The sequence below is a fragment of the Amycolatopsis sp. NPDC104819 genome (assembly GCF_055583145.1).
Window position 1 is genome coordinate 630,341 of sequence record NZ_JBVJON010000005.1, and the last position, 57,219, is coordinate 687,559.

Consider the following 57,219-nt stretch of genomic DNA (forward strand, 5'->3'; position numbering starts at 1 on the left):
AGCTTTACAAAGTGAAGGACACACTCCTTCCCGACGCGACGCTCTTCCGATCTCTGCCAGTCGTGCGCGGTGGACCAGCACTGGTTCCACCTCGCCGGCGGCGCACCTCCATTGCTGATCCCAAGAAGGCGGGCCATGACTTCCTCCCGGCACGACGGTGACTCCTGGGACCTGGCGTCGAGCGTGGGAGCGACGGCCACGATGGCCGCGGCGGCCCGGGCGATCGCGACCCGCGTGGACCGGTCGCTGCTCGCCGACCCGTTCGCCGAGCCGCTCGTCCGCGCGGTCGGCATCGACCTCCTCACCCGGCTGGCGTCCGGCGAAGAGGCGCCCGGCGACCTGGTCGGGACGGCGTTCGTGGACGTGGCCCAGATCCGCGGCAAGTTCTACGACGACTTCTTCCTCGATGCGGCGGGCGCGGGCATCACCCAGGCCGTGATCCTGGCTTCGGGGCTGGACTCCCGCGCGTACCGGCTGCCCTGGCCGGCCGGGACGGTGGTGTACGAGCTCGACCAGCCACCGGTCGTCGAGTTCAAGACCCGCGCCCTGGCCGAGCTCGACGCCGAGCCCACGGCCGACCGGCGGGTGGCCCCGGCCGACCTGCGCGACGACTGGCCCGCCGCCTTGCGCACCGCCGGGTTCGACGCGGGCCGCCCGACCGCCTGGAGCGCCGAGGGCCTGCTGGGTTACCTGCCGCCCGAGGCGCAGGACCGCCTGCTGGAGACGATCACCGAGCTCAGCGCGCCGGGCAGCCGGGTGGCCACCGAAAGCCGGCCCAACCCGGAGCCGGGTGACGAGGAGAAGACGAAGGAACGCCTGGACCGCATCTCCGCACGCTTCCGCGGCCACAGCTTCGACTCCGACATGACCAAGCTGCGCTACTTCGGCGCGCGCAACGAAGCGGCGCCGTACCTGGCCGGCCTCGGCTGGACGCTGAGCGGATCCACGGTCACGGAGCTCCTGGCGGCGAACGGCCTGCCACCGCTGACGGAAGACGACCTGCGCATGGGCGACCTGAGGTACGTCAGCGGGATTCTGGCCGAGAAGTAGCGTCCGTAGGTCCTTTCGCGAGGCCGGCCTCGATGCCGTCGAGCAGGAAGCCGAGGCCGGTGCGGAAGTTCTCGTCGGCGTCGAGGTGGGCGCCGTCGCGGACGTAGGTTTCCAGCGCCGGGAAGCGGCCGGTCGCGAACGTGCGCTCCAGGTACGGCCCGAACGTGGACTGCCACTGCCTTTTGTCCATGCCGGAGGTCCGCTCGGCACGTCGCTCGGCGACCTCCCGGCGCACCGCGCCGATCACGTAGGCGTCGACCGCGGAGACCACCGGGGCGATCGCCGCCACGTCGAGGTCGTGCAGCGCGGTCAGCACGGTCTCGCGCCTGGCCAGCGTGTGCGGCCCCAGCTGGGGCCGGCCGCCGATCAGGTCGGCGAGCCATTCGTGCCGGTGGACGGTCCGCCGCGTCGCCTCGGCGAGCGAGCGCAGCACCTCCCGCCAGCCGTCGCCGGCCGGGCGGATCTCGGCCTGGACCGCGTCGAGCATCAGGTCGAACAGCTCCTCCTTGGTCGCGAGGTAGCCGTAGAGCCGCATCGGCCCGGCGTCCAGCGCGGCGGCGACCTTGCGCAGCGACACCGCCTCCAGCCCACCCGCGTCGGCCAGCCGGATCGCCGCCGCGACGATCCGCTCCCGGCTCAGCGGGGCCAGTGTCGGCCGCTCCGGCGGCTCCGGCCGCTCCCACACCACCATGCGGCGACGATACAACGGCTAGTGCGATACGCTGTATTTGCCAATACAGCGTATCGAGGGGGAAGCCATGACCATCACCATCGTCGGAGCCGGCATGGGCGGCCTGGCCCTGGCCCGGGTGCTGCACGTGCACGGCATCGAGTCCGTCGTCTACGAACGGGAGTCGTCGCGCGACGCCCGTGGTCAGGGCGGCATGCTCGACATCCACTCCGGCCAGCGGGCGCTGCGCGAGGCCGGCCTGATCGAGCAGTTCCACACCATCGCCCGGGGTGAAGGCCAGGACATGCGGCTGCTCGAGCCGGACGGCACTCTGCTGCTGCAGGAGGACACCCCCGACGACGCCCCGCTCGTCCGGCCCGAGGTCGACCGCGCCGACCTGCGCGCCCTGCTGCTGGACTCCCTTCCCGAGGGCACGGTCCGGTGGGGCCACGCCTTCGAGTCCGCGAAGAACGGCGTCGCGCACTTCGCCGGCGGGCGCAGCACGACGTACGACCTGCTGGTCGGCGCGGACGGCGCGCAGTCCCGGGTCCGCAAGCTGCTCACCGACGCGCGGCCGGCGCACCTCGGCCAGAACACCGTCGAGCTCGGCATTCCCGACGTCGACCGCACCCACCCCGACCTCGCGGCCATGGTGGGGCGCGGCAACTACTGGGTGTTCGGCGACGGGAAGTCCCTGGCGGCGCAGCGCAACGGCGACGGCCGCGTCCGCATCGGCCTCAACTTCTACAACACCGGCGAGGACTGGCTCACCACGAGCGGGATCCCGTTCGACGACCCGGCCGCGACCCGGGTGTGGGTGATCGAGCAGCTCAGCGGCTGGGACGCCCGGTTCCTCGCCCTGATCGCGGCCTGCGACGACGAGGTCATGCCGCGGGCGCTCACCAGTCTCCCGGTCGGCCTGACCTGGCCTTCGGCGCCGGACGTCACGCTGGTCGGCGACGCCGCGCACCTGATGCCCGCGGTCGGGGAAGGCGCGAACATGGCCCTGCTCGACGGCGCCCTGCTCGGCCTCGCGCTGGCCGCGCACCCGGACGACCACCCGGCCGCCGTCAAGGAGTACGAGGCGGAGATGTTCGACCGCACCGGCGCCGCCGCCCGGATGTCGGCGGACATGCACGAGCTGCTGATGTCCCCGGACGCCGCCCACCGGCTGCTCGCCTTCTTCCAGCCCGGCTGACGGCCTGTCGAACCGGTCGAACGGCTGCCGGACCGCGTCAACCTCATCCACGAGAACACAGCACTGCGGGCTCGGTAAGAACTGGCGGCCAATCAGCAAACATCGCGACTCCGCAACGACGGCAGCTCGAACCTTCGGCCTCCATCGGGTGAGAGCCAGATGAATCTCTGGTGAAGCTGTTTCAGCGCGACGAAACGGGCACACGCGGTGACCTCGGGCTTCGGCGGCGATCCGGCCGGTCGGCGCAATGTGCGCGTACCACCGGGGGTATGCGCGTGCGGACGGAAGCTCCTACGGTTTCCCGGTCCTGGGGGCCTCGACCGCAGGGAGCCGTCATGCCCACCCTCACCACCGTGTCCACGTGGACCGTCATCGCGTCCGGCGACACCGCCCGCTTCACCCACGCCCACGCCGGCGACTTCTGGGCGCCGCGTGTCTGGAGCGGCCACGGGCTCGCCGTCGCCGAAACCGATCTCGCCGGCCTCGACGAGACGCTCAAGGAAATGATGAAGCTGCCGATCTACTGGCTGGCCCGGGGGCGCCACCAGGATTCCCGGGCCGGCGACGCCGCCGTGTGGTCGGAGCCGTGGTTCGACTCGGACGACGAGTTCGTCTACATCGGGGGCCCCTGCCGGACCGACGAGCCGACGGTGGGCTACCGGCCCGCCCTGGAGTTCGCCGTCGACCTGGTCCACCTCCGCGGCCTGCGCATCAGGGTCGCCAAGTACCGGACGGCCCCCCTGCGCGGCTCGGGAGTGCCCGTCGCCGCGGCGGCCCGGGTCCGGCCGCGGGTGGCGTCGGGTCGTCTGCCTCGCTGAATGCCGGTTTTGCGCTGCTGTCGCCTGGGGTCGGGCGGCAGCAGCGTCGTGTTGAGGGGTAGTCGACGGCGCCCGGTTGGCAACTGAACATTCATTAGGGATAGTGGGGCCATGCGCACACGGGATCCCGAGGCCAAACGGCGGCAGCTCCTGGACGGCGCGCTCGCGGAGTTCGCCGAGCACGGCATCGGGGGCGCCCGGGTCGACCGCATCGCCACGCGGGCCGGGGTCAGCGCCGGGCTCGTCTACTCCTTCTACGACGGCAAGGAAGGCCTCTTCGAGGCGGTCTACGACGCCGTCGTCGAGCAGGTCGTCGCCGGGATCCCGCTCGATGCCGACGATCTTCCCGGGTACGCCGGGCTGCTCTACGACGCCGGGGTCGAGAACCCGGCCGTCATGCGGTTCGTCACCTGGTACCAGCTCGAACGCGGGCACACCCAGACCGGGGTCCGGCCGATCGTCGCCCAGTCGATGGCCGGCAAGACCGGCGCCGTCGAAGACGCGCAGCGGCGCGGGGTCGTGACGGACCGGCGGAGCGCCGGTGAGGTGCTCGCCCTGGTCCTCTCCCTCGCCACCATGTGGCAGAACCAGGGTGAGGACGTCCGCGGGCTCGTCCCCGAAGCCGACCGCCGGCGCGTTGTCGTCGAGGCCGTCCGGGAGCTGGTCACCCCGCCCCGGTGACGGGGCGGGTGCGGATGGGTCCGAAGTGGACGTCAGGCGCCGACCTCGGGGAGGTCCTGGCGCAGCGGCACTTCGGGGAGGGCGCGCTGGGGCCGGAGCGTGAACCGGCGCGGGAACGGGATCACTGTCGCCCGCTGGAACACCGCGATGTGCCCGCTGACCATCTGGCCGAGCAGGATCACCAGGACCAGCAGCAGCGGTGTCCACCAGCCGCCGGTGTGGGTGTGCAGCCAGCCGCACGCCAGCACGCCGAACCCGGCGATCACGTAGCCCACGCCTTGGACCACCGCGGACAGCGAGAGCGAGCTGTCCTTGCTGCGCAACGAGATCGTCGTCAGGACGAACGCCAGCGAGCCCATGCCCAGGCCGGTCGCCGCGGCCCACACCCAGGGCGCGGCCGCCGGGGCGAGGAGCAGCCCGGCCACGCCGACGACGTTGGGCAGGGCCAGCAGGACCACGAGCACCGTCTGGTTCCGCCACCGGCGCGTCCAGCCCGGGACCAGCCACATCATCGGCAGCCCCATCGCCATCGATACCGCGAGACACGCGCCCGCGGTCGCCGGCGAGACGCCCGCGTCGCGCAGGATCCCGGGGAGCCAGCCCATGACGAGGAAGGTCACCGTCGAGATGAGTCCGAAGTGGAGGGTCAGGGCGGTGGCCCGCACCGGCCCGGAAGTCCGCTGTGGCGCGACGAACTCGCCGGGGGTGCGCAGCCACAGCCGATGGGCCAGCAGGGCCGAGAACGCCCACAGCCCCAGGCCGATCCGCCACGACGACGACAGCACCGCCGCCGGGGTGATCAGCGCCCCGGCCGTGCTGCCCAGCCCGAGCCCGAGCGGGTAGGCGGCGGATCCCTGGGCCAGCAACGGAAGCATGGTGCCGAGCACGGCGATGGACAGGCACGCGAGCGCCGTCCCGACCAGCAGTGGCACCGGTCCACCGAGGACCCGCCCGGCCAGTGACGCCGCCAGGCCGATGAGGGACACGGTGACGGTCCGGCGGGTGCCGACGCGGTCGCTCAGCCACGGGGTCGCCCAGCCGCCGAGGCCGATCGCCCACAGGGGCAGTGCGACGAGGACGGCGGCGACCAGGGAGCCGGCCACGGAGATGTCGGGGAGGGCCGCGCCCAGGCTGGTCACGGCCGGCCGCAGGTTGAGGGCCAGTACGAAGATCACGGCGGTGGAAACGGTGGTGGCACGGGACATCGCCCCTCCTCGGCCTCGCGGTCCGGAGCGGCAAGCTCCGTCGACCCATGCTTCACGGCACGAGGAAGTCAGACATCCGTCACCTGACGTATGAATGAAGTTCTCCTGCCGTTCAACTCGCGTTAGCGCCCCGGTTCCCTCGCGAATGACCGTGCATCGGCACGGCCGAATGACTCGGCCGGACCGCGGTCTTCGCTGTCAGGGCCCGGAAAACCAGGGGCCGACCATTCCCCGATGCTTGCTTTCCGGCCGGCGCCCGGACCGGCCGGAGGGTCGATTCGAGGAGGCGGAATTCCGCCTTGACAACAGGAGTGATGGTTTTCGGAACGATTAATCGAAAAATCGTCCGAGACGTTTTCGCCCGGTCCGCACGCGTTCTGGACGGGTCGGACGACAACGCGGCGTTTTCGCCACGCGGAATAATAATCGTAGAACTGGTCGCCGGTGGTCAGAACACCACCGTAGGTTCCTCCGGAAACAATTTAACCGGAGCGGGCCACCCAGGACCAGAGCCAGAGCGTGTCGCGTAGGTTGCGGTTGAGTAACCGCTCTCGCCCGATCGCGTACGGAGGGTGAACAGCACCTGTTCGACGTGGGCGATCGTTACCTCGAAAGGACTTGACCGACGGCTTCACGGTTACCGGAACCGGCACTTCGGGCCCACCACTCCCGTTCGCCATCACCATCGGGCTCCTCCGGATTCCGTGTCCACACTGTTCGCCGACGGAGCCCGGAAACGGACGGCACCTTTGTGGACATCGGATTCCGACGCCGGGCGCCCGTTCCACCGTGGACCGTCCCCGGCGGACCCGCCGCGGTCACCGGCGCCCATCGACGAATTCGATTCGCGGGGCGGCGGAATCCGGCGAACAGCCCGAACCGGCCCTACGGCACCGGCCCGTCTTCGAGCTCGACGCGGATCCGCCACCCGCGCAGGCCGGTGATCGGCTCGTCGGCCTCGGTCGCCGGGCCGGCGCGCTCCGCGGCGAACCGGGCGTCGTCCGGCCGGCCGGCGGCGACGCAGAGGCGTTCCACTTCCCGCCACGCCCGGACTTCGGCTCGCCGGTCACCGATCTTCGCGGAGGTCACGGCGGCCGCGGCAAACGCTTTCACGGTGTCGGCGAACCAGCCCGCCTCGCGGTACACCACCCCGAGGTTGCGCCAGGTCCGCGCCGCGCTGTGGAGGTCGCCGACCTCCTCGAAGACGGCGCCGACGGCCAGGAAGAGGTCGATCGCGTCGCCGCGCTGACGCAGTCCGTACAGGACGATCGCCAGGTTGCCCCGGGCCATCGCCTCGGCAGGCCGGTCCCCGAGGTCGCGGAAGATCGCCACCGCGGCGGTGTGCGCGTCGAACGCCCGCAGGTGGTCACCCAGGTCCACCAGCGCGGTGCCCGTGTTGCTCCGGGCCGAGGCTTCGCTGCGCCGGTCGCCGAGCTCCTGGAAGAGGTCGGCCGCGTAGTGGTGGTAGCCCGCCGCCCGCACGGAGTCGCCAAGGCCCTGCAGCGCCAGGCCCGTGTCGTCCCACATCCGCCCGTCGAGGGCCAGGTCGTCGAAGAGGATCCGGCCGGCCAGCATGGCGGTGTTCAGGTTGCCGAGAGCCTCCTCGAACGCACCCGCCTCGATCAGGGCGGCCGCCAGGTTGTCCATGGCCCGCAGCGTCGCGACGGGGTCCCGCAACCGGCGGGCCGACCGGTCGGCGATCCGCGCGACGGCGACCCAGTCGGCCACCTGACGCCGCCAGGACAGGAACCCCGTCAGGCCGGAGACCAGCTCCACGACCTGCTGGTGCCGCCCGGTTTCCCCGGCTGCGGCCACCGCGGCGACCAGGCACGCCTGCTCGGCGTCCAGCCAGGCCAGCGCGGTGTCCCAGCCGGTGAACGGCCCGTCCGGCGGACCCGCGGCGCGGGACCGCACCGTCGCCCGCCAGGCGAGCGCGGCCCGCGTCGAAACGACGTAGTGGTCGAGCACGCGGTCGGTCGCGGCGGCCAGCTGCGCCTCGGTGACACCCAGATCGGCGACGGCGTGCCCGGTGACGTCGAGGCGCAGCAGGTCGTGGAACCGCCAGCGCCGCGGGCCGCCCAGCAGCAGGTGGGCGCGGGTCAGCACCCGCAGCCGCGTGCGCGCGACCGCCTCGTCGGTCCCCAGTACCGCCGCTGCAGCCGGCAGGGCGACGTCGGGACCGGGCGCGACGGTCAGCAGGCAGAGCAGCCGGGCGGCCTCCGGGTCCCGGCCGCGCAACCGCTGCCAGGACGCCGCGAACGCGGCGTGCACCCCGCCCGCGCCGTCGTCCAGCACGGCCAGCCGGGTCCGCGTGTCGGCCAGGTCGGCCGCGACCTCGCCGACGGTGAGCTCCGGTTCCTCGGCCAGCACACCCGCGGCGATCACCACGGCTTGGGGCAGATATCCGCACCACCGCAGCACTTCCGCCACCGCGTCGGTCTCGGCGGCGGCCCGGGGATCGGCTGCGAGACCACGGCTCCGGGCCCGCTCGTCCAGCACGGTGCCCAGCAGCTGCGTGGCCTCACCCGGCGGCAGCACGTCCAGCGCCACGCGGTCGGCGCCGGGCAGCGGCAGGGTGTCGCGCGAAGTGACCAGCACCCGGTGGGTGCGCGCGGCCGACGGCGTGGGCAGCAGATCGCGGACCTGGCCGGGGTCCGCGGCGTCGTCCAGCACCAGCAGCACCGGCCGGTCCCGCGCGGCCAGGAGGTCGAGGTGGCGGTGGTAGGCGGTCGGCTGCTGCGCGGCGTCGGCCGGGATCCCGGCGGCCGGCACACCCAGCGCCCGCAACACCGACGCGAACACCCGGCCCGGCGGGATCCGGTTCTCCGCGACGGGGTCGTACCCGCGCAGGGTCACGAAGACCGCGCCGCCGGGGAACCAGCCCCGGGCCACCGCGGCCGCCGCGGCCCGCCGGACCAGCGCGGTCTTCCCGATCCCGCCCATGCCCTGCACCACGCCGGTGGCGCCGGACGCGGCCGGGGCCAGGACCGCCGCCAGCCGCTCGAGGTCCGGCGCCCGGCCGACGAAGACTTCGGCGCCGGGGTCGGCGTGGATCGTGGTCACGGCCGCGCCGCTTCCGGCGGCCGGGAGGTGGATGTGCTGCGTGTTGTGGTCCCCGACCTGCACGCCCTGCCCGTAGCGGGCGTCGACCGACGGCGGGCCCGGCTCGGTCACCGCGGCGGTCGCGGGCCGAGGTTCAGCGTCATCGAGTTGTGGTCGCCGATCTGCACACCCTGCGACTCGCGGACGTCGACGGTGTACTTGCCCCCGGCCCGGTCGAGCAGCGTGCGGGCGGCGGTGACCAGCTCGTCCTCGGGCGCGAGCGCCGTCCCGTCCAGCGCGCGGGCCAGCTCGGCGCGGATCCGCTGTTCGCGGTCCGGCGCGGCGTCGTCCTTCGCCGCCTCTTCGAGCTCTTCGGCCACCTTCGCCCCGAACCGCCGGCGCAGCCCGCCGAGCAGGCCCGCGTAGGCGTCCTTCACCGCCAGCGAAGCGGTGTCCTTCGCCCCGGCCGCCGCTCCCGCGGCCAGGCCGGCGGCCACCACGTCCAGCAACTCCCCCACCATCACGCCTCCCTGCGCTCGGACGAAGCCGGAGCACCAGTGTGCCCGAGCGGGCCGGCCGGCGGCTCGGCCACTGCAATTTCGATACACTGACCAGGTCGATCTCACCGCGCTCGCGACGAAACCCGACCCCCGGAGCCCGGTTCAGCGTGGCTCCGTTCCGGGGAGGGCGATCCCGGCGGCGCGGAGCTTCTTCTCGACGAGCGAGGCCAAGCGGGCCGCGGCGGTGTCCGGGCCTTCGCCGTGGTGGGCGACCATCCGGTAGCGGGTCGCGGTTTCGGTGCGGGCCTGCAGGCCGGTGACGATCCGCAGCTGCGCGGGGTGGGCGAGGTAGTGCTCGGCCATGTCCGCGGCCAGTGCGGCGACCCGGGGGTCGTCCGGCTCCCAGCCGCTGACCTCGGCGCTGCGCGTGGCCGGCTCGACGAAGCGGGGGTCGTGCAACGCCTGCTCGATGTCGGTGAGGTAGTCGTCGAAGCCGTCCGGGACCAGGGCCTTGGCCAGCACGAAGGACTCCCGGGCCGTCCGCACGTCGTGGGCCGAGAAGCCGAGGGTCGGCATGCCCTCCAGCATCGCGACGGCCCGGTCGGGCAGCAGGGTCCGGTCGCCGGAGGTGAGCCGGTGGAGCATGTCCCGCTGCGCGGTCAGCTCGGTGATGCGGTCGGTGAGGCGCCGGCCGACGTCGACGAGCGTGGCCGCGAACGTCGTGCTGTCTGCGTCGAGCAGGGAGGTGATGTCGGCCAGCGGCACTCCGGCGGCGGCCAGGGTTTTGACCCGCACCAGCCGCAGCAGCTCGGCCGACCGGTAGCGCCGGTACCCCGAGCTGTCGCGGGCGGGCTCGTCGACGAGGCCGAGCTTGTGGTAGTGCCGCACGGTTTTGATCGTGACGCCGGCGAAGGCGGCCGCCTGGCCGATGGTCACCCCGTCGGTCATCGGCTCGGCGTTCCCCCGGCGGTCTCCCGCACGGCCGCGGCGACGGCCCGGAAGTCCTTGCGCAGGATCTGCGTGTGGTTGCTTCCGACCTTCGCGCTGACCCGCAGGTTCGGGTTCCGGCGGAGCACCGGGTCGAGGGACGCGCGCATCTGCTCCATCTCTTCGGCGCCACCACCGAGGTTCGCGCCCGTGGCGAAGACAAAACGCACCGGGCACGACAGCCGGTCCAGCAGCGGTTCGAGCGCGGCGCAGATCTCGTTGATCTCGATGCCGATCTCGGCGTGCTGGGCGGCGCTCATCGAGGCGGCCAGGCCGAACGGCCGCGCGAGCGGCAGGAACATCCGCATCCTGCCGAAGATACGCCGGATCTTCTCCCGGTCCTCTTCCCCGGTGTACCCCCACGGAACGGCCCCGTCGACCGAGACCACCCCGGCGACCTGCTCCGGGTGCCGGTCGGCCCAGTGCACAGCGAGCGCGGCCCCGTAGGACCAGCCGACCAGCAGCGGCCGGTCGACGCCGGTCGCCTCGAGCACGGCGTCGAGGTCACGGACACAAGCTTCGAAGGAGTAGTCGGCCGAGCGCTTCGACCGGCCGCGAGCCCGTTCGTCATAGGTGACGTGCCGCCACCCGGGCCCGAGCGCGGCGATCACCCGCCGCCAGGACCGTTGGCTGGCGTAGGAGCCGTTGAGGTAGACGACAGGCCGGCCGGCACCGCGCGTGTCGGTGACCGCGAGGGCCGTGTCGTCGACCGGCACCAGGCCGGTCCAGGGTGTGGTGGTCATGAGGGCAGCGTCCACCTTGACCTCGGGTCAAGGTCAACGTTCTGGACTTCGACGGCGTTGTTGGCGAGGATCACGCTGTCATGGATCGATCGCCGGCCACGAGGAGATCGGCGCTTCGGTCGACATGAAGCCGCCGTTCCCGGCGGTGGTCGCCTCCCGCGTGGGTCCGCCTGAGCATCCGGCCCGAGGACCTGGCGTCGTTCCGCCGGCCGTGCGACTTCTGCGGCGTTCACACGATCCTGAGCACGGGCGGCGACGGCTTGGTTCTCGACGTCCGCAGCAACGACGGCCTAGGTAGCCACACGGTGATCGTCCACCGCACCTGTCTGGCGGACCGCATCGGACCGGGCAACTCCGGCGAACGGGCGCGGGCCCTTACGATCGGGACCCGCAGCTGGCCGTGAGAGGCCTTATTCCGGTCAAGTCAGGTTCCGCACGATCGTGTCCATCTCCCGGCGTGCCGGACCGCCGGCCGGGACCCTCGTCCACCACCAGCCCGCACCCGGCTCGACCGCGTCGTCGATGTGCGCGAGCAGTCTCCGGCCGTCCGGCTCGGTGAACGACCTGAACTCCTCGTCGACCACATCGACCTGCGCGGACAGCTCCGCGCCGTCGGCACCGAGCCCGCCGGCGACCGCGTCACGCACGAACAAGGCGGCGAGGTAGTCGTGCGCACCCCAGACCGTCCGGTCACCGTCCGGACGGTCGAGATCCCCGCGCAGCTTCGCGAAGTGCCGCTGCCAGGACACGATCAAGCTGTCCAGGAGGGCGTGTCCCCCGTCCTCATTCAGGAGACACCTCGCTGAGGTAGAACGCCAGCCGCCCCGAATCCAGGTCCGGCTCCCGGACGATCGGCGTCTCCGCGAAACTCAGCGCACCGACAACCTGCTCGGCACTCAAGGGGTAAGACGCCGGAACCGACAGGTCCGGCAGGCTCAGCGCCCGCTCCAGATCCGCACGGGCGACCGGCCGCAGTTCCACCGCCCACTCCAGAGTCTCGTCGTCCCGAAAGGCCTCGACCAGCCAGCTCACGACAGCCGGACCACCTTCCGCAGCTTCCGCTGGATCCCCCGCAACAGCCCGATCGTCGCCCCGTCGTCGAAGCCGGTTGTCGTGCGCCACTCGAAGCCGGTGCCCGCCAGGTCGCTGACGAACACGATCTCCGTCGCGATCAGCACCCGCGCCAAGTCGACCGGGGCCAGCGGGGTCCCCTCCCGCAACGCCCCGCGCAGCCGTTCGCACTGGGTGAGCAGGTCGGCGAAGCCCGCGAACCCCATGCCGACCGCCAGCTCGTCGCTGCACCGGGCCGGGCCGCCCCACTCCAGCAGCGCCCGGTCCAGCAACGCGATCTCCTCCGGGGCGAGCAGGTCGCCCGCAGTCGAACCGGTCACCGAGCCTCGACGACCACGTCGAACTCCTCCAGCACGGCCGTGACGGCGTCGAGGAACTCCGTCCCCAGCGCCTTTTCGGACGCGGAGAAGTCGTTCCACAGAAGCCTGGCAGGCCGCTTGCCGACAGGACCGGAGCGGAGGCAGTCGGCGAGCGCGTCGAGGTTCGACCCGAAGTAGCCGCCCGGGCCGTTGGCCGCTTCACCCAGCGCACAGTAGAAGCCGGCCTTCGTCACGGTCGAGGCGCCGTTCAGGGTCATCACCTCCGTGTCTCCGTACCGAGCGGCACTGTGCCCGGTGGCGAACCACGAGTTCTGCACGACGTGCAGCCACGCCCGGTGGTGACCGGCCGGAAGCCGAAGCCACTCATCGGTTCGCAGCGACGGCTCCGAGGCCCAACGCCGCCAGATCCCGGCCGCCTCGGGATGTTCACACCGCTCACCGAAGAAACGGAACGCAACCCGCTTCGCGGCGGAGTCACCGAAGATCACCCGTCCGACGAGGTACTCGCCGATCTTTTCCCGCCGCACGTTCACTACTTCGAGAACCGCGTCCTCCACCTGTCGCGGAAGCTCGGCACCCCAGCTCGCCCCGAGGAAGACGACTTCCGGCGCACCTTCACCCGGAGGGACGAAGAATCCCGCCAGCTCTTCGGCCTCGACGAGCAGGTTGCCCCGGCTCTCGTCGACCAGCCGGTACAGCGCGACACCCCCACCGGACTCCACCTGACTCGCGCCTCCGCTTCCCGACACCGCCGCGCCCGCCGTCATTTCCACCCCGAATCGGGGAAGTGCGGCGCGCTGAACCGCTGGATCTTGTCATAGTGGGTCGACGTCCAGCCGTAGACCTTCGAACCGTCGGGAAGCTCCTTCTCCAGGATCCGGTCGGTTTCCGGGCGGCCGGGAACCCGGTACTCCTTGGCTCCGCCCCACCACGGGTACTCCCGTCCAGAATAGGTGTCGTGGGAGGTCAGCTTCCCGGCTTTCACGTCGTCGTAAGCGGAGGCGATCTTGTTGTTCATCCCCTTGGGCAGGGGATCCGACAACTTGCCGTTCGGGCAGCTGTCATTGTGCACCAGGACATCCGTGTCGCCCGCCGTCACGTAGTAGACGTGGTCCTCGTTCACGGTCAGGTTGTGCACCCGGGCCGGCCGGGTCAGCTCGTGGACCGCCGAAACCGTCACCGTGGCGCCGTTCGCCGCCAGCAGGGTGTCACGAGGGTGGAGGTCCTCCGCGTCCACCCAGCTGCGCTGTGCGGGCACCCAGAACGGGTGGCCGGCCGTCGCCACGATCGGGGCCTGGCCGGTCACCGTGATCTCGACCAGGCGCTTCCACCCCTGCCCGATGACCGTGGCGACCACCTCGCGAGACGTGCTCCGGCCGGTCTCGACGTCCGTGGCCACCACCCGGTCGCCCAGCCGGACCTGGTCGATCGGACGACGGCTGCCGTCGGCCATCAGCACCAGCGTTCCCGGCGCGAAGCTGTTGCACCCCGTCACCTTCGACAGGCGCTCCTCCGCCTCCTCCACCCGACGCAGGTCCGACGCCGCCTTGTCGCGGCGCTTCATCCACGTGAGCGTGTCCTTGAACGCCGACACGATCTTGTCGACGATCTTGCCGCCCTTGAGGACCTTGCCCCACGGCAGCGACGTCAGGATCTCCCAGGCGCAGCCGGCCAGGTTGAAGTCCTTGATGCAGTTGTCGACGACGCCCTTCACGCCGATGATCTCCTGCAGGATGTCGCCGCCGACCTGGATCGCGACGTCGATCCAGCTGCGCTTGTCCGCCGCGGCCTTCTTGGCTTCCTCGTACTCCGCCTGGCTGAGGCCCGCGTCCTTGAGCGCCTGCTGTTTCGTGTCGCCCGCGCCCGCGCCGCCGCCACCGCCGGTCCACGGCGGGTCGATCCAGATCCGGTAGTAGAAGACCTGGACGACCCAGTAGGTCACGGCCACGAACATCACGATCGGCATGAACAGGCCGACGTAGTAGAGCGTCCAGAGGACCGTCGTCACCGCGGTCCGCTGGGCCACCGAGACGGTCTTCCAGTACAGGCCGTTCGGGTCCGAGTTGGTCACCGGCGAGTTGTTGCCGTAGGCGTACCCGTTGAGCTGCTGCGGGTCGTCGAAGTCGAGCACCGGGTCCGCCGAGGCGAACCGGCCGGTGACCGGGTCGTACTCGCGGGCGCCGAGGTGGGTCAGGCCGCTGCCGTCCTTCGTGCCGCCGACGAACCCCTTGTCGTCGGCCCACGACGCCGGCTGCTTGCCCCGCGGGTTGCCGAACGGGTCGGCCTGCCGCGACTTCGCGTCCAAAGTGGACGCGTTGATCGTCATCGACGCGGTGCCCTGGTGGTCACCCAGCAGCCACGACAGGCCACCGCCCGGGCCGGACGTCCGCACCGCGACGGCGGAGCCGCCGTGGTCGTAGTAGCGCCGCGCGGTCAGGTCCTTGGTCGTGTTCTGCAGGACCAGTTCCATGCCGTCGAGGTAGAGCGTCGTGATGCCGGACTCGCGCTTGATCAGGCGCTCGCCGTCGGCGTCGTAGACGAACGACGACTCGCGCCCGTCGTGCTCCTTGAGCTTCGCCAGGCGGCCGCTCGCGTCCCACTCCAGGGTCTGCGACGACCCCGACACCTTGCGCCCGGTGGTGTTGCCCGTCGGGTCGTAGGCGAACTCGTCCTTCGCCGTGCCCGTCGGGCCGGTCTGGGTGACGGTCCGGAGCGTGTGCGGCTGGGCGCCGTCCGGGCCGCCGTAGGCGTAGGTCCGCGTGGTGTCCCCCGCCGCCGTGTGCTCGACGTCGGAGGTGCGGTTGCCGCCCTTGTCGTAGGCGTAGTCGTGCCAGTACGGCGCGGTCCCGCCCAGCCCGGCCACCGACGGCCGCTCGCCGCAGTTCCCGCTCTTCGGGGTGAACGCGCTGGTCATCCGCTTGAGGTGGTCGTACCCGAAGCACTGGACGTCGCCGGGCGAGCCCGGCGGGGTGTCGGCCAGCTTCGTGATGTTGCCCGCCGGGTCGTAGCCGTAGCTGCGCTTGGCCAGGTACGCGCCGCTCTCGAGGTTGCGCTGGACGTCGACGCCGGACAGGCGCCGGGTGCCCTCCTCGTAGAACATCGAGGTGTAGACCTTCTTGCCGCCCGTGCCCAGCGTCAGCCGCAGCGTCTCGCCGTACTTGGAGTACAGGTGCTCCGGGACGTAGGTGTCGGCGCCCTGCGTCTCGGTCGGCAGCCCGAGGTCGTTGTAGTAGTAGCTGATCAGCTCCGGGTCCAGGCCGCCCGCGCCCGGCTGGGTGCGGGACGTCACCTGTCCGGTGTTCGTGTCGTAGGAGGTCTTGAACGAGTAGCTGCCGGTCAGCTTGCCCTCACCGTCGGGGATGACGACCTTGGTCTCGGTCGGCCGGTTCGCCGCGTCGTAGGAGACGACCTGCTTGGTGTAGGCCTTGCCACCGGCGTTCCGGGTCGACGTGTCGACCGTGCCGCGCTTGACCTTGTCGTAGGACCAGGTCGCCACCGTCGCCTCGGGCGCGTCCGCGGCCGGCCGCTCGAACTGCGCGGCCGGGCGGCCGAGCTTGTCGTACTCGGTCCGGACGCGGACCCCGCGGGCGTCGGTCGTCGTGTCGAGCTGGTCGAGCGCGGTGTAGGTGTAGCGCCGGTCCCCCGTGTCCGGGTCGTGGTCGGCGACCTTGCGGCCGAGCTGGTCGTACTCGGAGGTCCACTTCGCGTTGTCCGGCCCGACGAGCGCGGTCATCAGGCCCCGCACGTCGAACTGGTACTTGGTCGAGTCGTAGTCCCCGGTCGCCTCGCGGCCGTGGTACTGCCGCTTCTCGACGGCGTTGCCGTGGACGTCGCGGATGACCGTGGTGGTCGTCCCGCCCAGCGGCGGCACCGTGGTCACGCGGTCGGCCGCGTAGCTGGAGCTCGTCCGCCACTGCTCGACGTCGAGCTTGCGGAAGATCACCGCGGTCTCGCGCTGCTGGGAGTCGAACTCCGTCACCGTCTGGTTCGGCACGGCGTTGTCCAGCACGCCGAGCAGCGCGTCCCCGGCGGGCTGGTCGTTGTAGTACGAGCCGTTGACCTTGGCCTGGAGGCCGCGGGAGTCGTAGAACCAGTCGTTGACGATCCGGCCGCCCGCGACGGCGGACAGCTGGGTCTGGCGTTCGCGCAGCAGGCCGTCGTAGAGCGTGTACGACGTCGTGTAGCCGCCGTTCTCCCGCAGGGAGCTCGTGGTGACGACGGTCGGCGCGTCGGTCCGGTACCGGTAGCCGAACGTGCTGGTCGGGTCCTTCTTGTCCGCTTTGGACTGCCCGGGCGCCCAGGCGCGGACGAGCCGGCCGAGCGCGTCGTACTCCATGTCGGCACGGCGGCCGCTGATGTCCTCGTCGGACGTCGTGAGCCCGTGCGCCGGGTCCATCGTCGTCACGGCCGTGTACCCGAGCGGGTCGGTCTTGGTGACCTTGCGGACGCCGAACTCCGGGCCCGGCTCGTAGGCCGACCTGACCTCGTCGCCCGCGGAGTTGACCACCTTGACCGGGCGGCCGAGGTCGTCGTAGGTCGTGCCCTGGGTCAGCTGCCACTCGGTGCCGGTCCAGCGCTCGGTCGCGGTCAGGTTGCCCTTGGTGGGCGCGGCGCCGGAGGCGAGGCTGTCATAGCTCTGCCGGACCTTGCCGATCAGCTTGCCGGGCGTGTTCTCGTCGGCCGAGCACGGCAGCGCGACCGTGCGCACGCTCGCCGGGCGGTCCTGGATCCACGCGGTGTCGTTCGCGGTGTACTCGGTGCGGGCGCAGGTTTCGTCGCCGGTGACCGCGAGGTCACCCGCGTCGTCGACGCCGACGACGTTGCCGTGGGCGTCGAAGGAGTTCTTGACCTCCGTGCGCCGCCAGGTCCCGTCGCCGAGCAGCGTCCGGCCGCGGGTGGTCTCGACGTTCGTCATGTACGCCTTGTCGTCCCCGGCGGTCGCCGTCGGGCCGTGCAGCCACGGGACCTTGACCGACGAGGAGACCAGCTTGCCGCCGTCGTAGGACTGGGATTCGAGGGTGAACCCGGCCAGGACGTCGGCGTCGGTGACCTTGCCGCCCTCGGAGTCCTCGACCGCGACCTGCCGCGTCCCGCCGGGCCGCCGGTCGCCGTCCATGCCGCGCAGGAACCGCTCGACCGTCACCGTCACCGTCTGCGGGGTGCCGGGTTCGCCGGTGGTCGTGCGGACCTCGCCGAACCCGCGCCACTGCGACCAGGTCCGGTGCTCCGGCTCGCCGAAGTCGGCGTCGTCGAAGTGCCACGCGGCGTCGCCGAGGTAGTCGTAGGCCGTCTTCTTCAGCGCCGAGCCGCCGGTCCGGTCGTCCTCGGTGACCGCCTTGACGACGTACTTGTGGAACCAGCCCAGCACCGCGTCGTAGCCGTGCTCGGGCAGCCACCAGCTCGGGAAGCACAGCTTGCCGTTGGTTTCGGGGTTGGCGGGCATCGCCGAGCCCCACACGCATTCGCGGTCCGAGTACTTGACCTCGGTGATCCCGCCGGCCTCGTTCTGCACGCGCTCGACGCGGTAGCGGGTGATCGGCGGCAGGCCGTCGCCGGCCGCGACGCGGTTCGGCATCGAGAGGCCGTGGAACTTCATCTCGGGCAGGGAGTCGGTGCCACCGGCCAGGCCGGTGTGGGTGATCCCGGCCAGCCACAGCGCCGGGGAGAGCCCGTCGCCGGTGTCCGGGAACTCGTGCCGCAGCGTCCACGCGTCGACGTCGCGCCATTGCGCGGCGCCGGTGACGTCGTCCCGGCGGATCTGGGTGAGCACCTTGACCAGCCGCTTGCGACTGAAGAACGCCGGTGACGTCCGGTTCTCGCACTTCTCGCCGGCCGCGCAGATCCGGTCGAACGGCACGTCCGGCCAGTTCTTCGCGGTGTCCTTGGTCAGCTGGCCGGCGTTGCAGGCGAAGGTGCTCGTCGGCAGGCACCGCTCGGCGGTGTCGAACCAGACGCGCGAGGGCGCGGGCGCGAACAGCGCGTCCGAGCGCAGGCCGTACTCGACCCGGCGGAGGCTGTTCGCCGCGACATACGAAGTCTGCTTGTCCGCGGCCATGTCCCGGCCGTAGAAGTTCGTTTCGGGCTCGTAGTAGTACGTCGTCGCGTTGCCGTTCGGGTCGACGACGTAGTCGAGGTTCCAGCGGTAACCCTGCTGGCACCAGGAGTCGGCGAACGCGGTCTTGGCGCACGGCTCGCCGGCGTTGTTGCCGAACACGGGCACGGTCGAGGTCGAACGGGTCTCCGGCTTGCCCTCGCTCCAGCCGGGAAGCCGGTTGAGGCCGAGGAAGTACTTCGTGCCGTTGCTGCTGGTGATCTTCCAGTGCTCACCGTTGTCGTCGCCGTTGGTGGCGCCGGTGAGGTGCTCGATCCGCGAGCCGTCGTCGTGCTTCGGCACCCACAGGCCGGCCTTGGCGTCTTTGAGGACCAGCTCCGCCGAGACGCCGTTGAGGCTCAGGACGGCGTTGTCGGTGGCCCAGCAGAGGTCGCCGGTCTTGCGCTGGGCCTGGCTGCCGCCGAGGTCGTCGGCGCAGGCCTTGTAGCGGCGCTCGATGAACCCGCCCGCGGACAGCTCCCAGCCGTCGCCGGGGGCCGCGGCCTGGTTGTTGGTCGCGCTGGTGCGGCCGTCGACCGTGCCGGAGGAGTAGCCGAGGCCGAGCTTCGGGGCGACCCCGGCGTTGGGCGGCGGCACCCGCAGCGGCACCGAATAGGTGAAGTCACCGCTCGACCCGCCGCCCGACCAGGAGCCGGCCGGGGACAGCCCGGTGGCCTCGAACGAGCCGCCCGCGCCGGAGGGCGCCGCCGCGGCGGCCAGCATGACCCGCGAAGCCGAACGCTGCTGCTGAGCGGGCAGCGCCACCTTGGCGGTGACGGTCCGGGAAGCCGTGTCGTTCACGGTCTCCACCGGGGTCGCCGTGCGGCACTCCGGGCGTTCCGGGGTCCGCGCGGCGCAGTCCGGCAGCTGGACGAGCTTCAGCCGCGAGCCGTAGTCCCCGCCGAAGGCCGATTCGAAGCCGCGGTAGTCGACCCGCACCGACAGCGACCGGCCGGCCGCGCCCCCGGCGTCCTCGACCGCCAGGACGAGACCGGTGACGCCGGCCTTCTCGGCGCGCCCCTGGTCCAGCGTCTCGACCCGGACCTTCGCCTCGCCGACGGGCGCGGCCGAGCGTGCCTGCGCCTTCGGGGCGTCGACGGCCACCGCGACCGGCAGGGAGCCGGCCTGCCGGAAGCCGGGCGCGGTCGCCGAGCGCGCGGCCACTCCCGGCGCCGTCGTCTCGGCGCTCGCCGCTCCCGGCCACTTCGCCTCCGGACGCGGCCGGGCGAGCGCCTCGTCGACGGCGTTGACCGGCAGCGGCCGGACCGGCACCGGCCCGCCGGGCACGGATTTTTCCTGCTGCAGCTCGGGCAGATGGACGAAGCTGGGCTCGTCCGCCGCGGCGGGCAGGGCCTGCACCGTCGTCACGGCCATCACCGCGGCCAGGACGAGGGCAAGGTTGGGCGCAAAACGTCTTCCGGACATGCCGAACTCCAGATTCGGGTCGCGAAGGGGAAGAGGGAGCGGTCAGTCCTGCACGGGCAGTTGCCGGATCTGGTTGTCGGTCAGGGTTCCGGAGTAGACCCGGACCCCGCGGACGGCGCCGTTGAACGGGTCGACGTCCCGGCCGACCCAGCGGCTGCCGCCGAACATCAGGTCACCCGTGCCGTTCCAGCCCGCGACCCCGCCGAGGCGGCCGGCGAACCGGCCGTTCACGTAGATCCGGGCCTCCTTCGCCGCCAGGTCGTAAACGCCGGTGAGGTGCACCCACCGCTGCGTCACGACGTCGGCTTCGGCGGGCACCCACCAGCCGCCCTCCTGGTTCGCGCCGAGCGACATCAGGAAGCACCACTTCTTGACCTCGGGCCGGTACTGCAGCATGAACGGCGAGAACTTGTCGTCACGCAGGCTCACCGCGGTGCGCGGCGCCTCGTCGGCGGTGTCCATCCGGACGAAGGCCGACACGGTGTACGAGCGGTCGGTGCGCAGCTCGGGTCGCGGCCCCTCGACCGAGCCGTACCCGGCGTCGGGCGCGCCGGTGAACTTCGCCGCCGGGTAGCCGTCGGCCTGCGTCCACGCCGCGGTGCCCCGGAACGTCGCGTCCCGGCCGCTCACCTCGTCCTTGGTCGTCGTCCCGGCGCCTTCGGCGAGCTTGTACTGCGCCCGCAGGACCGACTGGTTGGCCAGGGCCGCGGCTTCGCTGCCGACGAGCACCCGCTGGTAGAGGCGGACGTCGTCGACCGCGCCGGGGAAGTAGTCGAGCCGGGTGCCGCCCCACAGCGCCGCGCCGATCTGGACGTCACCGGACGCCGTCCACGTGCTCGTGTGCGCGACTTCGGCGCCGAGCGCGCCGTTGACGTAGAGGCGCAGCTTGCCCACGGCCTGGTCGTAGACGCCGGTCAGCTGCGTCCACACGCCGGGCTGCACGGACTCGGCCGAGATGGCCCGCGAGTGCACCGGCCCACCACCGTCCACATCGGACGCGAACATGGCCAGCGACCATTTGCCGTCGGGCGAGGCCTGCAGCTGGAACCCGCTGGTGCGCTTGCCGTCCAGGGAGACCGCGGCCGGCCAGGCCCCGATCTGGTCCAGCCGCACCCAGGCCGACACGGAGAAGCTCTTCGCCGTGTCGACGGCCGGGCCCGTCGCCGAAAGCCGCTTGCCCGTCCCGAGCGCGACGGCGTTGCCGAGGTAGCCGGGCGCCGTGGCGTCCGCGCCGCCGGTGGCGGTCAGGGACCGGCCCTCACCGGAGGCGTCGGCGAGGTCGCCGTCGAGCTTCCAGTGCGCCTTCAGGTTGCCGGTCAGCGGATCGCCGGCCCGGACGAGGATCGGGTACTGCACGATCGGCGACAGGTTGCCCGCCCGGTCGACGGCGCGGACGAAGATCGTCTGCGGCCCGTCGGTGACCGGCGTCCAGCGGAACACACCGCTGCCGCCGAGCCGCTCGGCGTTCACCCGGTTCTTCGGGTCGTCGTTCTGCTGGTCGGTCACCGACCACAGGAAGTGCTGGACGTCCGGGTTCGCCGCCGTCACGGTGAAGGCGCCGGTCTGGCCGATGCCGCCGGCCGCGACGTCCCCGCCGACGGGGTAGTCCGTCGAAGTGACGGTGGGTGTGCCGGGCGGGGTCTTGTCCACTTCGAACTCGCAGTTGCCCACCCAGACCGAGTTGCTGCCGCCGTCACTGGCGTACATCGACCAGTTGTAGACACCTTCGCCGGTCACGATCCCGGACGGCACGGTCACTTCGGCGAACGAACCGGAGGGGACGTTCGACGTCGTCGTCCACCACACCTCGCTGCTCGCGCCGAGCTTTCCCTTGTGCAGCGAGAACCGGGCGGTGAGCATGCCGCCGTCCGGATCGGACAGCCGGCCGCGCAGCCGCGGGGTCGGCGTGAAGACGAACGGCCGGGCGTCCCCGGAGGCGCACGGGATCTGGCCGCCTTCCATGCCCAGGTCGGCGGGCAGGCCGGGCACGGAGTTGTAGACGTACTCGAGCACGGGGTCGAGCGCGAAGCGCCGCCAGTCGTTCTGCTGGCCCTCGTTGGCCGCCTTGAGCATGAACGTCAGGGTGGTCCAGCCGCCGTTCGCGGCCTGGCGCGCGGTGTCGTCGACCCGCACCTCGGCCGCGCCGTCGGTCGGGCAGTACTTGGCGTTGTTGGACTTGCCGATCCCGCCGAGGTTGACCTCCCAGCCGGGCTGGGCGTTCCAGGTGGTGCCCCAGCCGATGCCGCCGGTGCGCCACAGCTCGGTCGGCCCGCCGTTGCAGGAGTACGAGTGCACGACCCGGGGCCGCATGGTCGCCCGGTGGACGACCTTCCCGCGCATCGCGGAGACGTCGACGCTGAAGTACGACCGCGACCGGTAACCGCCCTGGTACCCGGCCTTCAGGTCGCCGAGGTCGCCGTCGGTCTTGTTGAAGTTGTGCTCCTCCGGCCACGGCTCCTGGACCACGACGTGGTTCTGCTTGGCGCCGGGCCACCAGTACTCGGGGTCGATGACCACGGGGAAGACCCGCGCCGGATCGGTGAGGAACGCCGCGTCGGGCTTGACCACGGTCGCCGCCGGCGTGACGACGACGTCCATCTCGGCCTTCTTGGGCGGCTGCACCGGCTCGGGCGCGGTCGCGGACCGCGCGGAGACGGCCGGCGCGGTTCCGCCGGAGGAGTCCCACATCTTCGAGGCGTCCCCGCGGAAGACGACCTCGCCTTCGGCGTCGACCGCTTCGATGGTGCCGGTGCCGGCCTTGCGCGGGGTCACGCCGCGCACGTGGTTGGCGAACTTGATCTCGCGCAGCTTCGGGTCGCGCGCCGCTTCCGGCGTCTTCACCACGAGGTGCTCGCTGAAACCCGTGGTGGTCACGGTGACCGTGAAGTCCACGCCCGGCAGGACGTCGGGGTAGGTGGCGACCGGGCCGGCCAGCTTCGGCGCGGGCAGCGTCCCGGGCCAGCCGAGGCCGATCTCGTGGGCGTCCTTCGTGGCGGCGGCGAGGATCTCCCCGGTGCCGCCGTCGGACAGCCGCACCTCGATCGGCGCGGCCTTCGGGCCCACGGTGCCGTCGGGCCGCGCGGCGAGCGTGAGGTCGACCGGCACCCAGGCGCCCGCGCGCCGGATCCGCTGCGGCTCCAGGCTTTCCCGCCGGGTCAGGGTCCCGTCCGGGTTGGCGAAGACCTCGGCGTAGGCGGTGGTCTCTTCCGGAACACCGACCGCGGCGCCGGAGCGCTTCGCGGCCGCGAGCGCCGACGTCACCGCCGGCGACTCACCGGAGGGCACCGCGGCGGCCGCCACCGGCGGAACCGAAGCCGCGAAAAGACCGCCCACCACCACAGGCAGCACGGCACGACGAAGCAGACGCACGAAGACTCCCCCACCTTCGGCCGGCCACGGCGGCCGGATCCGATCTTGATCCCGGGGAATCTTGTAGCAGTACCCCAAGGATTCACCAAGACGGATTTGCCCGCACGGCGGTTAGTTACCAACATCCGGTGCGGCGGCGACCGCTGTCCGATGGGCGCTGACCTGGGAAAACGGAGGTGTTCGGGGGCTCGAATCGAGGGGGCGGGAAACGTTAGCAACCCGGGCTGTGATCAACCCGACTCGGTCGGCGACAGCTTTCATCCTGGCCGCGGACTAAACCGTTCGGCCGTTCGGGCGTTACCGCACCAGTGCACACGGCTCGGGAAGGGAACGGATGAAAAGCGTGGTTTGGTGGTCGATCGGCCTGCTGTTCGGGCTGGGGTTGATGGCGCTGGGCCTGTTCGGCACCGGCAGCTCGAGCGACACGGTGCTGTGCGGCAGCGAACGGATGCAGCCCGGGCAGACCTGCGAAACGACCCGCTACGGCCAGACGTCCACCGAGACCTACGAAGAGAAGCGGCAGGAGGACATCGAGGCCCAGAAGACCTTCGAGGGCGGCGGCCGGTGGGTGACGTTCGGAATCGGCACGGCGATCGCGGCCGCGTGCGGCTGGCGGCTGGTCGTGGCGATCCGGCGCCGGGCCGGTCGGGGTGCCGGGCCGAGCGGTCCGGGATCCGGCGCGGCCGTCTCCGTGGGCGGACCGCAGAACGGCTTCGCGCCGGGAGCCGGTCCGGGCGTCCCCGCCGGCGGACCGCAGCACGGCTTCGCGCCGCAGCCGGGTTTCGCGCCGCAGCCGGGTTTCACGCCGCAGCCCGGCTTCGCGCAGCCCGGCTTCGCGCAGCCGGGGTTCGGGCCGCAGGGAGTTCCGGTGCAGGGGGACGTCGCGCAGCAACCCGACCGCCCCCAGCATCAAGGGTCCTCGCAGCAGCAGGGATTCCCGCCACCCTCGCCGGGGTTCCAGCAGCCTCCGCCGCCGGGACACCAGCCTCCGCGCGGGCCGTACCAGCGGTAGCGGCCGGAACCGCGCGGGCTCGAAAGTCGATCGAAACTCTTTGTCCGGCGCCAAAGCCGCGTGTTCTGCTGCAAGCAGCAGACGAGCGTCCAGGTCACCGGCGACTTGCTCCTCCTGGGCGTGTGCCCGGAAGGAGTTCACGAATGGCCAGAGGTTTGTCGAGCCCGCGTGGCAAGGCGTGGTGGCGGTCCCCCGCCGGCCGGGTCCTCGCGGCGGCGGCCACCGTCGCCGCGACGGCCGCGGTCCTGGTGACCGCTCCCGGCGCCGATGCCGCCGCGAGCACGCTGGGCGCCGCGGCCGCCCAGTCCGGCCGGTACTTCGGCACGGCGATCGCCGCGGGGAAGCTCAGCAACTCCGCCTACACCACGATCGCCGCGCGCGAGTTCACCATGGTGACCGCCGAGAACGAGATGAAGCCGGACGCGACCGAGCCGAACCAGAACCAGTTCAATTTCTCCTCGGGCGACCAGATCTACAACTGGGCGGTCGGCCACGGCGCCAAGGTCCGCGGCCACACGCTGGCCTGGCACTCCCAGCAGCCGGGCTGGATGCAGAGCATGAGCGGCAGCACGCTGCGCAACGCGATGATCAACCACATCCAGCAGGTGATGGCCCACTACCAGGGCAAGCTCGCGTACTGGGACGTCGTCAACGAGGCCTTCAACGAAGACGGCAGCCGCCGGTCGTCGAACCTGCAGGGCACCGGCAACGACTGGATCGAGGTCGCGTTCAAGACCGCCCGCGCCGCCGACTCCTCGACCAAGCTCTGTTACAACGACTACAACATCGACAACTGGAACTACGCCAAGACCCAGGGTGTCTACAACATGGTGCGGGACTTCAAGTCCCGTGGCGTGCCGATCGACTGCGTCGGCCTGCAGGCCCACTTCACCGGCGGCAGCTCGGTCCCGAGCAGCCTCCAGACGACGATCTCCAGCTTCGCGGCGCTCGGTGTCGACGTCGCGCTGACCGAGGTCGACGTCACGAACGCGTCCACCTCGCAGTACTCCGCGCTGACCCAGGCGTGCATGAACGTCGCGCGCTGCGTCGGCATCACCGTGTGGGGCGTGCGCGACAGCGACTCCTGGCGCTCCGGCGAGAGCCCGCTTCTCTTCGACGGCAACGGGAACAAGAAGTCGGCGTACAACTCGGTGCTGAACGTCCTCAACTCCGGCGGAGGCACAACCACCACCCCGACGCCAACACCCACGACACCGGGCGGCGGCAGCTGCACCGCGTCGCTTTCGGCGGGACAGTCCTGGAACGACCGGTACAACCTCAACGTCTCGGTCAGCGGCTCCAGCAGCTGGACGGTCACCATGACCGTGCCGAGCCCGGCCCGGATCAGCGCCACCTGGAACGTCAACGCCACTTGGCCGAGCAGCCAGGTGCTCATCGCGACGCCCAACGGGAACGGCAACAACTGGGGCGTCACCATCATGCACAACGGGAACCGGAACTGGCCCAGCGTCAGCTGCAGCAGCTCCTGAGCCCGTGTCCCCCGGGCGAGCTACAGGATCTGCTCGCTCCGGGGTGACGTCTTCCCCGCCCTCCGCTCGCTAGCTTCGTCGCCGTCACCGCGGACGGCGGGCCGCCAAAGGCCCGCCGCCGCGGCAACGGAGGGGCGAGCACCATGAGGAAAACCCGGTTGGCCGCGGCCTTGGCGGTCACCACGCTGACCGTTTTCGGCGTGGCCGCATGTGACAGCGCGGACGACGAAGACACCCCGGCGGCCGCGTCGCTGGCGTGGGGTACGTGCCCGGCGGCCGCGCCGGGCACCCCCCGGGACCCACGGCTCACCTGCGCAAAGCTGAAGGTCCCGCTGGACTACGGCCGCCCGGACGGCACCTCCGTCGAGGTCGTGATCTCCCGGCTGGCCGCCGCCGATCCCGCGAAGCGGCACGGCGTCCTGCTGCTGAACCCCGGCGGTCCGGCGCTGCCCGGCCTCGACACACCCGGCGCGATGGCGCCGACGCTGCCGAAGTCCGTCTTGGACGGCTACGACCTGATCGGCTTCGACCCGCGCGGTGTCGGCACCAGCACCCCGCAGACCTGCGGCCTCGAAAACCCGGGCGTCGCGGCCCTCTTCCCCTACCCCGCGGCCGACGGCTCGATCGACGCGAACGTCCAGGCCGCCCGCGCCACGGCCGCGAAGTGCGCCGCCAAGGCCGGGGACAACCTGCGGTACTTCACCACAGCCAATACCGCCCGCGACCTCGACCGGGTCCGGGAAGCGCTCGGTGAAGCCAAGATCTCGTACTGGGGCCAGTCCTACGGCACCTACCTCGGGACCGTCTACAGCTCGCTGTTCCCGGACCACACCGACCGCGTGGTCCTGGAGGGCAACGTCGACCCCGCGCACGTCTGGGCCGGCGAGGCCCGGAGCTGGGGCAAGGGCATGGCCGAGCGGTTCCCCGACGCGGCCGCCGTCGCCGCCGGGCAGAACGCCACCCTCGGGCTCGGCGCCACCGCCGACGAAGTCACCCGGACCTACCTCGCGCTCGCCGACCGGCTCGACCGGCGACCGGCGCAGGTCCCGGGCACGCCGCAGGCGTTGAGCGGGGCGATGCTGCGCGGCCTCACCTACGCGCTGCTGATCCACAACAACACCGTGCCGGTGCTCGCGCAGGTGTGGAAGGCCGCCGCGGACCTCGCCGACGGCCACCTCACCGAAGCCGACGGCAAGGTCGTCCAGCAGGTGTTCGCCGACACCCCGCCGACGCCGGGGGTTCCCGCGGACAACCAGGCGACCATGTTCCTGGCCCTCACCTGCGGTGACGCCGAATGGTCCCACGACGTCGGCAGTTACGCCCGGGCCACCGCCGCCGACCGCAGGACCTGGCCGCTGACCGCGGGCATGCCGGCGAACATCTGGCCCTGCGCGTTCTGGCCGCAGCCGGTCGAGAAGCCGGTGGCCGTGCCGGACCAGGGTGCGCGGAACACGCTGATCCTGCAGAACCGCCGTGACCACGCCACGCCGTGGGACTCGGCCGTCGGACTGCGCCACGCGCTGGGGAACCGGGCCGTCCTGGTCGGGGTCGACAACGGCGGGCACTACGTCTATCACGAGGGTTCTTCCTGCGCCGACCAGGCGACCGTCGAATTCCTCGACAGCGGCCGGTTGCCGGAGAAGGACCTCGACTGCACCGACGTCACGCGGCAGTAGCCGCCCCGGGGAGCGCCCGGCGTCGCTAGGCTGCCCGCCATGCCGACGCTGGGACGTCTCCGGAACCGCTGGGCGCGCGTGACTCCGGGGGTCCGGGACGGCGCACTCGCCGCGGCCTGCACCGCGGCCGCGTTCGTGCCGGGCCTGGCGATGCTCGGCGCCCAGTTCGGCGACCTGCCGCGGCACGACGGCGGTTTCCCGGCGGTCCTGCTGGTGCTCGGGCAGACGCTCCCGCTGGCGGTGCGCAGCCGGTGGCCCGCGACGACCTTGCCGATCATCGCGACGTCGTTCGCGGCGCACGAAGTGCTTGCCTACTCCCCCACGATCGCCAGCCTCGCGCTGTACTTCGCGCTCTATTCGGCCGGGGCGCGCGAAGAACGGTTCCGCCGCGTGTTGCCCGCGGCGGTGTCCGCCGGGTACGCGGTCTTCGCGGTGCTGGTCGTCTTGCGGGGATCACCGTCGGACCTGCTGACCTTCCTCGTCTACTACGCGGTGCTGGTCCTGTTCTGGTCGCTGGGCGCCCTGGTGCGGCAACGCCGGCGGCAGGAGGCCGAACGGCGGCGGCTCACCGCCCGGGCCGCGGCGGCCGACGAGCGGGCGCGGCTCGCCCGCGAGCTGCACGACGTCGTCACGCACCACGTCACGGCCATGGTCGTCCAGGCCGACGCCGCGCAGTACCTCCCGCCCGAGCGCTTCCCCGAGGTGTTCACGACCATCACCGGCTCCGGCCGCGACGCGCTCACCGAACTGCGGTTCCTGCTCGGCGTCCTCGAAGCGACCGGCGCGCGGACGCCGGGCCTGGGCGCGCTGCGCGGGCTCGTCGAGCAGCCGGGCCGGGTCGTCGAGCTGGTCGAATCCGGTGAGCGCACGGCATTGCCGGCGGAGACCGAGCTCACGGCGTACCGGATCGTGCAGGAAGCGCTGACCAACGCGGCCAAGTACGCGGCCGGGCGGCCCGCGAAGGTGAGCGTCGGCTACGGCGCGGACCTCCTCGAAATCGAGGTCACCACCCAAGGTCCGGCAACCGAGGCCGGCGCGCTCGGCTCCGGCGGGCGCGGGCTGACCGGGCTGCGCGACCGCGTCGACGCGCTCGGCGGCCGGTTCACCGCCGGGCCGTCGGCGGACGGGTTCCGCGTGCACGCCGAGTTCCCGACGACGCTCCTGGAGAGCGTCCGATGACCGGCCCTCGGACCCGGGTGCTGATCTGCGAGGACCAGGAGCTGATCCGCGCCGGGTACGTGGCGGTGCTCGGCGCCCAGCCGGACTTCGAAGTCGTGGGCCAGGCCGCGAACGGCCGCGAAGCCCTCGCCCAGGTCGAACGGCTCCGCCCGGACGTCGTGGTGATGGACATCCAGATGCCGTTCCTCGACGGGATCGAGGTGACCCGCCGGGTTGCCGGCCCCGACGCGGTGACCCCGGCGAAGGTTCTGGTCGTCACGACGTTCAACGTCGGCCAGTACGTCTACGACGCGCTGCGGGCCGGGGCGAGCGGGTTCCTGCTCAAGGACGCGCCGCTGGACGAGCTGGCGCAAGGGGTACGCACGGTCGCGCGTGGCGAGTCGCTGCTCTCCCCCGCGGTGACCCGGACGCTGATCGGCCGGTACGCCGACCGGATCCAGCCGCCCGCGCCCGCGGAAGGTCCCCTGGACCGGCTCGCGCCCCGGGAGCTGGAGGTGCTGCGGCTGATCGCGGGCGGCCTGTCGAACGCCGAGATCGCGGCCGAGCTGGTGCTGAGCGTCGAGACGGTGAAGACGTATGTCTCGCGGATCCTCACCAAGCTCGACCTGCGGGACCGGGTCCAGGCCGTGGTGCTGGCCTACCGGAGCGGGCTGGTCAGCGCCGCGGGCTGAGCGCCGCTACTGCCGCGCGAGCGCCCAGGGCATCAGCTTCGTGGCGAGCGCCCGGCTGTACGGGCGGACCAGGGTCTGCAGTTCGGCGCAGGCGGACTCGCCGATGTGGGCGTAGGGAGTCACGCTGTTCTCGTCGGTCGCCTTCTCGAGCTCCGCTCGCCGGGCCTCGCCGGCCGGCGTGAACGTCGGGGCGGCGTCGTCGGTGAGCCAGCCCCGCTCGCGGAGGCCGGTCACGGCCCGGTTCCAGTCGTCCTCGGACCACGACCGGGAGGTCCGCAGGGTCTCGGCGGGGACGGCGCCGGACGCGGCGTGGGTGACGAGGGCTTCGATGCCCCGCAGACCCGCCGTCAGCAGCGCCGCGACGTGGGCGTCGCCGCGGTACTCCCGCAGCAGTGTCTGCGCGTGCCACAGGACCAGGTGGGGCTCAGTGGGCCACGGCAGGGCGGCGTGGGCGGCGAAAAGCGGCCGCCCGACAACGTCATCGACGACCGACTCGGCGGCCTCCCGCAGGAGCTCGGCGGCCCGGCCCATCTCGGGCGAGGTGATCGCCTCGCCGAGGATGCCGCGCAGGGCCTGGTCGGCCGCGGCGTGCCGCGCGGCGAGGACGGCGGCCGGGTCGGTGACCGACCAGGCGGTGGTGATCGACTCCCGGACGAGGACCGGGTTGAAGTTGAAGAAGGTCGCGACCACGACCGGCGCCGGGACCGCCCCGAGCGCGGCCGACCTCGACGCGAAGTACCCGGCGCGGCCGGTGAGACCGAGTGCCTCGTACGCGGCCGCCGCTTCCGGGGCGAAGTAGATCATCCCGTGGTAGGGCTCGAGGAATCGCCAGGTCCGGCGCGCCGTTTCGATCACGCGGGCAACATACCATCCGGTCGGTACGGCGAGCGGGTCTCGGTTTCGCCGGGCAGCGGATTCTCGCGGCTGATCGAGCGGCGGGGGTTGCTCCGCGATCGGCGGACGACGGCGGCGACGAAGTGCCGAAGCCGGCGCAGGTCCGGGGAAATGCGGTGAGCCACGCCGCGGGAGTGTGATCGAATACCGTCGTGATCAGGAACTGGGTTCGGCGGCATCGAGAGAACAAGACGGCAGGGGCGCCCCTCCGGGCCCGTCGTCACGCGACGCTCGAAGCGCCGCAACCAGGCGATGTGCGGGTGTCCGCGTCGGTCGGCCCGTCCGGCGAAGTCGTCGCGCTGTGGTCCGCGGCCGACGACCTCTCGGCATTGGCGCCGAGGACGACAACTCCGGCCGGAGCGTCGTTCCCCGGCGCCCAGGCCGCACGCCCGGTGGCGACACGAGTCACCACGCACACCCCGAAGATGGCCGTCACCGCACGGATTCCGGCCCTGCCCGCGGCCTATCCCTCCGTACAGCCCCTGCCCGACGGCCAGGTGCTGGTCGTCGGCGCCCGGTGCACGTGGCGGCCCGAAGGACCGGACCGCAACGCGATCGTGTTCGACGCCGACGGCGAGGTGCTGCTCGAGCAGACCCTCGGTGACGGCATCGCGCACGTGCAGACGACTCGCCGAGGCGAGACCTGGGTGGGCTACTTCGACGAAGGAATCTTCGGCAACTTCGGCTGGGGAGATACGGAGGGCCCGCCGCCACTGGGCGCCGCCGGGCTGACCCGGTTCTCCCCGGAGCTGACCCCCAGCTGGTCATACCCCGCCCGGGACGAGGACACCTGGGCGGCATCAGCGACTGCTACGCGCTCAACGTCGACGAAGACACCGTGTGGACCTGCTACTACACCGACTTCCCCGTCGTCCGGATCCACCAGGGCGCCGTGACGGGCTGGCACAACGAGGTCCGCGGCGCCAAGGCGCTCGACGTCGGCGGATCCCGCGTCGTGTTGTACGGCGGCTACGCGCCCGATCGGCACCGGCTCGTTGTCGGCACCCTGGCCGACGACCGGCTCGAGGTGACGGGCGAGTACCAGCTCGTCCAGCCCGACGGCCGGCCGCTGCCGCCCGCGACGCAGGTCGTCGGGAGAGGTGCCGACCTGCACATCCTCACCGACAACGCCTGGCTGCGGCTCGCCGTCGACGACCTCCCCGGCGAACCGGCGCCCTGACCCCGTTCACGGTCCGCAGAACTTTCGCTCGGCTTCGAAGGGGTCCGGGGGAACGACCACCTGGGTCCGGTGCCAGGCGCCGGTCAGGTTCTCCCAGAAACGCTTGAGCGTCAACGGTTCCCGGGTCGACCGCCGGATCTCCGCGAGGTCGCCGCAGCCGAGCGCGTGCCGCGCGGCGGCCACCTGGTCCGGGGTGACGGCACCGGGCACGGCGAAGTTTCCCGAAGGGTGCAGCGGTGCTTCGGGAGCGGCGTAGTCGGCGAGCAGCCAGGCGTTGCCGAGCGGTTTCGAGTGGCCCGGTTTTCCCGTCGGGAACGCGAACCGGGCGCCGATCGGGTTGGCGAGGCCCCAGAAGTCGGCGATCCCGACGTCGGCAGGCGCGAGCATCCCGGCCGTGCCGAGGTACACGCCGACGACCATGACGTCGGCCGTCACTCCGGCGCGGAGGGGCGTGACGAGGATTTCGTTGCCCGGGCCGAGCCCGTGGTAGATCAGGGACCGCCGCCCCGACCCGGCTTCGGCCGTCACGACGTCCTTGAGCGCCTGGAGCTTCCGGACGTAATTCGCCGAGCCGGCGGGATTCGCATTCCCGGTCCACGCGACGTAGTACGCGCGCTCGTCGTCGATTCCGCTCGCGGAGCCGCCGGAATACCGGAGCAAACCCGCGCTGCAGGACGCCCACACCGCCACGACCATCACGGCCGCACCGGTGGTTTTCGACCGCGGCACCACAAGAACCGGCAGCAAAACGAGAAACAGGGCCGGTAAGGCTATGCGCGCGTGCATGTAGTCGCCGCCGACTTTCACCACATAGGCCAGGTGCAACACGCCCGCCACCACCGGCGCGAACACCACCACCGGATCGGCCCGCGTGCCAAAGCGATACAGCAGCACGGCAACCACGATCAGCGGCAGCCACAAGAGGTAGGGACCTGCGAAGTCTGCGACGTAGGCGAACCCGCGGGTCCACATAGACTCGCCCGCGTTCTTCGTGAGCGCGGGCATCGGCACGAGAATGCCGTAGAAACCCATCCGGAAGATCTCGTAGGCGACCGGCAGCGCGGCCGCGGCTCCGGCGGCGCCCAGCGTCAAGCGCCGGCCGGACCGGACGGTCACCCAGACCGCGGCGAGGAACACCGCGGACACGAGGGCCTGGTCCGGTCGCACCAGCGGACCGAGCCCGATCGTGAAAGCCGCGAACAGGACCGTCTTCGCCGACACCTTCGTGCGCAGGCGGACGAGAAGCCACCAGCACGCCGCCAGCCAGAACGTGGTGAGCCCGGTCTCCAGGCCGGACGTCGCGTACTCCCAGACCGGCCGCAGACCCAGCAGCACCAGGACGCCGCAGGGCAGCACCACGGCGGCGCGGCCTCGGCTGTGCAGCCGGGAGGTGGCGTCGACCGCGAGGCCGAACCCGGCCGTGGTGAGCACCAGCCCGAGGACCCACGAGAGCGTCGAGGTGTCCGGCTGTCCGAAGAGGAATCCGGCCAGCACGAGCAGCCACTGCCACAGCGCGCTGGTCGACGTCTCCGCGCGCTCGCCGAGGGAGTAGACCGGCCCGTTTCCCGCGAGGATCTGCTCCACCGCGCGGGTGAAGATCAGCGCGTCGTCGCAGATCCAGCGGGTCGAGTACCCCAGCACCGCGATGAGCGACGCCGCGGCCACCACGGTCCAGCGGGTTCTCCTCACCGTTACGTCGGGGGTGGTGTCGAATCGGTCGAGCAGGATGGTCATTCGCCGGGCCCTCCAAGGAATCTCTCGGAGCCCAAGCTAGGAACGGATCATGCGCGCAGGCCCGTCCTTCTGTCACAAGACCGCACGACTCCGCGACAGGTCCGCACGGATCCACCGGGCACCCGCCCCCGCGGCCTTAGGATCGGGCCGGACTTGATCTCTGGAGGGGGCCCATGCCACGACTCCTGCTCGTCGAGGACGACCGGGCGTTGGCCGAAGCGCTCACGCTGGCGCTCGAGGCGCTGGGGCACGACGTCGTCGTCGCGCCGACCGGCGAACGAGCGCTGGAAGCGGTGTTCACCGACCGGCTCGACCTCGACTTCGTCCTGCTCGACGTCATGCTGCCCGGCCTGGACGGCTTCGACGTCTGCCGCCGGATCCGCGCCAAGAGCCGGCTCCCGCTGATCCTGCTCACCGCGCGGGGCGACCCGATCGACGTCGTCGCCGGGCTGGAGTGCGGCGCCGACGACTACGTGGTCAAACCCGTCGAGCCGCGGGTGATCGACGCGCGGATCAAGGCCGTCGGCCGCCGCGCCGTCACCGCTCCCGGGTCCCCGGCGGGCCTGCTGCGCGTCGGGAAGCTGGAGATCGACGCCGGGGCGATGAGCGTGACCCGCGAGGGCGCCGAACTGGCGCTCACCGCCACCGAGATCCGGCTGCTCGTCGAGTTCGCCGGGCACCCGAACCAGGTCCTGAGCCGGCAGGCGCTGCTGAAACGCGTGTGGGACTACGGGTACGTCGGCGACTCGCGCATCGTCGACGCGGCGGTCGCGCGGCTGCGGGCCAAGATCGAGGACGATCCGGCGAACCCGGTGCTGCTGCGGACCGTGCGCGGGCTCGGCTACCGGCTGGTGACCCCGTGAAGCGGCCGGCTTTCGGGCTCCGGGCGAGGGTGACGGCGGCGGTTGTGCTGGTGACGACGCTGGCGACCGCGGCGATGGCCTTCGCGGCGACGCAGCTGCAGAAGGACGACGCGGTCGGCGGTTTCACCTTCGCCGCGGAGTCGTCGTTCGGCGCGATGTTCGAGCAGACGTGGCGTGGGCTCGAACAGGCGATGGCGGGCAACGGCACGGTCGACGACTTCGCCCGGCTGATGGACGGCAGGACAACGGACTGGTCGCTCTTCACCAAGCGGCCCGAAGGCACGGCCGAAATGGTGACCTACGGTTCGCACGACCTTGTGTGGGTGGCAAAACCGCTGCCGTTCCGCGTTGCCGACCGGGAAGCGGTCGTGGCGTCCGTCGCCGACCGGGTCCTGGTGCGCACGGCCAAGACGGCGGACCTGCTGACCGCGACCACGGTCGACCCGGTGAGCGGCCGGAAGCTCCTGGTGGTCAGCGGGAACTTCGTCAAGTACTGGGTGGTGCAGGTCTTCGACCTCTCCCCGCTCGAGGTGAGCCTGGCCGGCCGGTCGCGGAAGCTGGTGTCCGTCGCGCTCGGCGTGGCCGCGCTCGGGGTGGTCGCCGCGGTCTTCTCCGCCTGGCACATCCAGCGTCCGGTCCGCCGGGTCGCCTCCGCCGCCCGCGAACTGGGCGACGGCACCCTCGACGTGCGCGTCCCGGTCCGGGGCCGGGACGAGCTCGCCGACCTCGCCGCGTCGTTCAACACCATGGCCCGGCGCGTCGGCGAGTCGATCGGCGCCCTGCGGGCCAAGGACCGGCAGCAACAGCGGTTCGTCGCCGACGTCGCCCACGACCTGCGGACCCCGGTCGCCGCGCTGGTCGCCACCGCCGACACCCTCGACCACACGAACCCCGAGACCCGGACGCGGGCGGCGCGGCTGCTGCGCACCCAGGCCCTGCGGCTGGCCAACCTCGTCGAGGACCTGATGGAGATCTCCCGCTTCGACGCCGGCTCCACGGACTTCCGTCCCGAGCTGCTCGACCTGCGGCCGCTCGTCGACGACGCGATCGAGGTCAGCGTGCCGGACGCGGCGGTCGAGGTCACGAGCCGGGGCGACACGACCGTGGAAGCCGACCCGCGCCGCGTCCACACCATCGTGCGCAACCTGCTGGTGAACGCCGTCCGCCACGGGCGGACCCCGGTCGCCGTGGTCATCGACGGCACGGCCGGCGACGTCACGATCACAGTGTCCGACTCCGGCCCGGGCATCCCCGCGGACCTGCTCCCGATCGTGTTCGACCGGTTCGTCCGCGGCGACCACGCCCGCCAGGAGACCGAAGGCAGCGGGCTGGGGCTGTCCATCGCCCGGGAGAACGCCCTCGTCCACGGCGGCGACCTCACCGGCCACAACGAGGGCGGCGCCGTCTTCACCCTGACCCTCCCCCGACGCGGCGCGGTCAGTGCGGGCGGGACAGATCCCCGGGCTTGAAGGCCTTCACCGTGTCGGTGACGGGCCGGTCGAGCTCCGCCTTGTGCTCGGCCGGGTAGACCCAGCGCAGCCCGGCCGTCGAGCCGGCGCCGATGGACGCGGTCTCGTAGAAGATCCTGCCGTCACCCTGGTAGCCGGAGACGGTGTAGCCGCCACTGGTGGCCGTCCGGAAGGTCACCCGGCCGCCGTCGCCCTCCACCGAGGCGACCAGCTGGGCCAGCTGGTCCGCGGGGCTGCGGCCGCCCGAGTTGGTGCCCCACACCGTCAGCGTCGCGCCGAGGCCAGCCTGGGTGAACCGCATCCCCTCGCCGTTCTCCGGGACCCACGACGACGCCGTGTAGCCCGGCGGCACCTGGGTGGTGAACCCGAAGCGGGCGTTCGTGTACGTCGTCCCGGCACCGGGCTGCGCCGACGTCGACGCCGCCGCCGTCGAGGAAGCGGCCGGGGCCGTCCGGCCCAGTATCGTCAGGAACTTCGGCTGCAGGAGGTCGTCCAGTTCGCCGTAGGGCAACGTCACCGGTTCGTTCCCGGCCGCCGTGGCGCAGCCGAGGTCGTACCAGAGGATCTCGAACTCGGCGCCGGTCGCGGTGAACCCGAACGTCGCGCCCGGCACGTGGTCACCGCCGCCGGGCCGCTCGGCGGCGTCCATGCTGACCTGCCGTTCCGGATCGCCGACCACCGTGGGCACGGTGCAGAACCCGTTCTTCGTGTGCGGCGTCAGCCGCCGGGTCAGCGTCCGCATCCCGGCGGCTGTCAGGATCTCCGGCCGGAACACGTCCTGCGGGCCCAGCACCTTCCCCGTGGCGAGGTCGACGGAGAACGCCTCGGGAAACCGCCAGGTGGTGTGCCCCAGCACGTCGGAGTCGAGATCGTGGTCGTACCGCACGGAGAGCAGGCCCGGCGTCTGCAGCAGCACCCGCGCGGACGAGCGCAGGCCGGCCGTTTCGCCCTCCTCCCGGAACCGCTCCAGCGTGCTCGGGTCGGCGACCGCGTCCCGCACCGTCTTCAGCCGCTGGTCGACCGGCGCCCGCAGCGCGTCGTTGATCCGCTGCCGGAGCGCGGCGTCCGAGCCGCCGGACACCTGCGGGTACTGGAGCTCGTGACTGACCGGCAGTGCCGGGTCGCGCCCGGACAGGGTCTGCATGGCGACCGTCAGCGCGGCCGGCGGCGGGGCGGGCGGGTCGTCCCCGCGCGGGAAGATCACCAGCCCGCCGGCGACCAGCCCGCCGAGGACCGCGACGGCGATGGCGATCTTGCCGGCCACCGCCGCGGTCACCCCCGTCCCGGTGCCCGCCGTCACGCCGGCCCCGGCGCCGGCCGCCGCGACCGGGGCGGCGGCCGTGCCGGCTCCGGTGAGGAGCGCCAGCGGGGTGAGCGCCGTCAGCGCCGCGGCCGAAGTGGCCAGCCGCTTCCAGCCGCGCTTCTCCCAGTGCTTCCCGTAGGCCTTGCGGGCCACGGTTTCCAGCTCGGTGACGAAGGCGGCCGCCGTCGCCGGCCGCCACGCCGGGTCCTTCGCCATGCCCCGCGCGATCAGCGGGCGCAGCGCCTCGGGCACCGCGTCCAGCGGCACCGGCGCTCCGCCGTGCAGGGCGCGCAGCTGCTCACTCGTGTCCGCTTCGAACGGCTTGTGCCCGGTGACGCACTGGTAGAACACACACGTGGCCGCGTAGACGTCGGTGGCGGGCAGGCCGGGCCGGCCGGCCCACTGCTCCGGCGCCATGTAGGCCGGGGACCCGGCGGTCAGTCCGTTGTGTCCGTCCAAAGTGGCCAGTCCGAAGTCGACCAGCTTGGACTCGCCTTCCCGCGACACCAGGACGTTGCCCGGCTTGTAGTCCCGGTGGACGACCCCGACCGCGTGCGCGTCGGCCAGGCCGAGCAGTGAGCCCTTGAGGATCGCCAGCGCCGCCTCGGGCGCCAGGACGTTCTCCGCCACCAGCAAGGCGCGCAGCGACACCCCGGGCACCGCCTCCATGACCAGCGCGGCGCCCTGCGGGGTCTCGGCGAAGTCGAAGAGCCGGACCACGTGGGGGCTCCGCACGCCGGAGAGCAGCCACGCCTCCCGCCGGAACCCGTCCGCGATCCGCGGGTCGGCGAGGAACTCCGCGCGCAGGTACTTGATCGCCACCATCTTCCCGGACGCCTCGTGCTTGGCCAGCACGACCCGCCCGAACCCGCCGGTGCCGAGCACGTCCACCTCGGCGTACCCGGGCACCTGCCAAGTGTCGGTCATGCCCGCCGCCTACTTCTCGACCGGGTACGCCAGGGCCACGCCGTCGTCACCGGCGCCGATGCCCGCGTACTTGCTCACCAGTGTCGGGACGACACCGACGTCGTCGACAGCCCGGTCCTGGCCCGTCTTGGCGTCCGGCACGATCGGGCGGCCCGGTGCGCAGATGACGACGGACTGCTCGTCGTAGTAACAGTTTCCGTCCGAGGTGGGAAGGTACGGCCGGCCGCTGCCGTAGTCGGTGTGGGTGACCACGACCAGGGCCGGGCCGGCGGGGGTCACGACGACCTGCCAGACCTTGGCGCCCTTCTCCGGGATGAGGACCGGGACGGCGGCGACGGCGAGCTCGTCCCCGACCGCCGGCGAGCGCGGTCCGGTGGTGTTGACGAACGGCCCACTCAGGTTGTCCGGGTCACCCGGCTGGCGTCCGAAAGGGACAGTCCACTTCTTTTGCCCCGTAGGCACATCCACCGCGTTGAGCGCGGCGAGGCTGACGATGTGGTTGCCCGCGACGTTGGTGCGCAAGGCGCCCGCGGGGAGCCCGACAGGAGCGCCCTCGTCGAACGACATCGGCGGATCGGCGGTTTTCGCTTCGGGCGCGGCGGCCGCTGTCGGCGGCTGTGCGGCAGGCGCCGATCCGCTCGGCGCCGAGGCCGGGCCGCCGTCGCTTCCGCCGCAGCCGGCGGCCGTGAGCACGGCACCCAGGCAGGCGAGGATGACCAGAGTTCGCCGCATGTGCCTTACCTTCCCCCGTGTTCCCCTGCTCCGATCGGAGCCACAGCAGGACGGTAGCGGACCGTGGCCCACCCGCGTGGCAATTCACGCAAAGGTGTCACTATTGCCTGGTCGCGGCACCGCGGTCACCGGCTGAGGGCCGTCACCCTGCGTTCGGACGGCGGCGGGGCGCGGCCGAGCGAGGGGGTGTCGAGCGCATGTGGTCCCGCACCGGCGCCAGCAGCCCGGCGAGGGTGACGACGTCGTGGTGGGACAACGGCTCGAAAAGCAGGCCGCCGACCACCTCGACGTGCCCGGGCAGCACCTCGGCGAGCCGCTCGCGGCCGGCGTCGGTGATCGTGACCGTGGTGCTCCGCTCGTCGTCCGGCGACGGCGCGCGCACCACCAGGCCCGCCTTCTCGAGCAGGCCCGCCTGGTAGGTCAGGCCGCTGCGGCTGTAGACCACGCCGTCGGCCAGGTCGGTCATCCGGTGGCTGCCCGTCGGCGAGTCGCCGAGCCGGGCCAGCAGCTGGAACTGCACGTAGCTGAGCTCGCCGGCCTCGCGCAGCTGCTGCTCGACCGCGTGCCGGAGCAGGCTGGTCACCTCGATCAGGTCGAAGTAGGCGCCGAGCTGCACGGGGTCGAGCGAGGGTCGGGCGTCGGACATGACCGCAGCCTACTGCTTTGAATTCGAAGGGGTCCCTGCTGCAGACTGGCGCCATGTCGTTGTCCGACGTGGGCGCCGCGGTCCGCTGGTTGCGTGAACACGCCGAGCCCACCGCCGGCGGGCCGCGGCGGCGGACCCGGGGACTGCGCCGGGAAGAGCTCGCCGAGCTGGCCGGGGTCTCCGCGGACTACATCCGGCGGGTGGAGCAGGGACGGCGTCACCCTTCGGCCGGCGTGGTGTCCGCCATCGCCCGCGCGTTGCGGATCGGGCGGGCGGACTACGAGCGGCTCTGCGCGCTCGCCGGTTACGCCGCGGTCGACGGGCAGGTGCCGCGCGAAGCCGGGGCGGCGGCGATCCGGCTGCTGGAGCGGTTCGACGGCACCCCCGCGTTCCTCACCGACGCGGCGTGGAACGTCATCGCTGTCAACCGTGCATGGCTGGCACTGGGCGGCGGCGCGGCGACCGGGTCCACCCGGGACTGGAACGTCGCGTGGCGCACGTTCCGCAACGCCCGCGGGGAGATCGAGCGCACCGAGCAGGACCAGGCCGGGTTCCAGGCCGTGCTCGCCGCCCGGCTCCGCGACACGCACCTGCGTCACCCGGCCGACGCGGCGCTCGGCGAGCTCGTCGACGAGCTGCGGACCGCGTACGAGAACCGGGCGGTGTTCCGGCATCCCGACGGCGGTGCCATCACGCTCGACGGCGCGCTGCTCGACGTGCCCGGCGACAACCTGATGGCCGTGGTCCTCACCCCGGCGCCGGACTCGGCCGACGCGGCCCGGCTCGGCGACGTCGTCCGCGCCGCCGGCGGCCCGGCCGTGGTCAAGGTGGGCCAAACCGGCCCAGGCTGACCCGGCTCGCGGCCACGATCCTGAGTCCCGTGTGGATCAAGGCACCTTCGTGACCGGCCTCACTTGCTTCGAATTCGAAGCAGCAGTACCGTGACCTCAGTTGCTTCGAATTCGAAGCAAACCGGCCCGAGCAGAGATGAGAACTCCGATGAAGGCAGTGCGTTTCCACGACTACGGCGCCCCCGACGTCCTGCGCTACGAGGACGTCGAGCAGCCGGTCCCCGGAGCCGGGCAGGTCCGGATCCGCGTCGCCGCGACGTCGTTCAACTCCGTGGACGGCAACATCCGCGGCGGTTTCATGCGTGAGCCCATCCCGGTCCAGCTGCCCCACACCCCCGGCATCGACGTCGCCGGCACGGTCGACGCGCTCGGCGAAGGGGTCGACGGCCTCCGGCTCGGCGACCCGGTCATCGGCTTCCTGCCGATGGACGGCACCGGCGCGGCGGCCGAGTACGTGCTCGCGCCGGCCGAGGTCCTGACGCCCGCACCCGGGAGCGTCCCGCTGGCCGACGCGGCCGCGCTGCCGGTGGTCGGGCTGACGGCGCGGCAGGCCCTGTTCGACCACGGAAACCTTCAGCCCGGGCAGCGGGTGCTGGTCAACGGCGCCGGTGGCGCGGTCGGCGGGTACGCCGTGCAGCTGGCCAAGGGCGCCGGGGCCCACGTGATCGCCACGGCGAGCCCGCGCAGCGGGGACGCGGTCAAGTCGGCCGGCGCCGACGAAGTGGTCGACCACACGACCACCGGCGTCACCGCGGCGGTGACCGAGCCGGTCGACCTCGTGCTCAACCTGGCGCCGGTCGACCCGGCGGAGCTGGCCGCGCTGGTCACGCTGGTCCGATCGGGCGGCGCCGTGGTGAACACGACGGTGTGGATGCCCGCTCCCGCCGACGAGGCACGCGACGTGCGCGGCATCAACCTGTTCGTCCGCAGCGACGCCGGGCAGCTGGCCGAGCTGGTGGCCATGGTCGACCGCGGCGAGCTGCGCGTCGACGTCGCCGAGCGGGTGCCGCTGGCCGAGCTGCCGGCCCTGCACGCACGGGCCGCCGAGGGCGCGGTGCACGGCAAGGTCGTCGTCGTTCCGGCCTGACCGGAAATACGCTCGGAGGGTGTTGCGCGCGTTCGGCGGGAACTGCGTGGTTCTGCCTAGGATGAACCATGGCAATCGCGAAACCACCCATCGTGCCGGCCGCGGAATGGGCCGAGGCGCAGAGCTCGCTGGCAAAGCAGGAGAAGGAAGTCGCGGCCGCGGTGCAGACCTTGATCGCGGCCCGCAAACGGATGCCGATGGTCCGCGTCGAACAGGACTATTCGTTCGAAGGGCCCGACGGCGAGATTTCCCTCGCCGGGCTTTTCGAGGGTCGCAGCCAGTTGATCCTGTACCGGTTCTTCTTCGAAGAAGGCGTGGCCGGCTGGCCGGAAGCGGGGTGCTCCGGCTGTTCTTCGTGGGTCGACGGGGTCGCCGACCTGAGCCTCCTGCACGCCAGGGACATCACGTTCGCGATGGCGTCACCGGCGCCGCAGAGCAACCTGCGGACCTACGCCGAACGCATGGGCTGGACCGACATTCCCTGGTACACGATCCGCACGGAGTCCTTCACCCGCGACTTCGGGTCGACGGAATGGTTCGCCCTGAACATGTTCCTGCGCGACGGGGACGACATCTACCGCACCTACTACCTGAACAACGGGCCGATGGTGAGCCAGATCGGCAGCATCGCCAGCCTGTACTCGCTGACGCCGTACGGCGGCCAGGTGGAGGGCGAAGACGTCCCCGAAGGGTGGCCGCAGGAGGACTTCGCCTACTGGCTCCGCCCCCACGACGAGTTCCACGAGCCCGCACCGGTGGCTCGAGAGCAGTAGCACCGGTGCCGCCGATCCGATGCGGACCTCATCGGATCGGCGGCCGACGCGGTCACCGGCTCACCGCGGCCTGGTCGGCGGGGTGGTGCCGGTCCGTTCGTCGCCGTAGCTCAGCCAGGTTCCGAGCGGGGCGCGCTGCCCGACGCCCGGGCGGCCGTAGTCGCACACCCCGTCGGGGAACGTCGCCCGCAGCCGCTTCCAGTCCGCCGCGCTGAACGGGACCGGGTAGTCGCGGGGGTTCAGCGGCTTCAGCCGGCACTTCAGCACGTCGAGCGCCAAGCTCTCCCCGGCCACCATCCGGGTGTTGGCCGCCACCGGGTACTGCGCTCCGCACCGGCCGCTCGCCGGGTACGTCAGCTTCTCGGTGATCCGCGACGCGGGCGAGAGGTAGCAGCCGTCACCGAGGTCGCCCGGCCGGTTCGCCAGCACCTTCTGCTGACGGCTCCGGTGCGAACCGTCGGCGTCGATCGCGGTCAGCCAGCGGTCCATCGCGTCGAGCTCGTAGCCACTCGCGGCCGCCGCTTCGGCCGCGGTGGCGTGGTTTTCGATGATGACCTGGTTGCCCGCGGTGCCGTTGGCGCGCAGCAGCCGTTGCCGCATCACGTAGGACCACTCGGTGGTGTGGATGTCGTTGCCGAACCCGGCGAGGTCGAGGTCGGTCCGCTGGTCGATGATCGGTGTCTCCCGCAGACCCTGCGACGCCGAGTTCACGATGTCGTCGGCGTACACCGTGTTGAGCGCCTTCGGATCGGCCGCGATCCGCTGCGGCACGGGCTTTCCGGTGTAGTCGAGGCCGCCGATGCCCGCGTTGAGGTCGGCGAACTGCGCCGCGGTGATCGTCCCGGCCTTCAGCGCGGCCAAGCCGTACTGCACCCCGGTGCTGTCGAGCGGGCTGCGCACGAACCCGGTCCTCGGGTCCCGGCCGATCTGGTTGACCAGCTGCTCGGCGGAGCTGCACTTCACGCCGCGCGGGTTGGTGACCGGGTCCCACCGCACCGCGACCGGGATGGCCGCGTTGCAGCTGCCGGTCGCGGTGGCGCGGCTGGCGAAGGTCTGGGTCCAGGAGACGCACGTGTCGTAGCTGGCGAAGCCCGCGACGGCCTGCTTCTGCGCCGCGGTGAACGACGCGCCCGGCCCGGCGAAGTACTGCTCCAGCAGCCGGCAGTCCGACACCGGGCCCGCCGTGCTCAACGGGTCCGGGAACGAGACGCCGGGGATGATGCCGTCGACGATGCCGGGGTAGTTCTCCGCGATGTCGTACTGCTGGATCGCCCCGCCCGAGCCGCCCCAGCCGATGGTGTGGGCGACCGGGCCGTAGGTCTCGACGAAGTGCTCCTTGACCATCATCGCCGCTTCGGCCGAGATGATCGGGCTGCAGTTGTTGTCGAGCACGTTCAGGGTCGACGACGCGACCGCGTACCCCTGGGCCAGGAAGAGGTCGTTGACCACGCCGCCGGTCGAGGTGCCCTGGTGGTACCCCGCGTTGCAGCCGCCGCCGAAGGTGTAGACCAGCTTCCCGTTCCAGGCGGCGTCCGGCGCGACGGGCGACGGCGTGCCGTCGTAGAGCGCCGCCATTTCGTAGACGGCGCGGTCGATCGTGCCGCGCTCGACGCGGACCACGTACGGCACCGCGTGCCCGCCGACCGTGGCCGTCGCGAGGTCCGCGGGCCGGCTCGCCGGGTCGGCCAGCGGCGCGAACACGCCGGCGGTGTTCTTGTACTGGTAGCTGACCTGGGTGGGCGCGCTGCACAGCGGCTGCGTCGCCGGGGGCAGGCCGAACGCCTGGGTCTCGCAGTAGAACGGGTGCTGCTGGGCGCCGGAGAAGACGGGCCCGGTGCTCGGGTGGTTGGTGACCCGCAGGCTCGCCCGCTGATCCCGGCCGGGCCCGCTCGTCCTCGCGCTCACGTCGTTGACGCCGTTGCGCAGGCCGGTCACCAGCCCGAGCAGGCTGCCGTCCGGCTGGGCGCGGAAGCTCGCGGTGACGTCGTGGCCGTTCTCGCTGACGCTGACCCGCGTCCGCTCCGGTGCGACGACCTTGAGCAGGACCTGTCCCCCGCTGACGAGCGCGGGCCGCGGGTTCGACACCGTCTCGATCGTCAGCTGCCGCCCGGGTGGGGTGTCGGCCGGCGCGGGCGCGGCCCCCAGCAGGAGGACGGGCGCGGTCAGGCTGACCACCACGATGGATGAGCGCACAGCACGGTTGGCCACCGGAGACTCCGCTCGCTTCTGGCGTCGCGTCGTCGCGACACCGGGCAGCTGCCGGTATAGCACCTGCGGCCCGGCCGGAACAATCATCCGAGCCCGCGTCAGGTCGACACCAAGGTCGGTGGAACGCCTTTCACGGGAAGGAGTAGGCGACGTGCGTCAGCTCTTCGGACAGCTCCCACAGCCACCGTCCGGTGGCGGGATCGGTGGCGGCGGGCGGCATTTCCGCGACGTGCGGAGCGCCGCGCAGCTCGCCACGGCCGTCCGGCACGACGAAGTCGCCCGGCTTGGTCGCGGGGTTCGTCGCGGCGTCGAGGGACGGCCGGGCGGCGTCGGCCGGGCTCTGGCCCACGAATCGCTCGAGCACTATGGATGCCATGACCTGGAGGTACTTGGGCAGATGCTGCTGAAGTCCCGTGTTGCTGGTGCCGGGGTGCACGGCGACGGCGGTGATCCCGGTCCCGGCCGCCCGCCGCGCCAGTTCGAGGGTGAACACGACGTTCGCCAGCTTCGACTTCGTGTAGGCGGCCATCCCCGAGTAGGACGTCTTGCTCAGCGGGTCGTCCAGCGTCGCGCCCTTGTTCCGCGCGACCTTCGCGCTGACCGTCACGACCCGGGCCGTGGGTGCGGCCAGCAGGGCGGGCAGCAGCCGTCCGGTCAGCGCGAAGTGCCCGAGGTGGTTCGTCCCGAAGGTCAGCTCGAAGCCGTCCGCCGTCTCGCGGCGCTCCGGCACGGCCATCACCCCGGCGTTGCTGACCAGCAGGTCCAGCGGCCGCCCGGCGGCGAGCACCGCGGAGGCGGCGCTGTCGATCGAGGCCAGTGAGGCGAGGTCGAGGACCAGCCCCTCCACCTTGGCGGTGCCGACGGCCTCGCGAACGGTCTCGACGGCGCGGTCGACCCTGGTCTTCGAGCGGCCGGCGACGACCACTTCGGCACCGGCGTTGGCCAGCGCCAGGGCCGTCTCCAGGCCGATTCCGCCGGTGCTGCCGGTGACCAGGGCGCGTTTGCCGACTTGCGACGGGACCATGACAACTCCTTAGTGAACGTTCATTAAATACTGTGCGCCCAGGTAAGCACGGCTCGGCTCGCGTTGTCAAATGAACGTTCACTCAATAAGATCGGGAACCTGGCGCCCCGAGACCCGAGGCGAAGCGCCGCGCTCTCCTGGAGCCGCGCTGGCCGAGTTCTCTGAGAGCAACCGAAACTGCGAAACGATCGGCAGCGTGACAGGAACCAGCAGAACCTCTGTCAGACGCGCCCTGGCCAGCCAGGGCCACCTCAATGGTCTAAACATCGGTTCTTTACCGAACGCCACCCGTCTGGTACACCTAGTTTGCGGGAAAAATCCGCTATTCGTCATATCTCTGCGGTGATCTTGCGAGACCTTCCCCGCCGCCACGGGTCCACCTCACCTCGGAAGGTGCTCCATGAGGTCGATCAGCCTGCTTCCCGTCGTGGTGCTGCTGGGCGCCGCGCTCACCGTCGCCTCCCCGGCGCTGGCCGCCCCGGGGGACGCCGCCTTCTCCCCCGGCGCCGGGCGGCTCGACGTCGACTACGCCGGTTACCTGGCCAAGCACGACATCGTCTACAACCGGCCGAACACCAACCCGAACTACGGCCTGACCGTCGGCAACGGCCGCACCGGGGCGATGGCGTGGCAGCAGAACGGCCTGACCATGCAGGTGTCGAACGTCGACGCCTCGCAGCAGACCGCGTTCGGCGCCGGCCTGGTCAACCTCGCCACCACTCCGGCGATGGACTCCGGCTACAGCACCTACCAGCAGCGGCTGTCCCTCTACGACGGCACGCTGACCACGAAGTACGACAGCAACCGCACCGTCACCGTCATGGGCCAGCCCGGCTCCGAGGTCATGGGCATCCACGTCGACGACACCCGCGGCGGGGTGAGCGCGGTGACGCTGGAGCTGTCGCTCTGGGACGTCGCGAACCTCGGCAACAGCGGCGACGTCCCCGACATCACCACCTGGCGCCAGGTCTCGAGCTACGCCGACGCGTCGGGCGCCGGGATCAGCCGCGGCCAGACCGACCCGCAGAAGTTCGGCTACACGCTCGCCGCGACCGTCGAAGGCGCGAACTACAGCGCCTCGGTCGTGAACAACAGCCGGGTGCGGCTCACGATCACGCCGACCTCGAGCTACACCGTGTGGTTCACCGCGAGCACCCGGCTCAACGCCGCGGGCAACAACTCGGTCAACCAGGCCAAGAACGCGCTCAATGCAGTCAAGTCGACCGGTTACCAAAGCACCTACAACGCCTACCGGAACTGGTGGCACAGCTTCTGGGGCAAGTCTTTCGTCCAGTACGGCGGCCTCGGCGGCGACGCCGACTACCTCGAGAACGTCTACTACCTCTCGACGTACCTGATCGCCGCCGGCGGGTACGGCAACTACCCGTACCACTTCATCAACGGCGTCTTCCGCGCGACCGGCGACCAGACGAAGTGGAGCAACGCCTACTGGTACTGGAACCAGCGCGACGTCTACAACTCGTTCCTCGCCTCGAACCACACCGACTTGATGAACACCTTCAACAACCTCTACAGCCGCAACTACGCCGCACTGAAGTCTTATACGCAGACGCGTTATGGCGTGGACGGGTTGTGGGTGCCGGAAACCATGGGCTGGGACGGCAACGCCCGCGGCACGGTGAACAGCGACTACACGAAGAACATCCTGTCCACGGGGTACGAAGCCGCGTACAACATGTACCTGCAGTACCGGTACACCAACGACGACAACTACCTGCGAAACGTCGCGTACCCGTTCATCCGGGAGACCGCGAAGTTCTACTCCCGCATGCTTTCCGTCGACGGCAACGGGAAGTACTACATGGCGAACTCAAACGCCCACGAAACCTACTGGAACGTCCCGAACGCCATCACCGACCTCGCCGCCGTCCGCAGCATCTTCCCCATCGCCATCCAGGTTTCGCAGCAAATCGGCGCCGACGCGAACCTGCGTCCGGAATGGCAGCGCGTCCTCGACAACCTCGTCGCGTACCCGCAGCAGAACGGCGCCTACCAGCCGCACCAGCCGCCGCTTTCGCAGACGCGCAACGGCGAGAACGTCGCGTCGGAGCTGATCTGGCCGTACAACGTCACCGGCATCGGCGCCGGCGACTACCAGACCGCGCTGAACACGTGGAACGCGCGGCCGTTCCCCTACGGCAACGTCTGGGCGAACGACGCCGTGCAGGCCGCGCGGCTCGGCCTCGGCGACCAGACGTTCACCGGCATGAAGCGGATGCTGCAGCAGTACCAGAACTACCCCAACGGGTTCACCAGCAACACCAACGGCGTCTTCGAGTACCACGGCGTCAACCTTTCCGCGATGAACGAAGCCCTGCTGCAGTCCTACAACGACAAGATCCGCGTGTTCCCGGCGGCGCCGGCGAACTCGTCGTTCGTCGGCAAGTTCACGCTGCTGGCGAAGAACGGCTTCCTCGTCAGCTCCGAGCGCGAAGCGAACGAGACGAAGTACGTCGGCCTGCGCAGCCAGTGGGGTGCGACCGCCCACGTCGTCAACCCGTGGAGCGGCCAGCAGGTGCGCGTGCGGCGCGCGTCGGACAACACGATCGTGCTGACCACCACGGCTGCGGAGTTCGACGTCCCGACCACTGCCGGCACCACGTACATCGTCGAACGCACCGCAAAGCCGCTGACGTCGTACTCGACGACGCGGCTGACGGGCAGCCCGAACCAGGGCGCGAAGACACTGAGCGGGACGGCGTCCACCCTCGGCCTCAACACGGGCGGCGGCGGTCTGGTCAACGACACGGACGTGAGCTACGACAGCAACTGGTTCCCCACCACGAACCGCGGCTACGGCGACTACAACGACGACACCCATCACTCGACCACGGTCGGCGCGACGGCGACGTACACGTTCACCGGAACGGGGCTCCAGTACCTGTCGGAACGCAACGGCGACATGGGCACGGTCGACGTCTACCTGGACAACACGTTCCAGGCCACGGTCAACCTCCACGCCGACGGCGCCCGGCAGGTGCAGCAGGTGGTGTGGCAGAAGAGCGGGCTGGCGTCCGGGCAGCACACGGTCCGGATCGTCAACCGCAGCACGTCGGTCGGCATGATCGACGCCTTCCGCGTCACGTGACCGTTCCCATCTCGCTCGAACCAGCGCGGTCACCACTTCCGGATGCACGATCACGACGGCGCTGACCATGGCGCCGACCAGGACCACGCCGAGAACCACCAACCGCGCGAGGCGGTACAGGCGATCACCGGCAACGCGATCTGCCAGCACCAGCGCGATCCGGTCCGGCAGCTGCCCGGGCCGGGCAGCGTCGGATGAGCGGTTCGAAACGTTTGCCTGCGACAATCACGAAAAGCATGCGAGCGATCAGCACTCGAGAAGCACTCAGCCACGCTCGACGCCCAACGAGAGCGAGCAGTCCCAACTGTCCAATCAGGACTCGCCCGCGCCGTCCGTCCTCAAAGGACAGAGATACGAATCTTGTCACCGGGTGTGACCAATTCGCTTCCGCCCGGTGACCACCCGTACGCCGAACCGGCCATGACTCTTTCGCCATGGCAACTATCCCCGATAGCCTGCTGACACCCACCACCGCGCAAAGGAGCCTCGTGACTTCAGCAGGGCACGCACCGGACCTCCTGTCTCCGGAGTTCGCCGCCGATCCGTACACCGCTTACGACGCCATGCTCGAGCATTCGCCGGTGACCTGGCACGAAGGCATGCAGAGTTACGTCCTCTCGCGCTACGAGGACGTCTCCCGCGCCTTCAAGGACGGGGTCTTCACCACCGAGAACTACGGCTGGCAGCTGGAACCCGTCCACGGCCGGACGATCCTGCAGATGAGCGGCCGCGAGCACTCGACCCGCCGGGCGCTGGTGGCCCCGGCCTTCCGGGGCAGCGAGCTGGAGCACAAGTTCCGCCCGGTGATCGAACGGAACTCGGCGGAACTCATCAACGCCTTCCGCGGCCGCGGGTCGGCCGACCTCGTCAGCGACTACGCCCGGCACTTCCCGATCAACGTCATCGTCGACATGCTGGGCCTGGACCGCAGCGACCACGCGCGGTTCCAGCGCTGGTACATCGCGATCATCGCCTTCCTCGGCAACCTCAGCCAGGACGAAGAGGTCACCGCGGCCGGCCTGCGGACCCACGACGAGCTCGCCGAGTACATGATCCCGGTCATCCGGCACCGCCGCGAAAACCCCGGTGACGACCTGCTTTCGACGCTCTGCGCCACCGAGGTGGACGGCACCACCATGAGCGACGAGGACATCAAGGCCTTCTGCAGCCTGCTGCTCGCCGCCGGGGGCGAGACCACCGACAAGGCGATCGCCAGCCTGTTCCGGAACCTGCTCGCCCACCCCGACCAGCTCGAGGCCGTGCGCGCGGACCGTAGCCTGGTCCCGAAGGCCTTCGCCGAAACCCTGCGGCACACGCCGCCGGTGCACATGATCATGCGGCAGCCGGCCGAAGACATCGAGATCGACGGGCAGCGGATCCCGGCCGGCAGCACGGTGACCTGCCTCATCGGCGCCGCGAACCGTGACCCGCGGCGCTTCGCGAACCCCGGCGCGTTCGACATCTTCCGCACCGACCTGCCGACCGAAACCGCCTTCTCGGCGGCGGCGAGTCACCTGTCCTTCGCACTGGGCCGGCACTTCTGCGTCGGCGCGCTGCTGGCGAAGACCGAGATCGAGGTCGGCGTCAACCAGCTGCTCGACGCGATGCCGGACCTGCGGCTCGCCGACGGCGCGGAGGCGGCCGAGCAAGGTGTGTTCACCCGCGGACCGGCGTCACTGCCGGTCGTCTTCACCCCGGCGTAAGCGTCGACGCGCTCCGGTCCACCGGGATCGGCGGGCCGGAGCCGGTGTCACCAGCCGCCCGGGGCGGCGACGTGGACCGGGGTGAACACCACCGGCAGGCTCTCGAGCCCGCGCATCCACACCGAGGGCCGCCACACCAGATCCTCCGCCGGGATCGCCAGCTCCAGGTCCGGCAGGCGGTCCAGCAGCACCTCGACCGTGGTGCGCGCGATGACCTCCGCCACCTCCGGCGCCGGGTACGGGCAGCCGTGCTCACCGTGGCCGAACGACATGTGCGCGTGGTTGCCCAGGGCGCCCGCCGCCGCATCGGGACGCGCGTGCGGGTCGGCGTTGCCCGCGGCCAGACCCAGCACGACCAAGTCGCCCTGCCGAATGCGGACGCCGCTGAGCACCGTGTCCCGCGTCGCGAAGCGGCCGATGAAGTTCTGCGTGGGCGTGTCGTGCCAGAGCACCTCGTTGAGGGCCTGGCCGACGCTGCCCCTGCCCCCCGACAGCGTCATCGCGAACCGGCTGTCGGTCAGCATCAGGCGGATGGTGTTGCCGATCCAGTTCGCCGTCGGCTGCTGGGCCGCGGCCGTCACCACGAGCAGGTCCTGGACGACCTCGTCGTCGGTCAGGTTCGCCGGGTCCCGCATCATCGACGTCGGCACGTCCGCGCCCGGCTGCTGGTGCTTCACCGCCACCAGCCGCGCCATCGCCTCCTGCACCCGGACGTACGCGGGCAGCGCCTCGGGGCCGACGTCCAGCGACAGCGCGACGTCCCGCACCAGCGCGGGGGCCTCCGAGTCGGGCATGCCGTACATCTTCGCGACCGCGAGCAGCGGCGCCTGCTGGGCGAACTGCGCGATCAGGTCCGCTTCGCCGGTGCCGGCGAACGAGTCGACGAGCCGGTCCGCGATGCGCTCGCAGTGCGCGCTCAGGTCGAACTGGTCGACCGCCGACAACGCGTCGCCGATCGCGCCCGCCCGCCGCCGGTGTTCCGCGGCCTCGGTGAACATCACCGACGGGTTGTGCATGACGTAAGGCAGCAGCGGCCAGTCTTCGGGGACGTTCTCCCACTGGTTCCATCGGCGGCTGTCGCGGGCGAACAGCTGCGAGTCCTGGCACACCTGGTGGATCTCGCGGTAGCCGGTCAGCAGCCACGCGGGGACGTCGTTGTCGAGCAGGACCGGGACGACGCCGCCGTACTGCCGCCGGATCCGGGCGTACAGCGCGGCGGGATCCTTCTGGAACTCGGGTCCGTACAACCGGACCCGGTCCGCGGCGACCGTCTCCGTCGCCGGGGTGCTGGTCTGGAAACCGGTCACGATGCGCCCTCCCGGACTTTGGACAGCGTGTAGAGGTGGTCGACGAGCGAGATCAGCACCTGCTTGGCCGAGTCCCGGTCGCGGGCGTCGCAGTCGACGAGCGGCACCTCGCCGTCCAGGTCGAGCGCGGCGCGGACGTCGTCGAGGCTGTGCTTGGGCGGGCCGAAGTTGTTGCGGGCCACGATGAACGGCGTCCCGTGGTGTTCGAGCCGGTCGATCGCGTACCAGGATTCGGCCAGCCGCCGGGCGTCCACCAGGACGACCGCGCCGAGCGTGCCGGCGAAGAGGCTGTCCCAGAGGAACCAGAACCGTTCCTGGCCCGGGGCGCCGAACAGGTAGAGGATCAGCTGCTCGTCGAGGCTGATCCGGCCGAAGTCGAACGCCACCGTGGTGGTCGTCTTGGCCTGCACCCCCCGGGTGCTGTCGACGCCCACCCCGGCCTGGGTCATCGTCTCTTCGGTGCTCAGCGGCCGGATCTCGCTGACCGACCGGACCATCGTCGTCTTGCCGACGCCGAAGCCGCCGACGATGACGATCTTCAGTCCGTCGGACGCGGTGTCGGCCAGGGGCAGCCGTTCGTCTGTTTCAGAGATTGCGGAGTCCAACGAGCACCTTCTTGAGGAATTCCGAGTCGGAGGTCCGTCCCGCGGCCGGGGCCGTGGTTCGAGACGACGGATGTCGGGCGGACACCTTGCCCGTGGCCAGCAGGTCCGCGAGCAGGATCTTGACCACGCTCACCGGGAGGGACAGATCGGACGACAGCTCCACGACGGACGTCGGCTTCGCGGCGATCTCGAGGATCCGGACGTGCTCGGACTGCATGCCCGCCGACGGCAGCGACTCCCGGACGATCAGCGTGACGAGGTCGAGGTCGATGTCGTCCGCGCTGCTGCGCCCGCCCGTGACCGTGTAGAGCCGGTCCGGGTCTTCCCCGTCGAGCGCCGAACGGGTCACGAAGCCGGGTGGTCGGCCGCCGTGAAGCGCGGCGGGGCGGTGAAGACCGAGCCGATCTGTTCCACCAGCTCGTCCATGTTGTGGCCGATCAGGCCCACGTCGGCGTCTTCGGTGGCGATCACGGCCAGGTGCGAGCCGACCCCGGCCTCCACGATGAAGAGGATCCCGCCGTGGAACTCGGTCATCGAGTTCCGCACGCCGCCGGTGCCGTCGCCGAACTCGACGGACGCGCCGTGCGCCAGCGCCTGGACCCCGGCCGCGATCGCGGCCAGCTGGTCGGCGCGGTCGACGGTGAGGCCCTGCGTGTGGCAGAGCTTCAGGCCGTCACGCGACAGCACGAGAGCGTGACAGGCGCCGGCGGTGTTGCCGACGAGGTTTTCGAGGAGCCATTCGAGGCTCTTGTCCGAGTCAGTCATCGAATCCGGGGACCGGTCTGACGGGTCCCCTCGCTCCAATCTGGCGGGGTTCGGGGGTGCGGGTCACGCGTCTTCGCCGGTTTCCGCCGGGGAGGCGGTGTGGCGCGACGGCGTGGTCCCGCCGCTGCGCCGCTGCTGGAAGGCGCCGAACCGGGAACCGGTGTCCCGTTCGGCGCGGGCCGTGCTCGGCGTGGGCGACGGCGGCCGGCGCGACGCGGCGGTCAGCGTCTGCCCGCGCGAGCGCTTCGGCAGTTCCGACGGCTCGGTCAGCTCGCCGGTGATCTCGTGGCTCGTGTCGGGGCCGGGCCACGCGACGGCGGCGGCCGGTTCTTCCCGCTCCGGCAGGGCATCCGGGCGCGGCTGCGTGATCAGCTGCGTCGGGATCCGCATGACGACCCCGATCCCGCCGCGCGAGGAGGGCCGGAAGAACACGTGCAGCTGGTGCTTGCGCGCCAGGCAGCCGACCACGGCGAGCCCGAGCCGCGTCCCCGACATCGAGGTCAGGTCGAGCGGCTGGTCGAGGGACACCGCGCGCTCGGCGCGGACGAGGGCCTGCGCCTTCATGCCGAGGCCACCGTCTTCGATGGTGATGACTGCCCCATTGTGCAGATCTTCGACATAAACGTGCACTTCTTCCGACGGCGCCGAGAACTTCGTGGCGTTGTCCATCAGTTCGGCGAGCGCGTGCATGACGTCTTCCGCGGCATAGCCGACGACGGCCACCCCGCTCGCGGAATGCACGCGGACCCGCTGATAAGCGCCGATCCGGCCGAGCGCACCGCGCAGGATGCTCTCCATCCGGATCGGTTTTGTCCAGCGGCGGCCCGAGCGCGCGCCGGTGAGCACCGCGATGCTGTCTGCCAGCCGGCCCGCCTGCGCCGTGCTGTGGTCGACTTTGAGGAGGTCCCCGAGCATCGCGTCCGACGAGCGGTTTTCCATTTCCCGCAGGTCGCCGAGGGTGCTGGTCGCCAGCGCCTGCAACCGGCCCGCGGCGTTCGCGCAGGCGGCGGTCGCGGCCGCGCGACGGCGTTCCCCGACGGCGACTTCGGCGACCACCAGCCGCAGGACGCGCTGGTGGAGTTCGTCGGCGGGGCGCGGGACTTCGGCGAGCACGCTGTCGGCGGGCGCGCCCCCGCGCAGCCTCGCGACGGCGTCGGGCACCGTCCGGTCGAGCAGCCGGGCCAGCTCACCGTCGCTGAACCGGACGAACTCGCGGGCCTGCCGGGCCTCGTCGAGCGCGGCCTGCGTCCGGCCGGTCTCGTGCGCGACCTGATCGGTGCGGCGCAACGCGAAGAACACCGCGACACAGGCGACGATCCCGGTGAACGCGCCCGCGACGGCGACGACAATCCCCTGACCACCGGAAATCGACAGGGATATCCACGTCCAGATCGCCGCGGCGACGACCGCGGTGACCACCACCCCGATTACGGCCCGGCCGACCGACTGGCGTTCTTCCCGATGCTGTGCGGGCGGTCGTTCCGACATCGCTCCACTTCCTCGAGTCCGATTGGTGTCCGAACAGTACTCGGTTTGCCGACGGAGATCACGGATCGGTTTCAGCGCGCCCGCAACGGCGGCGACAGTAACGCCGACGTGATCGACACTGCCGCGCGGGTCCCGTAATAGCCGTGTGGCCGCTCACGGTCGTGACTTCCGGTAATGCGGCTTTCCCGGAAGTAACTGGTCAGGCTGTTTGTGGGGTTGTTTCGCCGTTCAAGCCGCCGCCGAAGTCGTTGCGGTTGAAGAGCGGGCAAGCAGTTATGCGTCTCTCGTCCGGCTCATCCCGTCGATGCACGGCCGAGCCGCCCTCTTCGAGCCGCGGGTCGGGCTGGGCGGCGAACTTCGCGGTGACCCGACGGGCGGCCGCGGCGAGTGCGACACCATCGACCCACTCCTGGGACCCCTCCGGCACACAGGCCGCTGCCCCAACCGGGCGATGCACGCTTCGGACGCGACCGACAGCGACGTCGCCGCTTCGAGGAGGAGAGGGAAACGGGTGCGACCCGGCTCCTGCGACGCGACGGCCAAGCGTGCGACCTCGAGCGCCACGGCGACGTCCTCCGTGCCCTGCGTGGGCTCGCCACGACGCGCTCGCTCCAGGAGCGCCTCCGCGGCCGCCTGCTCTTCCAAGGATGCCCCAGAGGCATCGTCGTCGGTGGGTAAGCCGAGCTCGAGGCGGTAGGACATCCAGGCCAGCGCGAACCGTTCGGTCAGGACAGCAAGGACATCACGACGTGACGCCCCCTCCGCGGGCGCCGCTCGCAGATACCAGACGAGGCCGCCCGTCGACGTTCCACGGGCAACGCGCACAGTCAGGTCGTCGGTCCACTCCACCGATCGAGGATGCCGGTCCCGATCTCGGACGACAAGCGAGCCGCGCTCTCGGTCTCCACGACCTGTCGCGCCGGTTGCTCGCAGGCATCCCGGCTTACCGCGCGGCCTCATGGCGGCAGGCGGCGGCCGTCAGCTCCCGGTCGGCGGCGCGCTCATCGCCGCCGCCAGGAACGTGACCGCGAACCGCCGGGCCGCCGCCGGGGACGACTCGGCCGGGGCGTGCTGGTTGTGGATCTCGACGCGGTCCACGGCCGTCACGGCCAGGATGCCCCGGATCCGGAACCACAGCTCCGCCGGGGACAGCTCGGGCAGGGCTCGGCCGAACGCCGCCAGGTAGCGGTCGCGGACCGCGTCCTCGGCCGGGCCGGTCCACTCGCGCATCTCCCCGGCCGGGTCGCCGATGATCCGCACGATCAGCCGGGACGTCCGGGCGCCGCCCTCGTCGCCGGCCGGCATCCCGTCGAACAGCGGCCCCGCGAACGCCTCCACCAGGTCGGCGACCGACGGGTCCGGGGTCCGGGCGAGCAGCCGGTCGAGCCCCGCGGCCTGCGCGGCGGTGATGGGTTCGACCACCCGGCGGACGACCGCGGCGAGGAGCTCGGCCTTCGAGCCGAAGTGGTACCCGATGGCGGCCAGGTTCGCTCCGGCGAGGTCGGTGACGGCGCGGATCGAGGTGCCGCGGAACCCGCGCTCGGCGAAGAGGTGTTCGGCCGCGTCGAGGAGCTGAGTACGGGTGTCGGGCGACGCCATGTCGGCTACCATACACACGTATGATTCAAACGAACGTATGAATGAGGCCGCCATGAAACTGCTCGTCTACGGCGCCGGCGTGCTCGGCAGCCAGTTCGCCGTCCGGATGCACGAGGCCGGGCACGACGTCTCGCTCCTCGCCCGGGGCGCGCGCCTGGCCGCCCTGCGCAGGCACGGCGTCCAGCTCGCCGAGGGTGCCGGCCCGGCCGTCCGGCAGGTCGCGGTGCCGGTGGTCGAGCACCCGGCCGGCCGGTACGACCTGATCGCCGTCCTCGTCCGCACCCACCAGGTGGACGCGGTGCTGGAGGCACTCGCCGACGTCGAAGGCGACGTGCTGTTCCTGCTCAACTGGGCGGCCGGCGCGGAGCCACTGGGCGAGGTGATCGGACTCGACCGGGTGTTGCTCGGCTTCTTCACCGCCGGCGGCACGATGGACGGCGACGTGGTCCGCCACCGCGCGACCGGCCTCATGAACCGCCTGACCCCGATGCCGATCGGCGAACCCGGCGGGCGCGCCACCCCGCGTCTGGACCGGATCGTCCGGACGTTCCGCGCCGCCGGAATCACCGCGAAGCCCGAACCGCGCATGGACGCGTGGCTCAAAACGCACGCGGCGTACGCGGTGCCTCTCGAGCAGGCGACCCACGCGGCGGGCGGCCCGGCAGCTTTGGCCGCCGATCCGGCCGCGATCCGCGCCATGATCCGCGTGATGCGAGAGAGCCTGGCCGCCCTGCCGACGCCCGTGGTCCCCCGCGCGTTCGGTGCGCTGCGGATGGTGCCGGAGGGATTGCTGGTGCCGGTGTTCAGCCGGTTCTTGCGGAGTTCGACGGCCGCCCACAGCGGCCTCGCCGTCGCCTCGCCGTCGGCGTTGGCCGAGCTCGAGCGGATGGCCGAACAGATGCGCGGCTACGAGAAAGCCCGGTGACGCTCAACGCTTGCGGGTGGCCATCTCGCGGACGGCCCCGGCGACGGCACCGAAGTCCTTCTTCAAGATCGCGCCGTGGTTGCTGGCGACCTTCTCGCTGGTGATGTTCGGGTTCCGGTCGACCACCGCGTCGAGGCTGACGCGGATCCGCTCCTGCTCGTCCCCCTTGCTGCCGAAGGAAGTCCCCGAAGCGACGACGTAGCGGACCGGCACCGTGATGCCGTCCAGCACCGGGCCCAGCTCGCGCTCGCGGGAGAGCTTGCCGAGCTCGATGTTGCTCTCGGCCTGCTGCGCGGCGGTCATCCGCGGGGCCAGGCCGGTCGGGCGCAGCAGCGGCAGGAACCAGCTCATCCGCTTGAACAGCTTGCGGATCCGCGCCTCCATAGCGTCGTCCAGCCAGTCGTGCGGGTAGGCGCCGTCGACCAGGACGGCACCCAGGGTCCGCTCGGGGTTGCGGTGCGCCCAGTGCGCGCCGACGACGGCACCGTAGGACCAGCCGACCACGACGGCTCGGTCCACCCCGCGGGCGGCGAGCACGGCGTCGACATCCCGGACGGCGGCTTCGAAGGAGTAGTCGGCGGAGCGCCCGGACTTACCGCGGGCGCGCTCGTCGAAGGTGATGTGCCGGAAGCCGTCCCCGAGGTCGGCGAGGACGCGCTTCCAGTAGCCCTGGGTGGCGAACTGGCCGTTGAGGTAGAGGACCGGGACGCCGGGGCCACCGGAGTCGGTGACGGCGAGCGTCGTGTCTTCGACCGGCACCATGCCGGTCCAGTGGGAGTCGGTCGAGGAGATGCTGTTGTTTGTCATGAGGACCACTGTCGGCGGCCAC

46 protein-coding genes are annotated in these 57,219 nt (G+C 71.5%); 20 read left to right on the plus strand and 26 right to left on the minus strand.

Annotation, left to right across the window (positions count from 1 at the left end):
- Nucleotides 1-135: 135 nt before the first annotated feature.
- A complete protein-coding gene (locus ACZ63E_RS19125) occupies nucleotides 136-1,050 on the plus strand; it encodes an SAM-dependent methyltransferase (RefSeq protein ID WP_465337412.1) in 915 nt (304 codons plus the stop codon).
- Here ACZ63E_RS19125 and ACZ63E_RS19130 read toward each other — a convergent pair.
- Nucleotides 1,025-1,741 carry a TetR/AcrR family transcriptional regulator gene (locus ACZ63E_RS19130; protein ID WP_465337413.1) on the minus strand — a complete coding sequence of 239 codons (717 nt, stop codon included), beginning with the start codon at nucleotides 1,739-1,741 and terminating at the stop codon, nucleotides 1,025-1,027. The two genes, ACZ63E_RS19125 and ACZ63E_RS19130, sit on opposite strands and share 26 nt — an antisense overlap.
- A gap of 67 nt (nucleotides 1,742-1,808) precedes the next feature.
- Between ACZ63E_RS19130 and ACZ63E_RS19135 the strand changes: the two genes are divergently transcribed.
- The 3 genes from ACZ63E_RS19135 to ACZ63E_RS19145 all read left to right on the plus strand — a co-directional run bounded on the left by ACZ63E_RS19135 (nucleotide 1,809) and on the right by ACZ63E_RS19145 (nucleotide 4,417).
- A complete protein-coding gene (locus ACZ63E_RS19135; RefSeq protein ID WP_465337414.1) occupies nucleotides 1,809-2,918 on the plus strand; it encodes an FAD-dependent oxidoreductase in 1,110 nt (369 codons plus the stop codon).
- Nucleotides 2,919-3,253: 335 nt separating this feature from the next.
- Nucleotides 3,254-3,736 (plus strand): hypothetical protein, encoded by a 483-nt coding sequence (locus ACZ63E_RS19140; RefSeq protein WP_465337415.1) that lies wholly within the window; start codon nucleotides 3,254-3,256, stop codon nucleotides 3,734-3,736.
- 111 nt (nucleotides 3,737-3,847) lie between these two features.
- Entirely contained in the window at nucleotides 3,848-4,417 is a 570-nt protein-coding gene (locus ACZ63E_RS19145) for a TetR/AcrR family transcriptional regulator (protein WP_465337416.1), read from the plus strand.
- 32 nt (nucleotides 4,418-4,449) lie between these two features.
- Here ACZ63E_RS19145 and ACZ63E_RS19150 read toward each other — a convergent pair whose 3' ends face one another.
- The 11 genes from ACZ63E_RS19150 to ACZ63E_RS19200 form a co-directional block, all read right to left on the minus strand.
- Nucleotides 4,450-5,622 carry an MFS transporter gene (locus tag ACZ63E_RS19150; protein WP_465337417.1) on the minus strand — a complete coding sequence of 391 codons (1,173 nt, stop codon included), beginning with the start codon at nucleotides 5,620-5,622 and terminating at the stop codon, nucleotides 4,450-4,452.
- 885 nt (nucleotides 5,623-6,507) lie between these two features.
- The gene (locus ACZ63E_RS19155) at nucleotides 6,508-8,796 is read right to left on the minus strand and encodes an AAA family ATPase (RefSeq protein ID WP_465337418.1); all 2,289 of its coding nucleotides are present in this window, start codon (nucleotides 8,794-8,796) and stop codon (nucleotides 6,508-6,510) included.
- Nucleotides 8,793-9,185 (minus strand): RIP homotypic interaction motif-containing protein, encoded by a 393-nt coding sequence (locus tag ACZ63E_RS19160; RefSeq protein ID WP_465337419.1) that lies wholly within the window; start codon nucleotides 9,183-9,185, stop codon nucleotides 8,793-8,795. Before ACZ63E_RS19160 ends, ACZ63E_RS19155 begins: the two co-directional genes overlap by 4 nt.
- Before the next feature lie 141 nt (nucleotides 9,186-9,326).
- A complete protein-coding gene (locus ACZ63E_RS19165) occupies nucleotides 9,327-10,112 on the minus strand; it encodes a MerR family transcriptional regulator (protein WP_465337420.1) in 786 nt (261 codons plus the stop codon).
- Nucleotides 10,109-10,894 carry an alpha/beta fold hydrolase gene (locus ACZ63E_RS19170; protein ID WP_465337421.1) on the minus strand — a complete coding sequence of 262 codons (786 nt, stop codon included), beginning with the start codon at nucleotides 10,892-10,894 and terminating at the stop codon, nucleotides 10,109-10,111. Before ACZ63E_RS19170 ends, ACZ63E_RS19165 begins: the two co-directional genes overlap by 4 nt.
- A gap of 419 nt (nucleotides 10,895-11,313) precedes the next feature.
- A complete protein-coding gene (locus ACZ63E_RS19175; protein WP_465337423.1) occupies nucleotides 11,314-11,643 on the minus strand; it encodes a hypothetical protein in 330 nt (109 codons plus the stop codon).
- Nucleotides 11,644-11,677: 34 nt separating this feature from the next.
- A complete protein-coding gene (locus tag ACZ63E_RS19180) occupies nucleotides 11,678-11,926 on the minus strand; it encodes a hypothetical protein (RefSeq protein WP_465337424.1) in 249 nt (82 codons plus the stop codon).
- Nucleotides 11,923-12,285, minus strand: a complete 363-nt coding sequence (locus ACZ63E_RS19185; protein WP_465337425.1) for a hypothetical protein — start codon at nucleotides 12,283-12,285, stop codon at nucleotides 11,923-11,925. Before ACZ63E_RS19185 ends, ACZ63E_RS19180 begins: the two co-directional genes overlap by 4 nt.
- Entirely contained in the window at nucleotides 12,282-13,007 is a 726-nt protein-coding gene (locus ACZ63E_RS19190; protein ID WP_465337427.1) for a barstar family protein, read from the minus strand. Before ACZ63E_RS19190 ends, ACZ63E_RS19185 begins: the two co-directional genes overlap by 4 nt.
- A 41-nt stretch (nucleotides 13,008-13,048) precedes the next feature.
- Nucleotides 13,049-19,801 carry a polymorphic toxin-type HINT domain-containing protein gene (locus tag ACZ63E_RS19195; protein ID WP_465337428.1) on the minus strand — a complete coding sequence of 2,251 codons (6,753 nt, stop codon included), beginning with the start codon at nucleotides 19,799-19,801 and terminating at the stop codon, nucleotides 13,049-13,051.
- A 42-nt stretch (nucleotides 19,802-19,843) separates the two neighbouring features.
- Nucleotides 19,844-23,170: a LamG-like jellyroll fold domain-containing protein gene (locus ACZ63E_RS19200; RefSeq protein ID WP_465337429.1), complete on the minus strand. Its 3,327-nt coding sequence runs from the start codon at nucleotides 23,168-23,170 to the stop codon at nucleotides 19,844-19,846.
- 334 nt (nucleotides 23,171-23,504) lie between these two features.
- Between ACZ63E_RS19200 and ACZ63E_RS19205 the strand changes: the two genes are divergently transcribed.
- The 5 genes from ACZ63E_RS19205 (at nucleotide 23,505) to ACZ63E_RS19225 (ending at nucleotide 29,198) form a co-directional block, all read left to right on the plus strand.
- A complete protein-coding gene (locus ACZ63E_RS19205) occupies nucleotides 23,505-24,182 on the plus strand; it encodes a hypothetical protein (protein WP_465337430.1) in 678 nt (225 codons plus the stop codon).
- A gap of 143 nt (nucleotides 24,183-24,325) precedes the next feature.
- A complete protein-coding gene (locus ACZ63E_RS19210; RefSeq protein WP_465337431.1) occupies nucleotides 24,326-25,672 on the plus strand; it encodes a glycoside hydrolase family 10 protein in 1,347 nt (448 codons plus the stop codon).
- 143 nt (nucleotides 25,673-25,815) lie between these two features.
- On the plus strand, nucleotides 25,816-27,348 hold the full coding sequence (locus ACZ63E_RS19215; RefSeq protein WP_465337433.1) for an alpha/beta hydrolase: 1,533 nt from the start codon (nucleotides 25,816-25,818) through the stop codon (nucleotides 27,346-27,348).
- A gap of 39 nt (nucleotides 27,349-27,387) precedes the next feature.
- Nucleotides 27,388-28,527, plus strand: coding sequence for a sensor histidine kinase (locus tag ACZ63E_RS19220; protein WP_465337434.1), 1,140 nt, complete (start codon nucleotides 27,388-27,390; stop codon nucleotides 28,525-28,527).
- Nucleotides 28,524-29,198 (plus strand): response regulator, encoded by a 675-nt coding sequence (locus ACZ63E_RS19225; protein ID WP_465337436.1) that lies wholly within the window; start codon nucleotides 28,524-28,526, stop codon nucleotides 29,196-29,198. Before ACZ63E_RS19220 ends, ACZ63E_RS19225 begins: the two co-directional genes overlap by 4 nt.
- Nucleotides 29,199-29,204: 6 nt before the next feature.
- Here ACZ63E_RS19225 and ACZ63E_RS19230 read toward each other — a convergent pair whose 3' ends face one another.
- On the minus strand, nucleotides 29,205-30,053 hold the full coding sequence (locus tag ACZ63E_RS19230) for an SCO6745 family protein (RefSeq protein ID WP_465337437.1): 849 nt from the start codon (nucleotides 30,051-30,053) through the stop codon (nucleotides 29,205-29,207).
- A 299-nt stretch (nucleotides 30,054-30,352) separates the two neighbouring features.
- On the opposite strand from ACZ63E_RS19230, the gene ACZ63E_RS19235 reads away from it, so the two are divergent.
- Both ACZ63E_RS19235 and ACZ63E_RS19240 read left to right on the plus strand, forming a co-directional pair.
- Nucleotides 30,353-30,988, plus strand: a complete 636-nt coding sequence (locus ACZ63E_RS19235) for a hypothetical protein (RefSeq protein ID WP_465337438.1) — start codon at nucleotides 30,353-30,355, stop codon at nucleotides 30,986-30,988.
- The gene (locus ACZ63E_RS19240) at nucleotides 30,931-31,272 is read left to right on the plus strand and encodes a hypothetical protein (protein ID WP_465337439.1); all 342 of its coding nucleotides are present in this window, start codon (nucleotides 30,931-30,933) and stop codon (nucleotides 31,270-31,272) included. Before ACZ63E_RS19235 ends, ACZ63E_RS19240 begins: the two co-directional genes overlap by 58 nt.
- A 6-nt stretch (nucleotides 31,273-31,278) precedes the next feature.
- Here ACZ63E_RS19240 and ACZ63E_RS19245 read toward each other — a convergent pair whose 3' ends face one another.
- On the minus strand, nucleotides 31,279-33,006 hold the full coding sequence (locus ACZ63E_RS19245; RefSeq protein ID WP_465337440.1) for an arabinofuranosyltransferase AftB family protein: 1,728 nt from the start codon (nucleotides 33,004-33,006) through the stop codon (nucleotides 31,279-31,281).
- 173 nt (nucleotides 33,007-33,179) lie between these two features.
- Here ACZ63E_RS19245 and ACZ63E_RS19250 point away from each other — a divergent pair, with 173 nt between their 5' ends.
- Together ACZ63E_RS19250 and ACZ63E_RS19255 are read left to right on the plus strand one after the other, a co-directional pair.
- Nucleotides 33,180-33,869: a response regulator gene (locus ACZ63E_RS19250; RefSeq protein WP_465337441.1), complete on the plus strand. Its 690-nt coding sequence runs from the start codon at nucleotides 33,180-33,182 to the stop codon at nucleotides 33,867-33,869.
- Nucleotides 33,866-35,338, plus strand: coding sequence for a sensor histidine kinase (locus ACZ63E_RS19255; protein ID WP_465337442.1), 1,473 nt, complete (start codon nucleotides 33,866-33,868; stop codon nucleotides 35,336-35,338). Before ACZ63E_RS19250 ends, ACZ63E_RS19255 begins: the two co-directional genes overlap by 4 nt.
- Here the strand turns inward: ACZ63E_RS19255 and ACZ63E_RS19260 are convergent.
- The 3 genes from ACZ63E_RS19260 to ACZ63E_RS19270 all read right to left on the minus strand — a co-directional run bounded on the left by ACZ63E_RS19260 (nucleotide 35,307) and on the right by ACZ63E_RS19270 (nucleotide 38,946).
- Complete coding sequence (locus ACZ63E_RS19260; protein WP_465337443.1) at nucleotides 35,307-37,568, minus strand: protein kinase domain-containing protein; 2,262 nt, start codon at nucleotides 37,566-37,568, stop codon at nucleotides 35,307-35,309. The genes ACZ63E_RS19255 and ACZ63E_RS19260 overlap by 32 nt on opposite strands.
- A 9-nt stretch (nucleotides 37,569-37,577) precedes the next feature.
- The gene (locus ACZ63E_RS19265; protein ID WP_465337444.1) at nucleotides 37,578-38,300 is read right to left on the minus strand and encodes a hypothetical protein; all 723 of its coding nucleotides are present in this window, start codon (nucleotides 38,298-38,300) and stop codon (nucleotides 37,578-37,580) included.
- A 142-nt stretch (nucleotides 38,301-38,442) separates the two neighbouring features.
- Nucleotides 38,443-38,946 (minus strand): MarR family winged helix-turn-helix transcriptional regulator, encoded by a 504-nt coding sequence (locus ACZ63E_RS19270; protein WP_465337445.1) that lies wholly within the window; start codon nucleotides 38,944-38,946, stop codon nucleotides 38,443-38,445.
- Nucleotides 38,947-38,999: 53 nt separating this feature from the next.
- Here ACZ63E_RS19270 and ACZ63E_RS19275 point away from each other — a divergent pair, with 53 nt between their 5' ends.
- The 3 genes from ACZ63E_RS19275 (at nucleotide 39,000) to ACZ63E_RS19285 (ending at nucleotide 41,657) form a co-directional block, all read left to right on the plus strand.
- Nucleotides 39,000-39,797 carry a helix-turn-helix domain-containing protein gene (locus ACZ63E_RS19275; protein WP_465337446.1) on the plus strand — a complete coding sequence of 266 codons (798 nt, stop codon included), beginning with the start codon at nucleotides 39,000-39,002 and terminating at the stop codon, nucleotides 39,795-39,797.
- Nucleotides 39,798-39,945: 148 nt separating this feature from the next.
- A complete protein-coding gene (locus ACZ63E_RS19280) occupies nucleotides 39,946-40,884 on the plus strand; it encodes an NADP-dependent oxidoreductase (protein WP_465337447.1) in 939 nt (312 codons plus the stop codon).
- Nucleotides 40,885-40,952: 68 nt separating this feature from the next.
- Entirely contained in the window at nucleotides 40,953-41,657 is a 705-nt protein-coding gene (locus ACZ63E_RS19285; protein WP_465337448.1) for a DUF899 family protein, read from the plus strand.
- 60 nt (nucleotides 41,658-41,717) lie between these two features.
- Here ACZ63E_RS19285 and ACZ63E_RS19290 read toward each other — a convergent pair whose 3' ends face one another.
- On the minus strand, nucleotides 41,718-43,865 hold the full coding sequence (locus tag ACZ63E_RS19290) for a DUF6351 family protein (protein WP_465337449.1): 2,148 nt from the start codon (nucleotides 43,863-43,865) through the stop codon (nucleotides 41,718-41,720).
- 130 nt (nucleotides 43,866-43,995) lie between these two features.
- Nucleotides 43,996-44,889: an oxidoreductase gene (locus ACZ63E_RS19295; RefSeq protein ID WP_465337450.1), complete on the minus strand. Its 894-nt coding sequence runs from the start codon at nucleotides 44,887-44,889 to the stop codon at nucleotides 43,996-43,998.
- Nucleotides 44,890-45,289: 400 nt separating this feature from the next.
- On the opposite strand from ACZ63E_RS19295, the gene ACZ63E_RS19300 reads away from it, so the two are divergent.
- From ACZ63E_RS19300 to ACZ63E_RS19310, 3 genes are all read left to right on the plus strand, one after another.
- Nucleotides 45,290-47,998, plus strand: a complete 2,709-nt coding sequence (locus tag ACZ63E_RS19300) for a glycosyl hydrolase family 95 catalytic domain-containing protein (protein WP_465337452.1) — start codon at nucleotides 45,290-45,292, stop codon at nucleotides 47,996-47,998.
- A gap of 42 nt (nucleotides 47,999-48,040) precedes the next feature.
- Nucleotides 48,041-48,196 (plus strand): hypothetical protein, encoded by a 156-nt coding sequence (locus ACZ63E_RS19305; RefSeq protein ID WP_465337453.1) that lies wholly within the window; start codon nucleotides 48,041-48,043, stop codon nucleotides 48,194-48,196.
- Between the two features lie 290 nt (nucleotides 48,197-48,486).
- Nucleotides 48,487-49,701, plus strand: a complete 1,215-nt coding sequence (locus tag ACZ63E_RS19310; protein ID WP_465337454.1) for a cytochrome P450 — start codon at nucleotides 48,487-48,489, stop codon at nucleotides 49,699-49,701.
- Between the two features lie 47 nt (nucleotides 49,702-49,748).
- Here ACZ63E_RS19310 and ACZ63E_RS19315 read toward each other — a convergent pair whose 3' ends face one another.
- The 6 genes from ACZ63E_RS19315 to ACZ63E_RS19340 all read right to left on the minus strand — a co-directional run bounded on the left by ACZ63E_RS19315 (nucleotide 49,749) and on the right by ACZ63E_RS19340 (nucleotide 55,465).
- Entirely contained in the window at nucleotides 49,749-51,008 is a 1,260-nt protein-coding gene (locus ACZ63E_RS19315) for a cytochrome P450 (RefSeq protein ID WP_465337455.1), read from the minus strand.
- The gene (locus ACZ63E_RS19320) at nucleotides 51,005-51,613 is read right to left on the minus strand and encodes a GTP-binding protein (RefSeq protein WP_465337456.1); all 609 of its coding nucleotides are present in this window, start codon (nucleotides 51,611-51,613) and stop codon (nucleotides 51,005-51,007) included. The genes ACZ63E_RS19315 and ACZ63E_RS19320 overlap by 4 nt, the downstream gene beginning before the upstream one ends.
- Entirely contained in the window at nucleotides 51,594-51,962 is a 369-nt protein-coding gene (locus ACZ63E_RS19325) for a DUF742 domain-containing protein (protein WP_465310802.1), read from the minus strand. Before ACZ63E_RS19325 ends, ACZ63E_RS19320 begins: the two co-directional genes overlap by 20 nt.
- Nucleotides 51,959-52,378, minus strand: a complete 420-nt coding sequence (locus ACZ63E_RS19330; RefSeq protein WP_247049526.1) for a roadblock/LC7 domain-containing protein — start codon at nucleotides 52,376-52,378, stop codon at nucleotides 51,959-51,961. The genes ACZ63E_RS19325 and ACZ63E_RS19330 overlap by 4 nt, the downstream gene beginning before the upstream one ends.
- A 63-nt stretch (nucleotides 52,379-52,441) precedes the next feature.
- Nucleotides 52,442-53,866: a sensor histidine kinase gene (locus ACZ63E_RS19335; protein ID WP_465337457.1), complete on the minus strand. Its 1,425-nt coding sequence runs from the start codon at nucleotides 53,864-53,866 to the stop codon at nucleotides 52,442-52,444.
- 978 nt (nucleotides 53,867-54,844) lie between these two features.
- A complete protein-coding gene (locus ACZ63E_RS19340; RefSeq protein WP_465337458.1) occupies nucleotides 54,845-55,465 on the minus strand; it encodes a TetR/AcrR family transcriptional regulator in 621 nt (206 codons plus the stop codon).
- Between the two features lie 52 nt (nucleotides 55,466-55,517).
- On the opposite strand from ACZ63E_RS19340, the gene ACZ63E_RS19345 reads away from it, so the two are divergent.
- Nucleotides 55,518-56,390: a ketopantoate reductase family protein gene (locus ACZ63E_RS19345; protein WP_465337459.1), complete on the plus strand. Its 873-nt coding sequence runs from the start codon at nucleotides 55,518-55,520 to the stop codon at nucleotides 56,388-56,390.
- A gap of 3 nt (nucleotides 56,391-56,393) precedes the next feature.
- Here ACZ63E_RS19345 and ACZ63E_RS19350 read toward each other — a convergent pair whose 3' ends face one another.
- Nucleotides 56,394-57,197 (minus strand): alpha/beta fold hydrolase, encoded by an 804-nt coding sequence (locus tag ACZ63E_RS19350; protein WP_465337460.1) that lies wholly within the window; start codon nucleotides 57,195-57,197, stop codon nucleotides 56,394-56,396.
- Nucleotides 57,198-57,219 lie beyond the last annotated feature (22 nt).

What these genes read in the sequence shown, in the direction of transcription:
- ACZ63E_RS19125 (WP_465337412.1), top strand. Translation starts at nt 136, where the DNA reads ATGACTTCCTCCCGGCACGACGGTGACTCCTGGGACCTGGCGTCGAGC.
- ACZ63E_RS19130 (WP_465337413.1), bottom strand. Translation starts at nt 1,741, where the DNA reads ATGGTGGTGTGGGAGCGGCCGGAGCCGCCGGAGCGGCCGACACTGGCC.
- ACZ63E_RS19135 (WP_465337414.1), top strand. Translation starts at nt 1,809, where the DNA reads ATGACCATCACCATCGTCGGAGCCGGCATGGGCGGCCTGGCCCTGGCC.
- ACZ63E_RS19140 (WP_465337415.1), top strand. Translation starts at nt 3,254, where the DNA reads ATGCCCACCCTCACCACCGTGTCCACGTGGACCGTCATCGCGTCCGGC.
- ACZ63E_RS19145 (WP_465337416.1), top strand. Translation starts at nt 3,848, where the DNA reads ATGCGCACACGGGATCCCGAGGCCAAACGGCGGCAGCTCCTGGACGGC.
- ACZ63E_RS19150 (WP_465337417.1), bottom strand. Translation starts at nt 5,622, where the DNA reads ATGTCCCGTGCCACCACCGTTTCCACCGCCGTGATCTTCGTACTGGCC.
- ACZ63E_RS19160 (WP_465337419.1), bottom strand. Translation starts at nt 9,185, where the DNA reads ATGGTGGGGGAGTTGCTGGACGTGGTGGCCGCCGGCCTGGCCGCGGGA.
- ACZ63E_RS19165 (WP_465337420.1), bottom strand. Translation starts at nt 10,112, where the DNA reads ATGACCGACGGGGTGACCATCGGCCAGGCGGCCGCCTTCGCCGGCGTC.
- ACZ63E_RS19170 (WP_465337421.1), bottom strand. Translation starts at nt 10,894, where the DNA reads ATGACCACCACACCCTGGACCGGCCTGGTGCCGGTCGACGACACGGCC.
- ACZ63E_RS19195 (WP_465337428.1), bottom strand. Translation starts at nt 19,801, where the DNA reads ATGTCCGGAAGACGTTTTGCGCCCAACCTTGCCCTCGTCCTGGCCGCG.
- ACZ63E_RS19205 (WP_465337430.1), top strand. Translation starts at nt 23,505, where the DNA reads ATGAAAAGCGTGGTTTGGTGGTCGATCGGCCTGCTGTTCGGGCTGGGG.
- ACZ63E_RS19210 (WP_465337431.1), top strand. Translation starts at nt 24,326, where the DNA reads ATGGCCAGAGGTTTGTCGAGCCCGCGTGGCAAGGCGTGGTGGCGGTCC.
- ACZ63E_RS19215 (WP_465337433.1), top strand. Translation starts at nt 25,816, where the DNA reads ATGAGGAAAACCCGGTTGGCCGCGGCCTTGGCGGTCACCACGCTGACC.
- ACZ63E_RS19220 (WP_465337434.1), top strand. Translation starts at nt 27,388, where the DNA reads ATGCCGACGCTGGGACGTCTCCGGAACCGCTGGGCGCGCGTGACTCCG.
- ACZ63E_RS19225 (WP_465337436.1), top strand. Translation starts at nt 28,524, where the DNA reads ATGACCGGCCCTCGGACCCGGGTGCTGATCTGCGAGGACCAGGAGCTG.
- ACZ63E_RS19245 (WP_465337440.1), bottom strand. Translation starts at nt 33,006, where the DNA reads ATGACCATCCTGCTCGACCGATTCGACACCACCCCCGACGTAACGGTG.
- ACZ63E_RS19250 (WP_465337441.1), top strand. Translation starts at nt 33,180, where the DNA reads ATGCCACGACTCCTGCTCGTCGAGGACGACCGGGCGTTGGCCGAAGCG.
- ACZ63E_RS19260 (WP_465337443.1), bottom strand. Translation starts at nt 37,568, where the DNA reads ATGACCGACACTTGGCAGGTGCCCGGGTACGCCGAGGTGGACGTGCTC.
- ACZ63E_RS19265 (WP_465337444.1), bottom strand. Translation starts at nt 38,300, where the DNA reads ATGCGGCGAACTCTGGTCATCCTCGCCTGCCTGGGTGCCGTGCTCACG.
- ACZ63E_RS19270 (WP_465337445.1), bottom strand. Translation starts at nt 38,946, where the DNA reads ATGTCCGACGCCCGACCCTCGCTCGACCCCGTGCAGCTCGGCGCCTAC.
- ACZ63E_RS19275 (WP_465337446.1), top strand. Translation starts at nt 39,000, where the DNA reads ATGTCGTTGTCCGACGTGGGCGCCGCGGTCCGCTGGTTGCGTGAACAC.
- ACZ63E_RS19280 (WP_465337447.1), top strand. Translation starts at nt 39,946, where the DNA reads ATGAAGGCAGTGCGTTTCCACGACTACGGCGCCCCCGACGTCCTGCGC.
- ACZ63E_RS19285 (WP_465337448.1), top strand. Translation starts at nt 40,953, where the DNA reads ATGGCAATCGCGAAACCACCCATCGTGCCGGCCGCGGAATGGGCCGAG.
- ACZ63E_RS19295 (WP_465337450.1), bottom strand. Translation starts at nt 44,889, where the DNA reads ATGGTCCCGTCGCAAGTCGGCAAACGCGCCCTGGTCACCGGCAGCACC.
- ACZ63E_RS19300 (WP_465337452.1), top strand. Translation starts at nt 45,290, where the DNA reads ATGAGGTCGATCAGCCTGCTTCCCGTCGTGGTGCTGCTGGGCGCCGCG.
- ACZ63E_RS19305 (WP_465337453.1), top strand. Translation starts at nt 48,041, where the DNA reads ATGCACGATCACGACGGCGCTGACCATGGCGCCGACCAGGACCACGCC.
- ACZ63E_RS19330 (WP_247049526.1), bottom strand. Translation starts at nt 52,378, where the DNA reads ATGACTGACTCGGACAAGAGCCTCGAATGGCTCCTCGAAAACCTCGTC.
- ACZ63E_RS19335 (WP_465337457.1), bottom strand. Translation starts at nt 53,866, where the DNA reads ATGTCGGAACGACCGCCCGCACAGCATCGGGAAGAACGCCAGTCGGTC.
- ACZ63E_RS19340 (WP_465337458.1), bottom strand. Translation starts at nt 55,465, where the DNA reads ATGGCGTCGCCCGACACCCGTACTCAGCTCCTCGACGCGGCCGAACAC.
- ACZ63E_RS19345 (WP_465337459.1), top strand. Translation starts at nt 55,518, where the DNA reads ATGAAACTGCTCGTCTACGGCGCCGGCGTGCTCGGCAGCCAGTTCGCC.
- ACZ63E_RS19350 (WP_465337460.1), bottom strand. Translation starts at nt 57,197, where the DNA reads ATGACAAACAACAGCATCTCCTCGACCGACTCCCACTGGACCGGCATG.